This is a genomic window from Bacillus sp. 2B09 (assembly GCF_003946835.1).
Taxonomy (GTDB): Bacteria; Bacillota; Bacilli; order Bacillales; family Bacillaceae; genus Bacillus; species Bacillus altitudinis.
On record NZ_RPSG01000008.1, the window covers coordinates 1 to 56026 of the forward strand.

Here is a 56026-nt window from a genome sequence, read left to right on the forward strand (position 1 = left end):
AGGTTACCCACGTGTTACTCACCCGTCCGCCGCTAACATCCGGGAGCAAGCTCCCTTCTGTCCGCTCGACTTGCATGTATTAGGCACGCCGCCAGCGTTCGTCCTGAGCCAGGATCAAACTCTCCGAGGTATGCAGGATGCATATCACACATGCGTTGCTACACGATGTAGCGAACTTAGCATGTGATCATTTCCTGCCTCGTCAGCGTTTGACTGACTACCTATGATGTATCATAGGATTTTTTTATAAAAACTCGAATTAACAGGTACGTTTTGTCTTGTTTAGTTTTCAAAGATCATCTTCGTTATCGCTTAGAAGCGACTTTCTTAATATAACATTTGAGCGCCGTGTGCGTCAAGTGTTTTTCTGAATTTCTTTTTGTGCGCTTTTCTTTAAAAGCAACTCGGTTGCTCATTAGCGACGTTTAATAATATACCATCATAATATTCATACGTCAATATCTTTTTTAACAAAATATCCTCGATGATAGATTTTTTGCCCCTTCGTCTCAATTGGCTCTACTAGCACAATTCCTTTTTCCACAAAGAAATCAATCATCACACTAAGATCAGGTGTGAAATGTTTGAGATCAGGATGTGCAAGAAGCTCGCCAAACAGCCAAATATCCTGCTGTTCCATGACATGACGCAAATGAGCCGCACCAATTTCTGCTTTTGAATGAATCAAGAAATCATTCGCTAGGAATAAAAGTTCTAACCGTTTATGAAGACTTTCGTGGCTTTCAATCAACTCTGAATAAAGTTTATATACTTCCGGCTCCATATGACGTACTTGATTCCAAACGGTCACTTCTGGGTGGAAGCCTTTATCAATCACTTCAATACGCGCCAGATGATGCAGGGCATGCACAATGGAATTATATGCATCGAGGAATTGATTTGATTCAAAAAATGCTTTTCCTTCTATATATCTGCGAATGAGCTTGCCATATTCTAAACCAATTTTGAGCTTACGGTTAGAAAACGGGAATGTACTCAGTTCATCAATCAAGTTGAAAATATATTCATTTCGATCAAACAGGACTTTTCCGTTTAAAATCCAATCAATAATCCGCCTGTTGGTACCTAAGGTAATCCATTCCTTCAACTGATCATCTGTGACAACATTTAAAGAAGCTGTCTGGTGATCGGATTCATAGTGCTTAATAAATAAAGGTTCTTCCGCATCCTTTACGATGACTAGAAGCGCTGCATCAAAGTTATCCGTCTCAGAAGATACTTTATGCCTTCTTTCTACTATAATCACAGCTAATGTATCTGGATGACTTGCTCTCTCTTGATAAATAGGACGGAGAAGATTTTCCATAGTGATTCCTCCAATACTCGGGTGTAAGGTTCTTCTCTAATGCTATGTATTTCTCCTCATAGAATCAAAATTCCTTCAATACATGAAAAAAGATCGTTGAATCATTATAAGCAATTTATTCACAAAACTCTATAACTAATTCAAACAGAAAGGTAAAATGTGCTATATTGGAGATAAGGGGGACTAGGGATGGCGAAATACTCCAGTAAGATTAATAAAATCAGAACATTTGCACTTAGTTTGGTTTTTGTTGGTTTTTTGATCATGTATATCGGTGTGTTCTTCAAGGAATCGGTCTGGCTGTCGACCTTCTTTATGCTACTCGGCGTGTTATCGATTGGATTGAGTACAGCCGTTTACTTTTGGATCGGTATGCTTTCTACGAAGGCAGTCCGTGTCGTATGTCCAGGCTGTGAGAAGGAAACAAAAGTGCTTGGGCGGGTGGACATGTGCATGCATTGCAGAGAGCCACTTACACTCGATCCAGCATTAGAAGGCAAAGAGTTTGATGAATCCTACAATCGAAAAAAGTCATAAAAATAAGCTGACCATTCAACTGGTCAGCTTTTTCATCAATGATTTTCTTTTTTTGCACATTCTTGACAAGTGCCATAGATCTCCAAGCGATGATGACTTACTGTAAAACCTGTCACATGGGATGCAAGCTGTTCTACTTCATCAAGGCCAGGATAGTGAAAGTCAACGATCTTTCCGCAGTTTTCACAAATCGCATGGTAATGGTCAGATGTCGCAAAATCAAATCGGCTTGAGGAATCCCCATACGTTAATTCTTTTACTAATCCAGATTCCCGGAAGACTCGTAAATTGTTGTAAACCGTTGCTACACTCATATTAGGAAATTTCCCTTCAAGTGCCTTATATATATCGTCCGCGGTTGGGTGTGTCATAGAATTTACGAGAAACTCCAAGATGGCATGGCGCTGCGGAGTAATTCGAACACCGGTTTCTTTTAGAGCGTCTAAAGCATCTTTTAGTTCGTGAGCAGCCATTTCATCATGCACCTCTCTTTTCAAAAATATTCTTATATTATAATCTTTATAAATAGTGTACCCCCAGAGCCGAAACTTTGTCAATTACAATCCTCTTTTTTACCTATTCTTCTATACAAAAAAGACCGGCACGACTGCCGATCTCATTACGTCAACATATTAAGCGTGAGCTTTCAGTTCCTCAAGCGCTTCTTCCACATGATCTTTCACCTTTACTTTACGCCACTCTTTCACAAGCTTTCCTTCTTTATTAATAAGAAACGTTGAGCGTTCAATTCCCATGTATTCCTTACCAAAGTTCTTTTTCAGCTTCCATACACCGAAAGCTTCAGACAATTTTTGTTCGTCATCTACAAGAAGCAGGAAAGGTAAGTCATGTTTTTCTTTAAACTTTTGGTGCTTGTCTTGACCGTCTGGGCTTACGCCGATAATCACAGCATCTAATTCCGCAAAGCTTTGATGGCGGTCACGGAAATCACAGGCTTCCGTTGTACACCCTGGCGTCATATCTTTTGGATAAAAATAAAGGACAATGTGTTTCCCTTTAAAATCAGAGAGCTTTACTTTCTCTCCATTATCACCGAGTAATTCAATATCAGGTACTTGCTGCCCCACATCGATTGTCATGATACAATCCCTCCAACCTATTTTTTCATTAGCCTATCCAATTTCGAGAAGATATTCAACTAAGGACGCTTGCATCGGCATGTTAAAATAATGATAGACGACGTGATACGTTGAGATAGGAGGCTATTTATGAAATTCACCGAATCAGAAAAATTACACCAAGAGGCGCTGGAGCATATTGTTGGAGGGGTTAACAGCCCATCTCGTTCATATAAAGCAGTGGGCGGCGGGTCACCTGTTGCAATGGAAAAAGGCGAAGGCGCTTATTTTTGGGATGTTGACGGAAACCGTTATATCGACTATTTGGCAGCATACGGTCCAATTATTACGGGACATGCTCATCCTCATATTACAAAAGCCATCACGAAAGCAGCCGAGACGGGTGTCCTTTACGGAACACCAACGAAGCATGAAGTCACTTTTGCTAAGATGCTGAAGGAAGCGATGCCTGCTTTGGACAAAGTTCGTTTTGTCAATTCAGGTACAGAAGCTGTGATGACGACAATCCGTGTCGCTCGCGCTTATACAGGCAGAACAAAGATCATTAAGTTTGCCGGATGTTACCACGGTCATTCTGATCTTGTGCTAGTTGCGGCCGGCTCTGGACCTTCCACTTTAGGAACACCAGATTCAGCGGGCGTGCCTAAAAGTATTGCCAATGAAGTCATTACCGTTCCATTCAACGATATAGACAGCTACAAAGAAGCATTAGACCGCTGGGGTGATGAAGTAGCAGCTGTTCTTGTTGAGCCAATTGTCGGGAACTTTGGCATCGTAGAGCCTAAAGACGGTTTCCTGCAGCAGGTGAATGACCTGACTCATGAAAAAGGGGCTCTAGTCATCTATGATGAAGTCATTACAGCTTTCCGCTTTATGTATGGTGGTGCACAGGACTTGCTTCAAGTAAAACCTGACCTCACTGCATTAGGTAAAATTATCGGCGGCGGTCTTCCAATCGGCGCTTACGGCGGCAAAAAAGAAATTATGGAGCAAGTCGCCCCGCTTGGACCAGCCTACCAAGCTGGTACGATGGCAGGAAATCCCGCCTCCATCCTTTCTGGTATTGCATGCTTGGAAGTGTTAAAAGAAGACGGAGTCTACGAACGTCTTGATCAGCTCGGGGCCATGTTAGAAGAGGGAATTTTAGCCCACGCAAAAAAACATCAAGTAGATATTACAGTGAATCGCTTAAAAGGTGCTCTCACCATTTATTTTACAAAGGAAACGATTGTGAACTACGAGCAGGCTGAAAATACGGATGGTGAAATGTTCGCCCGTTTCTTTAAATTCATGCTCGCACAAGGTATTAACCTCGCTCCTTCTAAATATGAAGCTTGGTTCTTAACCATTGCACATACTGAAAATGATATTTCTGAAACGCTCAAAGCAGTAGATCACGCGTTTGAACAGCTGAAACAATCATAATGAAGAGAAAAACAGACGTAAATTCATGCGTCTGTTTTTTTATTTACCAGCTCTTGATTGTCAAAAGCGAGTGAATCTGTTACATTTTTTCTCAATACCTTCTTTTGATGTTTTCATGAACTTTCAAAAATCACTTGAATATTTCGGAAGACCGCTGTATATTACTTAGTTGTTTCATCAAAATATTTATGATATATGACAAGTGGTCATCTATTATCGAAAAGAAAGGAATGCAGGGACAAAACCAATGAAACTTGGAGCCCGTATTTTAAAAACTGGTATTGCCATTGTACTCGCGCTTTACCTGGCAACATGGCTTGGATTGCCGACACCCGTCTTCGCGGGAATTGCAGCTGTATTTGCTATCCAGCCATCTATTTATCGATCATTTTTAACGATTGTTGATCAAGTGCAAGCCAATATTATTGGAGCAGCACTTGCCATTACGTTCGGTCTGCTTTTTGGCACAGGACCAGTCATCATCGGCTTAACTGCCGTCATGGTCATTGCGATTAATTTAAAGCTGAAGATTGAACACACGATTCCGATTGCACTCGTAACCGTCATCGCGATTTTAGAAAGTGCAGGGGATCATTTCCTTTCCTTTGCCTTAATTCGAACAGCAACTGTGGTGTTAGGCGTACTTTCTTCATTTTTAGTGAATTTGATTTTCCTGCCGCCAAAGTATGAAACAAAGCTTGTTCATCACATTATGGAAAATACGGAGGAGATTTTAAAATGGATCCGTCTGAGCTCCAGACAGTCTACTGATCATTCCACTTTAAAGGATGACATCGATCAAATAAAAGAACGCATGATCAAATTAGATCACATTTACTTGTTATACAAAGAAGAACGAAGCTATTTAAAGAAAACAACTTATGTCAAATCTAGAAAGCTTGTTTTATTCAGACAGGCAATCATGACGTCTAATCGAGCGCTGTACTTGCTGAAAAAGCTTCATAAGTTAGAAAATGAAATTCATTTGATGCCAGAGCATTTCAGAGAGAGCTTAACAGATGAGATTGATTATTTACTGTACTGGCATGAACGTACCTTGATGAAGTTTGTTGGAAAAATGAAACCGCAGGACGATGATTTTCAGAATGAATGCTCTCTTCGTCTTGAAGCATTAACGAAATCATTTATTCAACACCAGCAAAATCAAGAAAACGACTTGCTCGATTACAATATGCTGAATGTGATGTCGAGTATTATTGAATACCGTGATGAATTGGAGCATCTAGATACTTTGATTACAAGCTTCCAAACGTATCACCCAAAAGATAGTGAGATTGAGACAGAAGAAAAAGAAGCTTAAATACAAAAGCCCGATTCTAAGAATCGGGCTTACATTTTTGACAAAGGGCTACAATGATCTTTATTTTAGCCCTTTGTCTTCTTTTCAGCGTAGTTGAAAACCCTTGAAACCAAGGAAGGACGAGTACTGGAGCGGAGCGAATGCCATATTCGTGAGCACCAGCTCGCAGGATTGACAAAGAATGTGGGGTTTGTCTACACGCTGTGACCGATTCTTAGAATCGGTCTTATTTTATTTTCTTCATTTTAGGATCAAGGGTGTCTCTTAATCCATCTCCCATCAAGTTAAAGCCAAGAACCGTCAGCATGATCGCAATCCCCGGGAAAAATAAAGTCCACGGCGCTTGTACGAGATAAGGTCTCGCATCGGCAAGCATTTTCCCCCACTCTGGACTTGGCGCTTGTGCACCTAATCCTAAAAATCCTAAAGCCGCCGCTTCAATAATGGCTGTACCAATCGCAAGCGTCGCCTGAACGATCACCGGCACCATACTATTTGGCAGTATGTGACGAAGAACGATGCGGCGGTGTGACATCCCGACTGCCTTTGCTGCTAAGACGTATTCTTCTTGCTTAATGCTCAGCACCTTTGAACGAACGAGCCGGCCAAATGTAGGGACGTTAATAATCGCTATGGCAATAAGGGCATTTTGTAAGGAAGGGCCTAAGATGGAAACGATCGCAATCGCTAATAGAATGCTAGGAAAAGCGAGTAAAATATCAAATAGTCTTGAGATGACAGCATCCAGCAATCTACCGCCGTAACCTGCCATCAATCCAAGCAATGTCCCTAAAATAACCGACCCGAGAACGGAGAAGAAACCCACCCATAATGAAATCCGAGCTCCATGCACAACTCTAGAAAATATGTCTCTCCCGAAATCATCCGTACCAAACCAATGCGCAGCTGAAGGGGCACTAAATCGTTCGCCTAGCGACTGCTCGTTGATTCCATAAGGAGCAATGAGCGGTGCAAAGATTGCTAGGATCAGAAATAAAAAGACAATCACAGTGCCAATGACCGCCAGCTTGTGCTGAAAGAACAGTTTCATCGATTCAAGAATCAGTGATTGAGAGCGTTCTTCCTTTTGTTTAGGTGCTTGAAGCTCTTTTTGCGCTTCCATGTCGTCACTCTCCCTTCTCTAGTATTTAATCCTCGGATCAATGACTGCATACAAGATATCCACAATGAAATTGATCAGCACAAATATGAGCGCAACAACAAGAATGCCAGTTTGAATGACAGGATAATCACGATAGCTAATGGCATCGTAAATATACCGCCCAATTCCCGGCCAAGCAAAGATCGTTTCTGTTAAAATGGCTCCGCCTAGCAAGAGACCTGTTTGAAGACCAATAATCGTTAAAATCGGAATGAGCGCATTTTTCAGCCCATGCTGATAAATGATGAAAAATGAACGTACCCCTTTTGCTTTTGCTGTTCGAATAAAATCTGAATGAAGAACTTCCAGCATACTTGCCCTCGTAATCCTTGCAATAATCGCAGCAGGAATCGTTGCGAGAGCGGTACTTGGTAAAATTAAATGCTTGATGCTGTCAAAGAATTGATCAAATCGTCCTTGCAAAAGCGTGTCCAACGTATGAATATAGGTGATCGACTCTACCGGATTTCTGACGTTTTCTCGTCCTGTAGTCGGCAAAATACCTAATTCAATCGAGAATAGCCACTGTCCCATTAAGCCTAACCAGAAAATCGGCATGGACACCCCAATGAGCGCAATAAACATGGCCACATAATCAAAGAAAGAATGTTTAAACCACGCACTAATGATTCCGGCATTCACACCGACAATAATCGCCAGCAACATAGCGAAGAAAGTCAATTCTAATGTAGCAAATAAGTAAGGCTTCATTTCCTGGGCAATAGCCGCTCCTGTTCGTATGGAAGTCCCTAGATCGCCTTTTAAAAGCCCCAGCATGTAGTGACCATATTGAACGTACCACGGCTGGTCTAAACCAAGCTGAATCGTCAATTGCTCTACTGCTTCTTTCGTTGCCCGCTGTCCTAAGATGACCTGCGCCGGATTCCCAGGGATAAACCGAATAATAGAAAATACAACTAAGGTCATTCCGATCAGTACTGGAATGAGCATTCCTGCTCGCTTCATACAATAAGCAAACAAACAGCTTTCACCGCCTTTTCATTGTTTGGATAAGGGAGATCGAACGATCTCCCTTATTTGCTTATTCGAAATATACGTCAGTCAATGCTTCGGAACCAGTCGGATGCGGCTGGTAGCCTTTTAAATCTTTAGATGCGGCAAGCATTGGAATTGAATGGACTAATGGAATCCAAGGCGCTTCATCATGAATGATTTCTTGAGCTTCTTGATATAATTCATTTCGCTTCTTTTGATCCGTATCGGTCTGCGCTTCAATGAGGATGTCATGCATTTTATCGTTTTGGAAGAATGTATAGTTGTTACCGCCAATACTGTCTTTATCTAATAATGTATAGATGAAATTATCAGGATCGCCATTGTCCCCTGTCCATCCTAATAAGAACACATCTGCTTCGCCTTTACTTGCTTTATCTAAATAAGTCGCCCAATCATATGTGACGATTTCGGCTTTGACACCAACTTTTTCAAAGTTTGACTGAATGACTTCAGCTACCTTCATCCCGTCTGGCATATATGGACGCGGCACAGGCATTGCCCAAAGCTTGATGCGAAAACCGTCAGGGAAGCCTGCCTCTTTCAATAGTTCTTTTGCTTTTTCCGGATCATATGGATATGGCTCAATCTCGTCATTGTAGCCTTCTAATGACGGAGGAAGTGGATTTTTTGCTGGTTCAGCAAGCCCTCCATAAAACGACTCGATGATTGATTCTTTATCAACTGCATAATTGAGCGCCTGACGAACCAACTTGTTATCAAGCGGCTTTCTAGTCACTGTCAACCCGATATAACCTACGTTCATGGATGGTCTTTCAATCAACTGGAGCGCTTTGTCTGTTTTAATGCCATCTAAATCGGACGGATTGACGCCATCCATTAAGTCGATTTCGCCTGTTTTAAGCGCATTTAAACGAGCAGAGTTTTCAGGAATAGAGCGGAAGATGATTTGTTTCAGTTTTGGTTTATCTTTTTGCCAGTAATCTTCGTTCTTTTCTAAGACAATACGATCGTTCTGCTTCCATTCTTTAAACTTAAATGGTCCTGTGCCCACTGGGTTTTCTCTAAATGAATCACCGCTTTTTTCAACTGCTGCAGGACTAGCGATACCAAATGGTGACATGGCGATGTTTTTCAGAAATGTTGCTTGCGGGCGTTTGAGTTGAAATTCAATTTCATGCTCTCCTTTGACGATGATGTCTTTAATGACATGCCCTTTATCTTTTTTATAGCCGCCAAACATGCCGTAGTAAGGAAATTTTTCGGCATCTCCATTCATCCAGCGGTCAAAGTTGAATTTTACAGCTTCTGCATTAAAGTCTGTGCCATCGTGAAATTTCACACCTTCTCTTAAGTAGAACGTGTACGATTTTCCGTCCTTTGCAACATCCCATTCTGTTGCGAGGCCCGGATGGATGGTCGTGTCTTTTTCACCGTAATTCAAAAGCTTTTCAAACATATTCTCTGTGACCTTGAAGGTTTCGCCTTCTGTTGTTGTAATCGGATCAAGTGACGTAGAGTCCCCTCCTCTGCCGAATACGAGAGTGTCTTTTGTGGCTTTTTCTTCTGATGTTGATGAAGATGAACAGCCCCCTAAAAATAACGCAAGTGCCAGCACAAAAATGAAACTACTGAATAACCATGTCTTCTTCATTGTGTTCCTCCTTTTGATATAAATAGCACGCAGCTGCATGACCTGTTTCCTTCTCATACAAAGGCGGAACAGCTTGCAAGCATTGCGCCCACCTTTTTGGACATCTTTTATAGAAAGGACAGCCCTCTTCTGACACCAGGGTGGATTCTTCCGCTGACACATCCTGCGTTTCCAGCACGTGATCCATATGTGGAATGGATGTCAGAAGAAGCGATGTATAAGGATGAAGCGGCTTGTGAAATACGTCCTCCGCAGGACCCATTTCTACAATACGGCCAGCGTACATCACTGCAATGCGGTCGCTCATATACTTGACAACGCCTAGATCGTGAGAAATAAACAAGTACGTCAGAGAAAGCGTCTTTTGCAATTCGAGCATTAAATTCAATATTTGCGCTTGAACCGATACATCTAAAGCGGAAACTGGCTCATCGGCAATCACAAGACTTGGATGAGTAATCAGCGCCCTAGCAATTCCAATACGCTGCCTCTGACCGCCGCTGAATTGGTGCGCATAACGGTCTCCATAGGATGGGTCAAACCCAACAATGTGCAACATCTCTTTTACCCGCTTTTGTCTTTCTGCTTTTGTTCCATGTTTATGAACAATGAGCGGTTCTTCTAAAATGTCTTTGATTTTCATTCGTGGATTTAAGGAAGCGTATGGATCTTGGAAAATCATTTGAATGTCTTTTCTGAAGGAACGCATGTCTCGTTCTTTCAGAAGCATCACTTCTTTTCCTTTCATTTGGATTGAGCCAGAAGTCGGTTCGATTAATCTCATTAAGCTTTTGCCAAGGGTTGATTTCCCGCAGCCAGATTCGCCCACAATGCCGAGCGTCTCTCCTTCTTTCACGTGAAAGGACACTTGATTTAAAGCCATAGTCGTCTGTTTGTGTTTAGAAAAAAATGCCGATGTGTCATAACGCTTCGTCAGTTGATTCACTTGCAATAGTGGGTGATTCAGTGTCTTCTCCTCCTTCCATTAGAAAACATGCGACGCGGTGATTGTGTGAAATGGATTGTAAAGATGGGTCTTTTTCAAGACATTGCGTCATTTGATATGGACAGCGTGGTGCAAATTGACAGCCGGACCGAATAGCTCCTGGCTTAGGTACATGACCCGCAATAGACATGAGTTTTTCTTTTTTCTCTTTAAATGATGGAACAGAGGCGAAAAGACCTTTCGTGTAGGGATGGAGAGGTTTTTGGAAAATACGGTCAACGGTTCCTTCTTCTACGATTCGACCAGCATACATAATCATGACACGCTGGCATATTTGCCGCACGACGCCTAAATCATGAGTAATAAATAAAATAGCGGTGTCCATCTCTTCATTTAACTTTTTGAGCAAACGAAGAATTTGTGCTTGGATGGTGACATCAAGTGCAGTCGTTGGTTCATCTGCAATCATGAGCTTTGGGTGACACAGCATCGCCATCGCAATCATCACACGCTGACGCATGCCACCCGATAGTTCATGTGGATATTTTTTGAGTAATGACGCTGCTTGTTTCAGGCCTACCGTTTGAAGCAAATCTACAGCCTTCACTTTTGCTTCTTTTTGGCTGATAGTCTGATGTGTGAAAAGGGCTTCTGTCATTTGCTTGCCGATGGTCATGAGTGGATTGAGAGAAGTCATGGGTTCCTGGAAAATCATTGAGATGTCATTCCCTCTGACCTCTCGCCATTGTTTCTCCGAAAGTGACAGCAGGTTTTGACCTTCAAATTGTATGTGACCTGTTGTTTCTGTTTGGTGATTCAGCCCCATTAAAGACATCGATGTGATGCTTTTCCCGCAGCCAGATTCGCCCACAATACCTAAGGTTTCTCCTTTTTGAATAGAGAATGAGATGTCATGGACGATCGGGACTCTCTGCTTTTTTTGCTGAAAAGCAATGGACAGCTGTTTGACATCTAGCAATACTTCTTGTTCTTTCACATCTTCACCACCCCGTCATACTTTTTAAAATTGTATTGAGACAAGCTGGGAAATATGTCATGTTTTTGACAAGCATAAAAAAGCCTATCCGCTAGAATCGGATAGGCTTCTACTAATTTAATGTTTGAATGGTAAATAGATGGCGATAGTGGCTGTCTCGGTTCATTAATTCCTCATGTGTTCCTTTTTCCACAATCTCACCTTGTTCCATGACCACAATGAGGTCCGCATGTGTAATCGTTGATAAACGGTGCGCAACAATAAAAGTTGTGCGATCTTTTGCCAGCTTCTGCATCGCTTCTTGAATGTAATGTTCACTTTCTAAATCAAGTGCAGACGTCGCTTCGTCTAAAATAAGCAGCGGTGGATTTTTAAGAAATACCCTCGCAATTGAAATTCGTTGTTTTTGACCGCCTGATAGCTTTACGCCACGTTCTCCTACTTTCGTGTCATATCCTTCAGGAAGAGACATGATGAACTCATGGGCATTAGCCGCTTTGGCAGCCGACACAATTTTCTCAAAGGATGCTTCCGGGTCTCCCACAGCGATATTTTCTTTAATGGTGTCACTGAATAAGAATGTATCTTGGAGGACCATCCCGACTTGATTACGCAGGCTTCTTGCCTTGTACTCTTTAATATCAATGCCGTCAATTTCGAGTGATCCGCTTGTGACATCATAAAATCTTGGAATTAGGCTGACGAGTGTCGACTTCCCTCCGCCGCTCATTCCTACAAGCGCAACAGTTTGACCTTTTTCTACTTTCAAGGAGATATTGTGTAAAATCTCTTCCTGTGTATGTTCGTAACGGAACGACACATCTTTAAATTCCACCTCACCTTTTAAGTGATTGGCTTCTTTTGCATTCGGCTTGTCTGTTACTTCATACGGTTCATCAATAAACTCAAAAATACGATCCATTGATGCTACTGACTGAGTTAACGTCGTCGATGAGTTAATGAGACGACGAATCGGGTTGTACATCCGGTCAATGTAGCCGACAAAGGCAATCATTGTCCCAATTGAAAGCGACCCGTTAATGACGGTATAGCCAGCAAAAGCAATGATGAGCAGCGGCGCAATGTCTGTGATCGTATTGACGACGGCGAATGTTTTGGCATTCCAATTCGTATGATTGATCGCTTTGTTTAAGAAATTTTTATTTTCATCGTGAAAATTCTCTTGTTCGTATTCTTCAATCGCAAAGCTGCGAATGACAGGCATTCCTTGTACTCGCTCATGCAGGTGCCCTTGTACCTCAGCCAGTGCCTGCGACCGCTCTTTTGTCAGCTTGCGAAGCCGTCCGTAAAAATACTTCACTGCTAACGCATACAGTGGAAAAATAATGACAGACACAATGGTGAGTTTAAGATCCAGTGTACACATAATGGCTATCACAATCAGGACGGTCATCAAATCAAGCCAAATGTTCATAAGCCCTGTGATGACAAATTCCTTTGTTTGCTCCACATCGTTGATGACCCTTGAAATAATTTCCCCTGTTCTCGTGTTGGCGTAATAACGAAGGCTTAGCTTTTGAATGTGCGAGAACAGTTTTTCCCGAATATCAAATAATACTTTACTGCCTGTCCACTGTGCATAGTATTGTCTGTAGTACTCAACAGGCGGTCTCATCACTAAAAATAATACAAGCATGATTCCCATAATAATAAAGAGAGTGGATGTTTTTTCTTCAGCCGATCCAGAGCCTTGAATGACATCATCAATGACATACTTTAAAAGCAGAGGCAATGTTAAGGGGATCGAGAACTTAATCATTCCGATCACCATTGTCAATGCAATCTGTTTTTTATACGGTGTTACAAAAGCCATGTAACGTTTTATGACCCCCATGTAAATCTCCTTCCCAATCTATCAGTGCCTCTTATCCGTACGCAGTCAAAAACCTGTTGGCTTTGAAAAGCCAAACAGGTTTTAGCTGCTGTTACTTATTTTGTATAACGCAAAAAACGTTCATACCACATATCCACAAATTCTGGAGCAAACGGTCCCTTCCGCTGGTGAATCCAATGCAGTAATGTATTTAGATGCTCTCGTAAGATACTATCGATTTCTTTTGGATAATTCATCTGCCTCTTATGATCTGCATATTCATCCTCATCCAAAATATTATACGTCATGTCCGGAAAGACTTTGACATCTAAGTCGTAATCAATATACTTAATCGCCTCTTCATCTGTCGCAAAAGGAGAGCTGATGTTGCAGTAATAATACACCCCATCATCTCGAAGCATCCCAATGACATTAAACCATTGTTTTGCATGAAAATAGCAAATAGCCGGTTCTCTTGTCATCCATGTTCGGCCATCGGATTCAGTCACCATTGTTCGATCGTTTGCACCTATGATACACAATTCCGTTGCTTTCAGAATGGTGGTTTCATTCCAAATCCTGTGGATCAAGCCATTATGTTTATAGCTTTGAATTTGGATGGTTTCTCCTTCCTTGGGATAGCCCATATTTTCTCCCCTACTTTCTATAACAAACAAACCTAACAGTCCAAAGACCTAATTTCCCAACTAAACATGTCTCTATTATATTATACCGTTACATCATTAAAAAATGAAATGAAAAAGCCATTCAACCCAATTGAACGGCACACTCTTTTACATCACGGTTGAGCTCTTCTCCATTTGTTTATACGAATTGATGACTTGTTTAGTCTGTTTTGTAAATAGTGTTTGGACTTTTTGCAGTTCCTCTCGTTTCTGTTTGATTTGATCATGAAGCTTATGCCGCTCTTCCTTTTTTTCACCTTGCAGCAATTGTTTTTCTGTCTCTAAGTACAGATCAAGTTCTCCTTGTACATCGAGCAGCTGATCCATAAGCTGCATTTGTTCTCTGACAAGCTGATCGAAATCAGACATCTAACTCCTCCCTTTCCTTCGATTCCACTTTTTGTATCTATACCATTTCTTGAAAGAAGGAAGAAGTCCTTTGACTGTTTATGTAGAGGTTTTACAGGTTTTGTCGGATGATGGGGAGAGACAAAAAGAAAAGCACTTCATTCGTAGATGAAGTGCTTCCCTTTGTTTCAGTGATTAGCTGTTTTGTTGTTTGTTTTGCTCAGCTTTTTGGTTGTATTTTTTTACGTGCTGTGCGTCAGTCTCGCTAGCAAATTCAGTGCCATATTGACCGCCTTGTGCAGCAGCTTGGTTTTGTTTTTTCACTTGTTGTGCGTTTGTTTTGTTTTGTTGTTTATCCATCATTATCACCTCCACGCACATTAATTTGTGCAGAAGGTGTACATCTTATTCATCATTTTTTTAAACAAGCAAAGAACGTCCGCCATCGACGATAATCGTCTGTCCTCTAATCATATCTGCTTTGCCTGATACAAGGAATTCTACACTGTCGACCATGTCTTTAATTTCCACCATACGGCCTGCTGGTGTATTTTTCTTAGCATCTTCTAATAGCTCTTCACGATTTGGGAAGTGCTTGAGTGCATCTGTATCGATGGCGCCGCCTGATACGGCATTTACGACGATATTTTTTTGTGACAGCTCAACGGATAGGTAGCGTGTCAAAGCTTCTAGTGCTGCTTTAGATACACCGACCACCGTGTAGTTTTCAAGGTAGCGGATAGAGCCTAGTGAGCTAATGCTGACGATATGTCCGCCGCCGTTTTTCTCCATTAATTTGGCTGCTTCTTGTCCGCAGAATAACAAGGCTTTCGCATTGATATTCATGGTCCAGTCCCAATGATTTTCTTCAAGATCCATGATTGGACGCTGAACGCCAGATGCCGCATTGTTCACAAATACGTCTAAACGGCCAAACGTTTCGTCAATTTGCTGGAACATGTCTTTGATTTTCTCTGGCTGACCAACGTTGGCTTTGACAACTAATGTTTTAACACCCATCGCTTCAATTTCTTCAGCTGTTTCAAGTGCTGCTTTTTTGCTTCTTGCATAGTTAATGACAATGTCATATCCTTTTTCAGCCAGGCGAAGGGCCACTTCTTTCCCGACACCTCTACTGCTGCCTGTAATTAGTGCACATTTACGCTTGTTCATTATGGTTCATCTCCTGATTTGAATAGTTTTCGTCCATTCGCTTCACACTAATAGGAAAGTTCCTATTAGGAGGTTACATTCATGTATGTCGGACGCGATTTAAGCCAGCTTGGCATGATGTCAAAGGATCAATGGAAAGATACTGAGCTTGCTTTTTTTCATCATGCTTTCCAACAAATTTTACCTTATTTAAACGAAGAAGGGCAATCTAAGTATCGAGAAATCATTTCTGAAATTGAAAACCGCGGGGGTCTGCACCGAAATGAAGCCGATTATACCCATGGTACAACGGTTAAATATGACTAGGCTGTTCAAGTGCCATCTTCCATATTTTTTGATGTGAGACTGGCAAAGCATATGCCTCAAATTCTTCTGTTGTGACTTTTTTCAGCATCGTGTCATCAGATACAGAGGTCACACGTCCAAAGAAAACAGAAATATTCCAGATGAGGTGGGTAAATACATGTTGAATGGTGCCTTCTAAATCACCAAGTTCTGCTTGTACACCCGCTTCCTCTTTTAAGAAATCAATCAGCTGCTCTTTTTCCGTTTTTCTTCCCTTCATTGTTTCCATGTTTGGGAACTCCCATAAATTCGCAAGCAGACCTGTACTTGGACGCTTATGAATATAGAGGTGGCCTGCATCATCAAATAACACCACCGCTGCCATTGATTTCGCAGTCGGCTTTTTCTTTTTACTTTTCACCGGCAGCTCATGCTGAACGCCTTCCTCCAGTGCCGAGCAATGCATGTTCACAGGACAAATGAGACAGGCAGGAGAGGTTGGGGTGCAAATAAGCGCACCTAGCTCCATTAGCCCTTGATTGAATTCTGACGGCTTTTCCCGGGAAATGAGCTGATCAACCGCAAATTCGAAAATATTTCTCGTTTTTGGTTTTGCAATATCATCCCATATGGACAAGATACGGGAAATGACCCTCATCACGTTGCCGTCTACCGCAGGGTATGGCTTGTTATAGGCGATACTCAGCACTGCGCCGCTCGTATACGGGCCTACACCTTTCAGTTTTGAAAATTGTTCTTTCGTATCAGGGACAACGCCCTCGTAGGATTCATAGACTTCTTTCACAGCTGCCTGTAAATTACGCACTCGTGAGTAGTAGCCCAGACCTTCCCATGCTTTCATGACTTTTTCTTCATCAGCTAAAGCAAGATCCTTCACCGTCGGGAATTGCTCCATAAACCGATTGAAGTACGGAATGACCGTATCCACTCTCGTTTGCTGAAGCATCACTTCTGATACCCAGACGCGGTATGGATCTTGATTTTCACGCCATGGAAGTGTCCGTTGTTCTTTTTCATACCAATCGATTAAATCATGCTGAAAACCCGCAATATCTTTGCGGTCCAGCTTTTCTTGAATGTCTTTCATCTCTATACTCCTTCTTATCGAACCGAGAGCTAACGTTCTGAAAAGAACCTTATTTGTTGTATACTGTTTGTAGATACGTTAACATGTTACATTAAATCGGGATAAAGCAAAAGTGATTTTGCACATAGTCTTGATGAGAAACGTATACTTTGTATGATTGTTCCTAAGCATGACAACTAGGAGGTAATCAATTGGACACTGGTACTCATGTAGTAATGGGCATTTCTCTTGGGGGACTTGCGCTTTTAGATCCAGCCGTCAGCGCAGATCCACACATGGCACACGCCGTGATGATCGCGACCATCGCCGGCTCCCAAGCACCAGACATTGATACTGTGCTAAAACTAAAAAATAATGCAGTTTATATAAGAAATCACCGGGGATTTACTCATTCCATTCCGGCTGTACTGTTTTGGTCATTGCTAATTCCGGCTGTGATTTTCCCATTTGTGCCGGGGGCGGATTTACTCCATCTTTGGTTATGGACACTATTAGCCGTCGTGCTTCATGTGTTTGTCGATATTTTCAATGCTTACGGCACGCAGGCCATTCGTCCATTTTCAAAGAAGTGGGTAGCGCTAGGGATCATTAATACGTTTGATCCGTTTATCTTTTTTACACATCTTGTCGCCATTGTCGTTTGGGCGATTGGCGGGCATCCCGGCTATACGTTTATTACGCTGTATGCCGTGATTTTCTGTTATTATATCGTCAGGGTCATCATGCAGCTTCAGATTAAACGCCAGCTGCGTGCACGATTCAATGAAATTGAGGACATTATTATTTCGCCTACGATGAAGTTCAGACAATGGCGCATTGCCGTGAAATGTAAATCCTCTTTCCATGTTGGACGCAGTATGAATGGTGAGATTATCATTTTAGACACCTTTAACCGTGTGCCGGTCCCTGATACTGAGATTATGAAAATTGCCAAACAGGATGAAAACATTTCAGCCTTTCTCTCCTTCTCCCCTGTCTACCGGTGGGAAGTAGATAAATACAAGGATCATTATGAGGTACGGTTCATTGATTTGCGCTACCGCAGCAAAGGTCACTATCCTTTTGTCGCGATCTGCCATATCGACATGGACCACCAAATCAAAAATTCCTATACCGGCTGGATTTTCAGTGAAGAAAAACTGCAAAAAAAATTAAGACTCGGCTCTGTGTGAGCGAGTCTTTTTTTGTGCTTACAACTCTTACAACTTCGTCATATATTCCACAATAAACTCCCAAAAGCCAGGTCCTTCTTGGTAAATCAGCCAGTCTACTTTTTCGATGAGTTTGATATAAAGTTCTTGTTCGAGGTCTTCTCTTTCTTGATATGCCGTGTTTTGTAGTTTCTTTTTGATCATGGGTGTGAAGGTTTCAATGAGTTCTTCCATTTCTCCATTGGTCATTTTGTCTTCGTGCACGGACATCTCCCCCTGTTTTTTCTTTTAGTTTGTTGAGTGCTTTTTTGTGGATGTTTGAGATATTTTGTCTTGATTCTCCCAGCCGGTCGGCTATTTCCTTCATCGTTTGACCTTCGACATAGATTTGGGTTAAGACCATTTTTTGTTTGTCTGTGAGCTGCTGGTAGGCCTTGTACAATCTTGGGTCTTGCAGGTGCTCCCCTAAGTCTTGCTGGTTGATGAGCACCGCTTCATACGTATCGGTTTGAACAGGGTCTTTCACTTCTTGCGTATCAGGATGATCAAGTATGAGCGGAAAACGCTGCTGTTTCTTTTTTACTCGTTTGTCAAAGTCGACTGAAAAGATGCGGATCATTGTGGAAATATACTTGATGATGCGGATTTTTTGATAAAACTGCTTGAACTCGGAATCTAGTTTTTTCGCATTTTCTTCGTTTGGCTCTTCCATGACTTGCCGGAGCAGCTGCTGGTTTTTAGGATTGCTTAAAAATTGCTGAATGAGCGGGTGGTCAACGATTTCCTTCCATTTTGCTTTCAATAACAGCCGATAATCCATGTGCATCTCCCCTTTGTTCTCTCTACTTGCATTAAGTGGACAAAAGTTAAAAAAAGTAAACTTTGTGAAACGGGTCTAATGGTTCATTTTCTCCCCCTTTGATTTCCTATTTCTTCTTTCATACCACTTATAGAGAAGACGAGCATCCGCTGGGAGGTGAGACAAATGGAGACCTTTTTTTCGGAGGAATGGCTGAAGCAGCTCGGTCAGGCTGGCTTCCCTGCCATTTTGACGGTTTATTTGCTGACACGTTTTGAACGAAAGTTTGATGAATTAAGCAAACTCATCCAACGATTGGTCGCTGTTCAAAAAAATGATGAATCAGATTGACATCTTCTTGATTCGTTTCACCTTATGAAAGCGAGGGCGAAATGAAAGGCCTTTTGTCACCTCACACAATACGATGTTGAAAGGGGATTTTATCATGAGTGAAAAGCAAAATGGTGTACCGCAGCCGATTCGAGGAGAAAAAGGAGCAACGGTCAAAATTCCACGTAATCTCGAGCGAGACAGACAAAACCCAGATATGCTCACGCCACCAGAAACCGATCATGGAACGGTTCCCAACATGAAATATTCTTTTTCTGATACGCACAACCGTTTAGAAAAAGGCGGCTATGCCCGCGAGGTAACGGTGCGTGAACTGCCAATCTCTAAAAGTCTTGCCTCTGTGAACATGCGGCTAAAGCCTGGTGCGATTCGCGAGCTTCACTGGCATAAGGAAGCGGAATGGGCGTACATGATTTATGGGGAAGCCCGAATTACATCGGTTGATGCAGAGGGGCGCAATTTTACAGAGGATGTGACTGAGGGAGATTTATGGTACTTCCCTTCTGGCTTGCCGCACTCTATTCAAGCACTTGAACCAGGAGCTGAATTCTTACTTGTGTTTGATGATGGTTCCTTCTCTGAAAATAGTACGTTCCAAGTGACTGATTGGCTTGCGCATACGCCAGAGGAAGTTGTGCTCCAAAACTTTGGAATGACAAAGGAGCAATTTGAGAAGCTACCAGAGAAAGAGAAGTATATTTTCCAAAAAGGAATTCCTGGTTCTCTTGAGTGTGACAAGGTGAAAACAGAACAAGGAGAGGTCCCGAATTCCTTTAAATATGAGCTGTTAAAACAGGAGCCAATTACGTCAAGCGGTGGACAAGTGTGGATTGCGGACTCTACCAATTTCAAAGCGTCTAAAACAATTGCATCCGCTCTTGTGAAAGTCGATCCAGGCGCCATTCGTGAGCTGCACTGGCATCCAAATACGGATGAATGGCAATATTTTATTTCTGGAAAAGCACGAATGACGGTATTTGCTTCTGATGGACATGCGAGAACCTTCAACTATCAGGCCGGGGACGTTGGATATGTACCATTTGCGATGGGGCATTATGTAGAGAATACAGGCGACGAACCGCTTTATTTCTTAGAAATTTTTAAGAGTGATCATTATGCAGACATTTCACTCAATCAGTGGCTTGCGGTCACACCGAAACAGCTTGTTTTGGATCATTTAGATCAAGGCGAAGAATTCTTGAAATTGCTTGATACAGAAAAACACCCTGTCATCGCTGCACCTAAAAAAGAGGATTAATTCCACCTTCCTGCAAAAAGGCTGTCCTTTTTGCAGGTATCTTCATGTAAGGGAGTGTTGTTTATCCATGCAACAATCTATTCACGCTTTATGGCAAGGGGTGAAATGCCTGATAGCGCTATCAGCTATCTTTTACATATTTTTGTTGTTTTGTGTACTGTTCTTTCATTTGACGGGTGCTTTTTATCAATCGGTTTTATCGTTGCTTCTGTTTATGGGCATCTACGTTGTACTCGGGATCTCTTTTGAACATCTGGAACACGTGCTCATGTGTTTTGTTCGTAAGTGTCGGTCCAAAAAACGATCCATCGTTTTCTATACCGTTTTATTTCACCTTTTGTTTATTTGGGGTGCTGTCTATTTATCAGATGAATTGGTTGACGGCATTTTGCTGACTACTTCTGAAGAAATTCTCTTTGCGCTTAGTCTTTGGCTATTTCATTTTTTGTTTGATTATGCGACGTTTCCATTTGAGAAAGAAGCTTCGTGACGCTTTATCGTCTTTCTGTAGAGAGTACTTTTTTAATCTGCTCCATATGATGGAGATCATGCTTAATCAAGCCTTCAAAATAACTTGATAACGTCAGCTCTGTTTGACCGATCAAAAAGGATGCATTCCAGCGAGATGGTTCGATTTTCTTCATTTCTTGAAGTAATTCTGTTCTGACAGCAATAAATCGCCCAATCGTCTCGCTTCTTTCTTCCTTTCTTGCTCTTTCGGCTGACTGCTGATTCATTTCATGCGCATCAGGTGCCTGCGGTAACGCTTGCTCGTTCCAAAATTCCTTTAGACGGTCGTGTAAAATAAATTCATCCCACGGAACGAAATGAGCGATGATCTCAGCAATACTCCATTTTCCCTCAGCGATGGCGCTACGCCATTCTTCTTCTGTTACTTTCGTTAGTGACTGTACCCATTCAAGAGTGTGTTCATAGTGTTTTATCACGGTGTCTTTGTTCATGTTTTGTTATCCCCTTCATGTTTTTAAAAGAAGTTGATCAGAAATTGGTTAGTTTCATTCTTGCGAAATCATTTATAACATATTATCATATACTTTAATTACCAAATGAAGAGGAGGAATTGTGATACGCTGTCCTATATGAAAAAGCTTATTTTTCTGCACTAAAATAAACCGACCGGTCTGTTTATAAAATAGGAGGGAAAATAATGAAATCTCAAAATGTGATCATTATCGGCAGTGGTGTAGCAGGATTGGCTACTTCTTTATTCTTAAAAAAGGCTGGAATGGAAAGTACGATTTATGAAAGCAGGTCAGATGAAAAATTAGAAACAGGAGCAGGTTTTTTACTGTCTCCGAATGGGGTAAAGATTTTGGATGGAATCGGGTGTAAAAATGAAGTGATAGCAAATGCAACCGTGATAAAGAAGATCCAGCAAATAAACAGTGAGAATGAAGTAGAAGCGATCTTTCACAATTATAGTGAAAAATATTATGATGCTCCTTTACTGAACGTCATGAGAGACCAAATCATCAAATCACTTTTAAAAGAAGTTCACCGTCAAGGAATAGAAGTGAAATACAACAAAAAGTTAACCTCGATCAAACAGCAGCCTCATACCGTTCAGGTTCTTTTTGATGATGAAACTGTGATAACAGGTGATATTGTAATAGGAGCAGATGGAACTTTTTCTAAAACAAGAGAGGCTATTGCGTTTAATGCTAAATTAGACTATAGCGGTTTTTGGGGACTACAAGGAGTATCGTTTGTGAAGGATTTTGTATTGGATGAGGCAACAAGTTATTTTTACAATGACGGAAACTTTCAATTCATTTTTGGGAAAGCGCATCCAACAAATAAAATGAATATTTTATGGCAAGCTTTCTCTCAGTGTCCTGAGAAGTTACCTACAAAACATTTTGAGAAAGCCAATAAAGAAACCATCCGACAGTTATTATATAAACAAATGGAACATTGGAACATTCCTAAACACCTTTCTGACATCATCGATCATACAAACATGTTCTTTCCAAGAAGTATCTATGAAATAAAGGATTTTCCTGTGTGGTCAAAAGGACGTGTTGTTCTTGTAGGTGATGCGGTACATACGGCGAATCCTTTTGTTGGTCAAGGAGCATCATATAGTCTAGAAGATGCCATGCTCATAGCAAAGATGCTAAGGGATCATGATTATCGAGATGCGTTCTATTATTATGAAAAGGATCGAAGAAAGAGGACAGAAGAATTGAATGCGCTATTTCAGCACATGAGTATTCAAAACGATATTGATAAAAAAATGAACGAATACACGATTGAATGGGATGAAGAAACTTACGTATGAGATGAAAGATAAAAAAACACCACTTATGCTGAAAAGTGGTGTTTCTTGTGTTTTCTCCATGCATATAAAATCGCAGCGATCAAACTGATCAGTGAAATGAACGCTAGTATTCTGATATAAGGCGGATAGTAGGTTAGCACGATCTCGTTTTTGCCTTTTTCTATTGGAAAACCGATAAACGCATAATTGGCTTGTTCAATCTCGGTTTGATGGCCGTTCACCGTGAGCTCCCAGCCTTTTTCATATGGAACAGGCAGAATCATATAATCATCGCCGCGCTTGTTCTCATAAGAAATCGTAAAGCGGTTATTTTTAAGCTTCACCTGCTGGCTGCCATCATCCTGTTTTTCTTTTTCATATGCTCGCTCAAGGATGCGGTATGGCTCATGATACAGCTTTAATTGACTCAGCTCATACGTCCCTTTTGGAACTCGTATGGAAAGGATTTTTTCCGCAGGGACTCGGATCGTCACGTCATTAACGCCTGTTTTGTAGATAGACGTATTGCTTTTGCGTGATGTGACGTAGTCATCCACAGATAACTGAAACCCTTCGTTACGGTCGGTCCGCTTCACATAAAAGCTCACATACACATCCCCCATGCGAGCGATATCATCTGGAAGGGTGAGATTCAGCCCGCCCGTTTTCCCGTATACATCAAGCACGCCATTTTCGTATACCGCTTGTTCAGTATGAATGTTTGTATCCTTTATTCGATCAGGCGATTGGTCGATTTCAGCATTTCCTTTTTTGTTTAAGATCACACCTTGCAACATTGCGTGTTCTTTATCAAGTGCTGACGCATGCTCTAGTGACTTTTCTGAATAGACAGTACTCGTTGTTCTTGCAAATGGGAGCGGGCGTGTATTTTCATACACTTCATAATGTTCGCTTTCCAATATGGGCTTAAAATAAACCGGCGGTGAGAAAGACATCGATTTGTCTCTCATATAATACTTCCCGTAGGTCAGACTGTATAAATTCGCCCTGTCCCCCATTGTTGCATACCGGCTGACACTTTCCCGTCCCATATCAATTTGCAGGTCATTCCAGTAGAAATGGAGCAGATGCTGATTCAATATACTTGAATACGCACTCATGCCTTGAAAGCCTTCAAATAACGGGGTGTTGTTGCGCACGCCGTTCATCCAATCAATCCGGGCAAGCGGATCTTCTTTTGAGCGGCTTTGAATCTGCTGAATGAGCTTCATTTGCTCATGTCCAGCATACGCCTCACTATTCAGATACGTATCTGATACGCTCTTAATATTGCTTCTTTCAAATAAGTAGCCCTGCTGATACACGCCTGCTGTCAGTAAGCTCACAACGATGAGCACAGCTGAAAAGAGGCCCAGGTGCAGACGTTTTCCCGCATGTATCGAGAGGAAGAACAAACTGATCACAAGCAGTCCTATTCCGGTAAATACAACAACATCGATATTTCCCTTTGCTCGTTCTGAAAGGGCGACTGCGAGAAGGAATACAATCCAAGCGCCTAAAACCGCACGTTTTTTCCACTTCCACTCGATTTGCGAGAAATGCTTGATGGTGATGGCTACGACCGCTCCAACTGTAAAAGCAAGAATATATTCAAATCTGTACTGCGGTGCAGAAAAACCATTAAACACGCTCGCCATCTTTGGACTGTAGTGAAAAATGATCAGCAGAACACTGATCGATGTGAACATGAAAAACCATCTGTTCCGGTATAGCGGAACGAGAAACAGACAAATCAGAAAGATGACCGGCAATAAGTACACCCTGCTTGTAAACAGCAGATGATCATGCAGCTCGAACCAAGGAATTGCCTGTTCATACGGCGGTCTTACATTATTGAGAAAGCCGTAAACAGACGGGATAAAAAAGGCAGCACTGATCCCAAACGATAACAACGTAGAGATCGCAAGGGTCCAGAACACCTTCCAGCCTCGCTCCTCGCTTTGAAGCTTAATCATATATCTGAAGACAAGATAAATGGCTAAAAAGATAAAGTGAATGTAAGCAAAGTAAAAATTATTGATCAGCATGAGACTGCAAGCCGCAATAAACCAAGCCGGCTTGCCTGTTTTGAAAATACGTTCAACCCCGAGCACAAGCAGCGGAAGCCACATCATGCTGTCGGTGAAAAACTCCCAAAACGTTTGATGCCGAAAGTACACAATAGACAGTCCGTAAATACCGGCACCTGTGAGCGCCCCCAGCCTATGCTGCACAATCGAAAGGAGCACACGATATGCGATGAACAGAATGACTGTCAGCTTGATCACACTCAGCCAAATAACAGCATTTGCCCAAAAGTGAATGTCTGTTGACTGAATAAGGTGGAGCGCATTTAACAACCAGACAACAGCGACTGTGACCATAAAGACCATCGACGTTGTAAAATAATAACCTAATTGCGTATATGTACCGCCGCCTAGACCGAATTGATAGGAATAAAAGAAGTTCCCTTTGACGTATTCATCGTAAAGCAATTTTTTAAATGGGAGCATTTGTGAAATGCCATCCCCATCTCCCGTCATATATCGGCCTTGCGTATATTCATATAAGAAAAAGGAGTGTCCTAATAAAGCAAGGATGAGGCACATTCCAATGAGTATCCATCTACGTTTCATCATCTAAATCCTTTCTCCAAAAGATCCACTGTTCATTGAAACAAAACAACCCAGCAAGCGATTCGTGCTTGCCGGTTATTTGACTCCACGTTATTTAAATAACTGCGTTAACACTCGGTCTTGTTTTTTTGAGCTTGTCTCTTGTTCCATAACATTTGATTCTTGAATTAAGTAATGCGGCCTCTTTTTCGTTTCATAGTAAATTCGGCCAATGTATTCTCCAATCACACCTAGACTCAAGAGCTGGACACCACCGAGGAAAAGCACAGCTGAGATTAAAGTGAAATAACCCGGTACCATGATGCCCGTTCTGACGATTTGAATAAAGGTCGCCACGATGTAAATCAAAGAGAGAAATAAGATCAAAATACCCGTATAAAAACAAATACGCAGCGGGCGGTTGTTAAAAGAAATAACGCCATCTATGCCATAGTTAAATAATTTCTTCAGTGACCATTTTGTATCACCGTGCTGTCTTTCCACATTTTCATAATAGATGACCTTTTCTTCAAAGCCAATCCAGCAAAAAAGCCCTTTTGAAAAACGATTTCCCTCTTTCAGCTGAAGCAATGCGTCGATCGCTTGACGGGAAATTAAGCGGAAATCTCCTACACCATCACGCAAGTCCACTTCGACCACCTTGTTCATCACTTTATAATACATCGATGATAGGTAAGAACGAAGCTTGCTGTCCCCTTTACGGTTTCGTTTGGCAATGACTTGATGATAACCTTCTTCGTAGCCTCTAACAAAATCCTGAATCAAATACGTTGGGTGCTGCAGGTCGGCGTCCATAATGATCGCAGCTTCCCCTTTTGCATGCTCAAGACCTGCTAAAATTGCAGCTTCTTTCCCAAAGTTACGAGAAAAGGAAATGTATTTGACTTTTGCACTTTTGTGAGAGAGCTCTCTCATGTATTGAAGCGTATTGTCTTTGCTTCCATCATTCACAAAGATGATTTCAAAGTCATAATGAAAATCGCGAAACTCTTCCTCGAGTGCCTCAAAGATTCGTCTGATGTTTTCACCTTCATTGTAAGAAGGAATTATAACAGAGAGCAGTTCCCGTTCCATATCGCACCTTCTCTTCACTTTTTTCACATAGTCTGTTATGTTCATTATTCCTTTTTTGTCAGAAAACGAAACCCTTTTTTATTATCCATAAATTTCATGTATCCTTAATCGTTACATTATATCAGAGTTTTATTTCCAGTGATTTTCACCAACATGAATTTAATGTAATTTTAAGTTTATCCATTGTAAAAAGCCTGTAATTTTGATCACAGACTGGGTATTGTTTCATAAAATTGTTTGGTCATTTATATATTTTCCTGTTTGTTGAAAAAGATGAGTCGAAGTGAAAAGGGCAACCCTTTTAATGCAGCAGCCCTTTGTCGTTTTGTTGCAGATGCTCATTTGCCTTCGATTGTTTATTTTGAAATAAATGCAGCTGAGCGCCGTAGCTTTCGATCCATTCTCGGACAATCCGTTCAGTCGTTTCCTGTCCTTTATATTTGCGGCCAGCCTTTGCATAGGTTGTTTCAAAATCACTCCAAAGGAGCTCTACCCATGTACGTGCTTCTTCATATGTGAGCATATTGTTTTTTTCCATTAGTTGTTCGGTTAATCGCTCAAAATATTGTTCCATACTGGTTCCTCCTTCATCTAGCAGAAAGTGCCTTTTTAAAAAAATCTCTTTTTTCATATACTACCCTTACGTCTTCAAAAGACGCAAATGATTTGTATTGTTTGGAGGGAATCAGTATGCGTAATAAAGCAAAGGGCTTTCCAAATCAAGTGAATCACAAGTTTGAAGGCGAACCAGGGGCCACAGATGCTTATGCGTCTAAAAGGCCGAACGGTGAGACGAATACACGTCCACAGGAACGTATGAGGGCATCAGGGAAACGCTAATTTTTCCAAAGGGAGTGCTTGAGATATGAGTTCAAATGGGAAATCGTATATGGAAGACTTTGTTCAATTAAGAACAACCGCTTACCCTCAACCATGGGCGAATGCTAAACATTCTGCCTCTCAGGTCAACGGAGAAACGCAGCAAACGCAGCACGACATCGTACTTCAGAACAACGTCCGTAAACAACGTTCGAAGTAAAGAAAAGGACTGATCTCTAGGGATCAGTCCTTTTGCGTGAGCATTGAAATCGGCAGGGCATCTTCTTTATTTGGCACTGATACTCTGTAGCCCCAAGCAAAAACACCATTTAAATACTCCACATAAAACTGCTCGTCTGTATCTTTGATGTGATAGGTCGTTTTGGTCTGAATAGCAGCTGGATCTAATAAATAGGCTTTCGCCATGTCAATTTTCCGCTCCAACACGGCATATTCATTCACAATGCCTAGCTGCTCAGCCTTTCTTGCTTTTTCAGAAAGAGCGGCAATCTCCTGCTTTAATTCGTATTCTGTCATTTCACTATAGCGTTTTTCCATCTGTCATTCCCCTTTGTCTAAAACGTGATCAATTGTATCAAGATCAAATCCTTTTCGGTAAAGGAATTGCTTCACTTTCATTTTTTTCTCAAATGATCCGTCATATCCTACCTTGCGTTTTGCCTTCTCAAGCATATAGTGAAGGGCTTCTTCTTCCTTTTCCTCTTCTTGTCCATCATAGGCTTCTTGAAGGGCTTTATCAATGATATCAAATGAAAATCCTTTTCGCTGAAGCTGCAATTTGATACGCTGTTCAATTTCTTTTGCGGACCGGTTTTTCTCTTTCTTAACCAGCTTCAGCACTTGTTTCACTGCTTCCTCTAGCTGCAAATCATTCGGATATTGCGATAGTGCTTGTTCGATGGTGTCATCGTCTATGCCTTTCAGCTTTAATTCTTTTTTTAGCACTGACGGGCCTTTGCTATTCGTTTTTCGGTGGGTGCTTACATACGCTTCTGCAAATTCAAGATCATTTACATACTTATAATGTTTTAATTTGTGTATAATTTCACTAATAGCAGGTGCTGGTATGTCTTTTTTCGTCAAATAATCGGTGACTTCTTTCACTGATCTCATCCGATACGATAAATAATCGACGGCCTGCTGAAATCCTTTTTTTACTGCATCACCGAATTGAATCTCTATGATATCGGCTTCGTCCAGCTCTTTTCCCTTTTTCAAATCATGCTGGACGAGCACATCTAGATCAACGCTAAAAGCGTACTTTTCATCAAGAAAGATGTTCACGCGTTCTGTATTGTTTTTCTGAGCAGAGATTTTCGTAATATAGGGCATCCTGTGATCACTCCTTTTTTCCAACAGTCAGGATGTTTCTTCTGATTCAAAATCGTGAAAGATATAGGTATGTATATGAGAGGAGAAGATGTCAATTGAATATCGCCATTACCGGAGGAACCGGGTTTATCGGCCAGCATGTCACAAAGGTGCTCGCAGCTGAAGGACATCATCTATATATTCTAACAAGAAATCCAAAGGAATCCGAACAAAATCATTTACATTACGTGCAGTGGCTGACAGATGGTGCTAAACCTGAACATGAATTGCCTGCGATTGATGTATGGATTAACCTTGCTGGAAAATCCATTTTCACACGCTGGACGGACAAAGCAAAAAAAGGCATTCTCTCCAGCCGTATTCAATCCACACAAGAAGTGAGACGCATTATAGAAGCGCAGGAATCGAAACCATCTGTGCTCATTCAAGCAAGTGCTGTCGGTATCTACGGCACTTCCAAGACAGAAGACTTTACGGAGGAGGCCCCTCCAGCCGATACAGACTTTTTAAGTCATACGTCAAAACTTTGGGAAGCTGAAGGGCAAAAAATTGAGGCGCTCGGTATTCGCACGGTTTATACACGCTTTGGGGTAGTGCTAGGAGAAAAAGGCACACTTCCTCTTATGACCTTGCCATACAAGCTGTTTGCCGGTGGAACGATTGGCTCTGGCTCGCAATGGGTATCTTGGGTTCACGTGGAGGATGTAGCACATCTCATTGCGTATGCCATTCAACATGAACACATATCAGGTCCACTCAATGTCACATCTCCAAATCCTGTTCAAATGAAGCAGCTGGGGCAAACTATTGCATCTACCCTTCATCGCCCTCACTGGCTGAAGGTGCCGTCCTTTGTTATCAAAACCGCACTTGGCGACATGTCATTGCTTGTATTAGAAGGCCAACGTGCTCTGCCGAAAAAGGCACTGCTTTCTTCTTATGAATTTTTGCACCCTGAGCTAAAAGAAGCGATTTTGCATTCAGAGGAATAAATTTTGTCAAAAACACCCATCCTATTAAAAATGAGATGAGGGGGCGATTTTGATGAAGAAAAAAGAACACCAGCCGACTTCAAAACTGAAGAAAACCCAGGAAGTTCTGTATCAACAGGAATTCAAAAAAGCGGAAAGAGCAGCAGAAAAAAGAAACAAATAAAACGGATATTCCTCTTTTACAAGCACATAACTAAAGTGATCTTGTAAAGGAGGGAAAAGCTTTGAAAAAAGACCAACACAAAAAATCCAACCACCAGCTTGCGGCACAAGAGACGGATGGCGAATATGTTGAATTTTCCAAAGAACTTGCAGATCCGAATGACGTAAAAGCGATGGCACGTATGAAAGCAGCCGATCAGCGTGCCAAAAAACAATAAGTAAAAAAAAACAGACCCTATCAAAAGGTCTGTTTTTATTTGATTTCAGTTAGCAGGCTTGATGCCTTCTGACGTGACTTTTCCTCAGGCACCTCTTCTGGATAACCGATGTGAAGAATCGCGGCAAAGCGTTCGTTTTCCTTTAATCCCATATCCTGTTGAAACCCTTTGTCGTATAAGATACGGCCGCTCTTCCATACCATACCGATTCCTTGATCCCAAGCCAGCAGCTGGAAGTTTTGAATGAGCGCACTCACAGCGGCAAAATCATCATTTCTCACAACTGGATTTTCGTCTTCTTTTAGAACAACAAGTAAAAGTGCTGGTACTTTAGAAAAATAATCTCTGTACTGATTAATCTTTTCTTCTTTTGCGTCTGGATTGTTGCGTTTAAAGAAAGCAATAAACCGCTCAACAAATACCTCTTTCGCTTCATCCGTCACTGCATATAAAAAACGCCAAGGTTCCGTGATTTTATGATTGGGTGCATAGACTGCGTCCTCTAATAATGGCTGAAGCTGTTCAATGCTCACCGGCGTTTCTTTGAATTTTCGAATCGATCGTCTATATCTGACAGCGTCTCGAACCGTTAACGCTTCTGTTTGTTGTTTTGTTTCTGGCATATATGTCATCCTTTCAATCAACCTTAATTGAAATTGATTCTCATTCACATTATAAACATGATCATGTGCTGTTTGCAAATAAGACCTCACCTCTCTGCTAAAAAGTTGTTTGCCTTTTTCAAGTAATGTTACAATCATATTACGTTTTAAACAAATTTTGAGAAAAAAGCCAAGATGATGAAATGATTTCAGGTATTTCCACTTTGTCTCATGCGGCTATTTTTTCAAAAAGCTTTCAACCCATGATTGGAAGGGAGGCTTCTGGATGGAATGAAAATCAATATTGGGCAAATCATCAAACTCTATCGTTATAAACAAAATATGACCCAATCGGAGTTGGCAGAAGGAATTTGTTCTGTCTCTCATTTAAGTAAAATTGAAAATGGCTCAAAAGAGGCCAATCAAGATACGATCAATCTTTTGCTTGAACGGCTTGGAATTAGTCAAGAAACGCTGTCGCAAAAGGCGCGTCATCTGTTGTCATTACTCGATGAGTTTCAGATGAACATGTATTTCTATGCGCTCGATCAAGCAGAGCAAAATGCAGAAATGATCATTCATCACGAGGAACAGTTCTTTTCGCTAGATTTAGGGATTCAGTATCATTTGTCCTTATTTCAATTTTATTTATTAACAGAAAAACAGCAGCTTGCCTTAAAAACGCACCGCGTGCTTAAGAAGTTTGAAAAAACCTTTATTGACACAGAAAAAGAAACGTTTGAATATCTAGATGGCATCCACCAGATTAAAATCGGTCAGCTCGAAGAAGGATTGAAAAGACTTGAAAGCTGCTTTTCTTACGCTTCTGTTGAACAGAGCGACCTGTATTATCACTATGCAAAAGCACTTGGAGCCATGGGGCATCTCGGTGATGCGCTTGAGGCCACACATCAAGCAATGGATTTGTATAGACAAAAAAATAATTTCAAGCGGGTCATCCATTGTACACTCATTCATGGGGTCATCTCACTGGAATTAAAGGCCTTTCAAACAGCTAAAAGATATTTAAAAGAAGTGATTTTACACACGTCGCTTCACCCTGATGCTTATATTAAGATGACAGCTTATTTTTATTACGGGGTTCTCTTAAAACGCCAAGGAGATTTCTCATCCGCTGTGCCTTATTTACTAGATTCACTCAATTATTTTAATCAAGAACAGATAGAAGATCGTTACTGTGAAACGCTTTATGAAATCGCGACATTGTATGCGGAATATGATCGCAAAAAGGCGCTTCCATACATACACGAGCTGCTCAAACAGCCTCGTATTCAACCAAACTGTTTATATATGATTAAAATCTATAAATTGATGATTGAAGAGAATCCTCATGATTTGAAAACTTATTTAGTAGAAGCAGCGATTCCTTACTTTGAACACAATCAGCTCCACAATGAGTACTTGTTTGCTCTTAGAACCTTACTTTCCTATGCGGCTTCTGAGCTTGATAAGCGTGCTTATATGTCTTACACAACGAAGCTGCTTGATCACTTAGCATCATATATCCCATATTACAAAAAAGCATGACCTTCTGCCGATCGAAGGTCATGCTTTTTCTATGATTAGATGGTTTTTTGTTGATCTGTATCGGGACGGGTGACTTGTTCGACTGAATGAATGTACCGTTTTCTCGCAAAATAATCGTAAGCATGCTGCCCAAAGCCAAGCCAAATGCTGAGTACAATGAATGGGACCGTTCCCCATAATGCAGGGATGTGACAAGCCATTCTCAGCCAAGTATAAATCCCTGAGTTTTTTTGATTTTTCGCTAAGGAAATAGACACGATTCGTTTCTCTGCCTTCTCTTCACTAATTTTATTCAGTCTCAGCAGCTGTGAGTGTCTAAATGATTCAAAGTGAATTCGGTTTTTCCAATCGAGTGATTTCAACAGGTCAATCGCTTTTGCACATGAAGGACTTTGTCCGTCATAAAACACAAGCAGTCTGAGTGATTTGATGGAACGCTGTTCTCTTTTCTTTGATTCAGCGAGCTTCTTTTTTTCTTGATCGAGATAGATGATTTTTTTCATAAATTGATCGCCAGCCCTTTTCCTTCATTTATTTTTTTTAGTTCGTTCAAAGGAGATTACAACTAGATTACTATAGTTGCTGGGCCTCTTGTATTGGGAAAAAGCCATCCGACGTGCGTTATATGAGCCTTTAGATAAGGGCAAAATAGCTGTTTTCATGGCATATATGAGGTTTTTCAACTAAAAGTGGTTGGGAAAATCGTGATGCTTTGCGGTTTTCTGCGGTATTTGATAGAATTCTGCGGTTTTTCTACATCTTTATGCGGTGTTTTGTAGGTGAAACGCAAAAACAAGATAAAAAAAGACTACTTCCCATTGCGGCGAAGTAGTCTTTTGGTTTATATTTTTGCCAAAACTTCTACTATTTCTTTCTCAATATCTTTCCATAAGTAACGATCTGTCGTATAGTGATGTGCGGCTTCTTTCGCAAACACTTTAAATGCTTCCTCAAAATCAGGTGCATCTTTATCCGGCTTTTTCTCGTCGACAAAGCGCTGAGCTTCTGCTGAGCGAGGTCCCCATTTCCCCACTTCTTTCCCGTCCTGATCAATGATGACGATAATCGGAATTGATCTTGCGGTCCCGTTCGTTAAATACTGATCCATCAGGTCTAGATGCTCGTCCCGAATGAAATAGCGCGCATCAATCAGTGCTTCATTTGCAATACGCATGAAAATAGGTACATTGACCATCGCATCACCGCACCAATCTGCCGTGATCACAAGCGCTCTCAGTTTTTTCTTTTGAAGTTTTTGAAGCAGCTCTTTTTCCTTTTGATGAATTGCGTACTGGTTGTACACCGTGAGTAAGTTTTCACGGTTTTTCTCCATGTTGTGTACATATGTACGTTCAGCTAATCCCTTTGTAAACCATTCATTTAGTGTCATGTGAACATCCCCCTTACCCTTCAACTTTACCACTTTTGCTATTCTTTTGTCTAAAAAAACCTTCACCTAGTGAAAGGTAAAGGTTCGTTGGACTTATGGACGCCGTTTTCGATTTGGGTCCATTCCTATCAGCTTAGTGACGAGCACCATTGTGACAGGCAGTGATGTATTCTTTTTATACGCTAAATATTTTCCGCGCCATTCTGGTTTATATTTCTGTTTAAACGACCGTAAGCCGCTGAAACTATACATATATCTGACGTTATTGAAGATGACACTCGCCAAACGTTCTGTCAGAAAGGACTGGTGGAACGTGCCAACATTCGATAATGGCGCCATTCCCATGTTAAAGGATGTGTAGCCTTTTTCTTTCGCCCATTGAAAAAGGTGGATAAAGAGTGCATCCATCATCCCGTTCGGTGCATCATGCATATGACGCATGAGGTCGATGGATATCTCTCCTTTTTGATACATCGGCATTAAGGACACAAAAGATATGATCTGCCCTTGTTCATCCTTTAAAATTGCAATCGGTGCTTTTTGAAGGTAGTCTTCATGGAAATAGCCTAATGAAAATCCTTTTTCTTTTTTCTTGCCCAGCCAGCTGTCAGAGATTTGTTTTAAGGTTGAAATCAATTCCTCTGAAAAGGGCGGCTCCAGCATTTCAAACGTATAGCCTTCTCGTTCAAATTTATTTGCGACAGCCCGTAAGTTTGATTTTTTCTTTCCTGACAAAGAGAACGTTTCTAAATTGACCATGGCTTCTTCCCCAAGCTTAAAGAAGTGAAAACCTAGGTCATGATAAAGCGCCATTCCTTCACGTTCTACTTGATAAAAAGCGACACGATAGCCTGCTTTTTCTGTCTGCTCCAAAAATTCTTCTAGTACAAGCGAATAAGAGGCTCTACGGCCAGAAGGATCTCCAAGCACAATAACGCAGCGGCCAATCCGGCCAAACTGAAGCATCGCCTCTCCATCACTTGAGAAAAACAGCTTTTTGTCTCCCAAAAAACCTAAATGACTTAGAGCATTTCCTCCCTTTTCTTCGAGAAATGTTTTTAACTTTTCTTCATCGGCTTCTTCACCGATTGGAACTGCTTTTTTATTAAAAATCAATTTACTAATGAAAAAGAAAAGAGGGACGCCAATTAAAGCAATCATACTGGTCATCGTGATATGCCGTTCATTATGAACCAAATAGTCCTTGCTTAGGAAATGGCCAATTTTCATCCAAATGAAGTTCCCAATGACATTATAGTTAAACAACACGAGTAAATATCCGGCGGCGGCGGCCACAAACTGATTCAAAGAATAAGGCGCCTGCTGCTTCACAAATTGATTTCGAAGCGAGAAAAATACCACCATGATGACCGGCAATATAAAGATCAAACTCAGGTTAAACCCTTTTAGTAAAGTAAACACAAAGCCGCCTGCTAAGGCAATCATTGTCAATAGATAAGACCGTTTCGTTCTTTTATACACTTCAATGGACAAAATCATTAAAATGATCCCGAACATTAAAGAAAGACCATTAAATCCTGATAACAAAAAGCGTGGAATGGTTGTAATCACGCCTAAACGATCAACAGGAAGCACAACGGAAGCCATAATGAGCAAACCGCTTCCAAACGTTAAAATGGACAAAGATCCGTACAATAGACGGATGAGCAGAGCTCGGTGCAAAACAATTAAGACGTTCGTTGTTTCAATAGCAGGAGCCATTCTCGGATTGCCTTCAAGACGCCTGAGTGTTGTTCCAGTTAAATCGTATGCCGCTAGACAAAGTCCAAGAATAAACGGGAAAATGGAGTAAACGAAACGGTACAAGACAAGCGCTGTCAGCACCATCTCTTTATCAAACCCAATGTATTGCATACTGAGTAAAAAGATCAGATCAAACGAACCAAATCCGCCCGGAACCATACTGATTAAACCGCCGATTGACGCAATCGCAAAGACGCCTAATACAATACGGACATCAACGTTCATCCCCATAGAGACAACAGCCATGTACATGACAAGACCAGCTGCCAGCCACTCTAAAAACGATGCACCAATATAAGCATAGATCGGGTGCTTCAGTCCGTTTTCACCGCTCTCAATCGAGCTTTTTCGAATGGACGCCATGATGATGTAAATGGGCACAATACAAGCAAAAATAATGACAAATGCCCATAACCACGGCTCCTGACTAATAATACTTTCAACTGGCAGGACCCTAACTAAAATCAAATCACTGAAAATAGATAAGCCTAGCAGAACGGAGGATGTTAAAAGGGCTATGCCTTTCAGCAGTTTTTTCGTATCGGTTATGTATTCCTTGTATAGAAGCGTTCTAAGCCCTGCTCCTGATAAACCACCGAATCCAAGTACACTGTTAAAGGAGTTGGCGATCCAAGAAATTCGGATCGTTTTCCAGCCGCTGATGGGCATATCAAGGCTTTTTCTTAAAATAAAATCATATAAGGACATGGATAAAACAGCGACAAGTCCAAGAAAGACAAGAATAAACAAGTCCATTCGATTCAAGCTGTCAATAATATAAAACGTCTTTTTAATGGAAAGGCCGCTCAGCTCCTGCTTGGCGACAAAAATTAAGACAAGGATGATCACGATCGGAAAGAGCATTTTTAAGATCGTCATACCCGTTTTTTTGTTCCACATGTTTTTCCCAACTTTCTAAGTTGCTTCATTAATTTCAACTGACCATTATTATACAACAAATACCACTTAATTCATGCAGTTTAACATTCAAAAGCTTCATGATACTTTCAATTAGAAGTAAAAATCAGTAATATAAAGAAAAGAGCCGCTTAAAGGAAGTGAACAAGCGTGGAATATAATATTCATGACACCACCGTACTAAAAGAGGAAATCCTATCTCCTGAGGAAAAAAAGACATGGGTGCTGTATATGAAAGTGCTCACTGCTGCAGGACTTGGAGATGTTTCTGAATGGATGAAGCTTGATATGAGTATGCCTCAAATGAAAGTGCTCATGCTGCTCAATAACCATGGCTCTCTTAAAGTGTCCGAAATTGCTGAAAAAATGGGGGCTTCTTTGTCCAATATGACAGGGCTGCTTGATCGGTTAGAACAATCGAACTTTGTGGAACGAAAGCATTCTGAGCGTGATCGTCGAATCATTGTCGTAGAATTGACAGAGGAAGCGAAAAATATTTTCAGAAGTATTTATCAAAAAGGGCATGAAAAAATTAAAAATTCCCTGCAACGGCTCAATGACGAGGAAAAAGAAAAAGTTAATGAAGGTCTAGCCATTTTAGAAAAAGCACTTCGTCCTGAACGTGGCTAAAAAAGAAAAAAAGACGGTCACTTGAGGTCCGTCTTTTTTAATTCTTCTTTTCCTTGTTTATCTGGGGTGAAAAGATATTGACGAATGACTTCCCGATCATCCCACAGGAGATAACCTAAACCGATAATGAGAAAAATGATGCTGATCCACGTACCGCCTGGGAGTATATGTTCCAGTTCCTCGATCGTTCTTACTGTGCTTACATTTCCACCATAACGAATCTCAAACAAAACGAATTTTGCTATATAAAACAATGCCGCCATGCAGATAAACATAGCGCCGACAATTCTTCTACTAGACATGTGTTAACTCCTTTACTTCCACTGATTTCTTTTGATTAATTCCGTGATATGGGCGAGATGATGCTGTGAATGCCAGACGTACATTCCTGTTGCATCATATAAGGACACCGTTTGTTGATCGGCTGGATGGTAATATGCAGCGTTGAAATCTTCCTCTGTCATCTTGCGAAGTAATGTGACCCACCTGCGATGCAGACTGCTGATTAACGGCAGTGATAGGCTGATAGGCGCCTTGCTGTCAGGAAGTGAAGCAAATGCCTCCTGATCATATGGACGTATGTGCGGTGTTTCTTCTGTCAGCGCAAGTTTAAATCGCAAGTAGGCGTTCAGATGGCTGTCCGCTACGTGGTGAATGAGCTGACGAACGGTCCATCCTCCTGGCCGATATTGGGTATCCAGCTGATCATCTGTCAATGGGACAACTGCCTCTTCATACTTTTGAGGAATGAGTGCCAGCTCATCAATCCATGCCTCCAGCTGCTTTTTCGTTTGTTGGTCCACCGGTTCATATAAGCCAATCGGATATTGTAATGATGTCATCTACTGCCCCTCCTTAAAATCCTTCTAGAACAAATTTACCTATCATCTTCCCTTGCTCAAGTGTTTGATGTGCCTGCTTCAAATTGGCGGCATTGATGGGGCTGAGCACCTTTGTTAATGTATGTTTTAACTTCTTCTCTTCAAATAATGTACTCGCTTCTTTTAAAAGCTCATGCTGCTTCATCATATCCGAGGTTTTGTACATCGGCCGTGTGAACATGAATTCCCATACAAATGCAGCACTTTTATTTTTGAGTAATTGAATGTCTAAATGGTGCTGATTTTCAACAATGGTACAGATCGTACCTTGAGGTTTAATCGCTTCTGCCATGCCTTTGAAATGGCCATCTGTATCATTTAAGCATAAAATGTAATCCACTTCGCCAATCCCTTTTTCCTGAAGCTGCGCTAAGAGCGGCTCGTGATGGTCAATGATATGATCAGCCCCTAATGAGAGACACCATTCATTTGTTTCAGGTCTTGAAGCAGTGGCGATCACAGTCGCCTTTGCTAATTTGGCGAGTTGAATGGCGATAGAGCCCACTCCGCCTGCACCACCGATGATCAGCAGGGTCGAGCCTTCTGCATTCCGCTTCATATGCATTCGGTCGAATAGCGCTTCATATGCCGTAATTGTTGTAAGAGGCATGGCAGCTGCTTCGGCAAAAGAGAGATTTGCAGGCTTTTTCGCCACAATTCTCTCATCCACAAGCTGGTATTCACTATTTGAGCCTTGTCGCGTGATATCTCCTGCGTAATAGACGTGGTCACCCGGCTGAAACAACGTACACGCTTCACCTACTTCCACCACCGTACCGCTTGCATCGTAGCCAAGAATTTTCAGTTCTTCTTCCTTCTGATTCTTCGGTGACCTCACCTTTGTATCCACTGGATTCACCGACACAGCCTCTACTTTCACCAAAATATCCCTGCCAGCTGCTTTGGGCTTTGCCACCTCCTGATCGATCAGGCTTTGTTTATGCTCAATTGGCAAATACTCAAATAATCCAACTGCTTTCACTCGCTCGCACTCCCTTTCTCCATGCTTCTTTTCCACATTTTATCATACATTTCTGATGCTGATGGATCAGTCAGCAAGCGATTGCACATTTAGGATTTCTTCAAAGCCTTTCGTTCCCTCACTATGTAAGAAGGACGAGCCTTTTGTAAAGAGAGGACATAGGTGAACCAGCCGTTCGATTTAAAAAAGTACTGAACATAATAAAACTGAATGTGCTGCAAGAAAACGACGATGAACAGAAAAATTGTGAATGATAGCGTCAAAATGTCTCCCTGCATCCATCCACTGATCAATAACATCACAAAACCGAGCATCATGAGCTGTTCGAGCCTCTGCACGATCTGGACAACGAGATGTCCCCATTTGGTTAGGTCACCTGATTGACGCTTTCGAATATTTCTTGATTTATAAAACCATACGATACTTGTCACTAGATGATGAATGATAAAAAGAGCGATCATGACCATCAATAAAGGAGTTGATTTAAAAAGGTCTTTTATAATGAATGGGATCACCAAAAAATAAAATGCGGTAAATGCGTGTCTAGCTGATAAGAGAAATAGTTGTTTTTCTATGTATCGCTGCATGTGTCTCACCTCTATATGTAGTACGTCTCATTTGTCATAAGGTTCCTTCTGCCTATCAAAAAAGGATGCCCTGAAAAAGGCATCCTTCATGAATCAAGCTTAAAATGCAGCACTCAGTACGACAGGGCCTTGCGGAAGCTTGTTATCCTTTTTTGGTTCAAGGGTGACAGCCACCGTATCCCATGATTCGTTTGCTTCTTTTTCAGATAATGCATAGGTGACGGTGCCCTCCCCTTTGCTATCTGTTTTAAAGGCACCGGCCGGAACGGGCTGATCTCCTTTAATGAGCCATACTTGATAAACAGCTGATGAATCAAGCTGATCTTTTAATCCGTCGGCACTCACGACAAGCTCTTTTTTGCCGTGATGCTCAATCACTGAAAAAGCACCCGTTGTTTTTGCTGATTCGGCAGATGCCAGTGATTTTGTCGCAACAACTTTGATAGATTCTTCTGCTTGATCTGTTCCATTTGTTAAGAAATACACGTTCCCAGCTGCAGAAATGAGAAGCAGTGCGGCAACGAGAGGCAAAAGCCATTGATTTTTCTTCTTCATTGGCGGTTTCATCTCATTTGCATCACGAACCATTTTGAGATCTTGAGGCGGGTTCGATGTTGCAGCGATTGTTGTCTCTCGTATCTCTTCTTCAAATACCCTGGATAAAATGCGGTCTTTCATCCCTGCCGGAGGCGTTTCGTCCTCTGCTAGAAACGGAATATCAGACATGAGCGATGTCAGTTCTTCAAGCTCTTCTTTGCAATCCGAGCAATGTTTGATGTGCTCTTCAAACTGCGCCTTTTCTTCTCCTTGTAAATGCCCGTTAAAGTAATCAATGACTTGATGTTTACACTGAGTCATGCCTCTTCCTCCTTTCCTCCGCGAGACAGTTTCGTTCGTAAATGCTTCAATGACAATCGAACTCTTCCCTTCACCGTTCCAATAGGAATGCCTAGTTTTTCCGCAATGCTCTTTTGTGTCATTCCTTTAAAATAGACATCTTCGATGATGGTTTGCTGTTCTTTCGACAATGTTGATACTGCTTCACGTATGATTTGTTTTTCTTCGTTCCATTCTACTTCTTTTGACACATCTTCTTGATGATCTGCCAAGTATTCAATATGCTCATCTTCAAGAGCTGTTTCATTTCGGTGTTTCCTTAATAGATCGATTGCCGTGTTTCGTGACATCATAAATAACCATGAGGAAAATTTCCCTTTATCTGTATTATATTCTCCTATGCCGCGCCAGAGCTTGATAAAGACTTCTTGAAGCACTTCCTCCGCCAGCTCACGGTTTCCAGTCATTTTATAAATAAACGAATATAACACACGTTCATAGCGATCGTACAATATTTCAAGCGAGGGCTTGTGTCGATCATGTTTGATCTTGTGATACAGCTCAAAATCCTTCAGTGTGTCCATGGTCATCTCCTTCCTTTTTCATGAGAAAGAGCATTATGCATTCATCATGAAATCTTCACGTATGGCTCATCACTCAAATTGCTGAGATAAGCCTCCTTTGTACTTTACTCTTTTTTCAAGGAGAAAAAAAGAGCGCTGAAAAAGGAAATGTGTTCCTCATGAGAATGTACTTACTAAACGGATGGATTGACCATTTGGATCACCCACCTCAAGGAAAGTCAAGAATGCATGTGTTTCATTCACTGTTCAGTTGATTTTAGCAAACTCTCATTAGTCTCTCAATTTACATCAGGTAGAACGCATCCTTTCATCATGTCATAATAGAACGAAACAGGAGAACTGGAGTGTCCGAAAATGATTGTAACGATTGTTCTTTTTTTATTAGCTGGTCTGGCTGAAATAGGCGGCGGTTATCTTGTCTGGCTGTGGCTGCGTGAAGCAAAACCCGTCAGCTACGGAATCGCAGGTAGCCTCATCTTGGTCGCTTACGGCGTCATTCCTACATTCCAGCAGTTCCCGACCTTTGGGCGGGTTTATGCGGCCTATGGCGGTGTTTTTGTCGTTCTCGCTGTGTTTTGGGGCTGGTGGGTCGATCGCAAAACCCCTGATCTGTACGACTGGGTGGGTGCTTTGATTTGTTTAGCTGGTGTCAGTGTGATGTTATTTGCCCCCCGCAGTTAATGGTCGGATGATGATCACACGCTAAAAAGCCGGCAATATGCCGGCTTCAGATTGTTGACAAAGGGCTAAAATGAACTTTATTTTAGCCCTTTGTCTTCTTTTCAGCGTGATAGAAAACCTTTGCAGCCCTAGGAAGGACGAGCATCAGCGCGGAGCGAATTTGACATTCGTGAGCACCGAAGCGCAGGACTGACACCGCATGCGAGGGTTTGTCTACACGCTGAGCCGGCAATATGCCGGCTTTTCCTCTTTTACATTCTAAACTGTGTTTCATACAAACGCCGGTACATCCCGTCCATTTCCAGCAGGTCTTCATGCCTGCCTTGCTCCTTGATACCCTCTTTTGTTAAAACCACAATCCGGTCAGCATGCTGGATGGTCGCTAGGCGATGCGCAATAATAAACGTGGTTCGTCCTTCAGATAGTTCTTCAAGTGAGCCCTGAATAAAGGATTCTGTCTCCGTATCCAGAGATGATGTGGCTTCATCTAAAATAAAAATTGGCGGATTTTTAAGGAAAATACGTGCAATGGAGATACGCTGTTTTTGTCCGCCAGATAACATCATTCCGCGTTCACCGATGATCGTATCAAGCCCATTTGGCAAGCTATTTACAAGATCCTTCAGTTGGGCTTTCTCCACTGCCTGCCACACTTCTTCATCAGATGCATCGAGTTTTCCGTATAAAATGTTTTCTCGGATGGTCCCATGGAATAAATAAATATCTTGCTGGACGACACCAATTTGTCTCCGCAGCGAAGGCAGTGTCATCTTTCTTGTCTCTATGCCATCAATTGTAATGGTACCCTCCTGCCATTCGTAAAAGCGTGGCAGCAAACTACAAAGCGTCGATTTCCCAGCACCAGAGGGACCTACGACCGCAATGGTCTCTCCTTGTTTCACCTCAAGATTGATGTCATGAAGAACCGGTTTGTCTGATTCATATTGAAAAGACACATGCTCAAAAACGATATCCCCTTTTAACTGATCAACTTCAATGGCATCATCCGCATCCTTTTCATCAGGTGATTGATCGATGAGTGATGCAAATCGTTTAAAGCCCGCTGCACCTTTTGGATACATTTCAATGACTGCATTGATTTGTTGAATGGGTCCTAAGAAGATGCCTGTTAATAGCACAAATGATACAAATTCCCCATACGTCATATTTTTTTGCAGCACAAACCATGCGCCGCATACAAGGCCAAACACTGTCACACTCTTAATAAGAAAATGACTAACAGCGGTATGCACAGCCATCATTTGATATGTGGTTAGCTTTGTCTTTCTAAATTGCTCGTTATGTTCAATAAATCGGTCCATTTCATGTGATTCATTTCCGAATGCTTTCACAACCCGTATGCCACTAATATTGTTTTCCACACGTGAATGGAATTGACCAATACTCGAGAACATTTTATCAAAAGCAGCAGACATTTTTTTCGTAAAGTAGACGGATAATCCGATCAAGAATGGAACGACAATAAATGTGAGAACTGCCAGCTGCCAATTAATCGACAGCATCAAGCCAAAGGCACCCGTGAGTGTCATGATAGCGATAAATAAATCCTCCGGGCCATGATGCGCGATTTCTCCAATATCCATTAAATCATTTGTCATACGGGACACGAGTTTTCCCGTTTTCTTTTTGTCAAAGAAGCGAAAGGACATTCTTTGTACATGAGAAAATAGCTGATTCCTCATATCCGTTTCTATATTAATGCCTAATTTGTGCCCAAAATAGGTCACGACATAATGCATCGTAGAGCTGATCACGTATAAACTGAGGAGCAGAATGCCCCAAAACCAAATGGCATCCCAATCACCATTTGGCAGCAAATCGTCCATCACTTTACTGATGGCAAGGGGAAAGGATAATTCGAGTAAGGCTGCCAGTACCGCACAGGAAAAATCTAATATAAACAGCCCCATATATGGTTTGTAGTATGAGAAGAAACGCTTTAGCAATTGACAGACCTCCTACCGATCAGACATTTCTGTCAATATGTCAGCAAACTCTTCCGCTTGATTGGCTACTGCAATCGGATCGTAAGGCCAGAAGAACTCTGTATCCATTTGATAGGTCTGCTCTTTTTTGACAGATTCTAGACTCTTCCAAATAGAATTGTTTTTATCAAATGTTCCGCCGTTGCTTTCATCAATGAAAATGTAATCTCCTGCATATTCAGGAAGGGTTTCATAAGAAATGACTTCATACCCTGTCTTACTTTTTAAAATCGTATCTCTGACCTGTTTTGGTGGGTTTACCTGTAATTGCTGATATAATGCCTGCCCGCCTCGATAAATACCGTTACCATATACATAGACATCATTTTTAAAAGCACCCATGATCGAGACCGTTTCATTCTCTTTTAAAGCAGACTTCACTTTTTTCCTAGCAGCCTCGATTCGTTGATCGAAGGCGGTGAGGAATGCTTTTCCTTCCTCTTCTTTATTTAAAATTTTTGCCAGCGTCGTCAATTCTTCATGTGCATCTTTGAAAGAACCGTAAGGATACACGATGGTAGGCGCTATTTTTTTGTACACATCATAGACTTTTTCATCCTGTACTGCTGTGATAATCAGATCAGGCTTTAAGCTAAGTGCTTTTTCAGCTGAACGCTCGTCACTGATGTCCTCTATTCCTTTTATCTTGTCCTTTAAGTGTACGTTCTTTAAATCCTGCGTGGTCGATCCCACAGGCTGAACGTCAAGTGCAATCACACTCCCTAAATATCCATCTACGAGAATTCGTTTAGGTTCAGCAGGAATCTCTATCTTTCCTTTCACTGTTTCAACCGTTTTCGTTTCTTGCTTTGATTCTGCTGTTTTGGCTTGTTCTTTATTGCCACAAGCCGTCAATATCATTAGAAGAATGACAGCACATATCCAATACGTCTTTTTCATCTCCATATTCCTCCTTCATTTTCACCACTACAAATGAGAATAGTTATCAATTACTAGTCTCATGTATTCTATCAACCTCACCTGTCGTGGTCTATGGAGGATTCTCGCAACTTATATATGGACAATTGTTGGATAGGCTGACTGTGTCAATTGAGAGACAAACCGGTCCATCAAAAGAAGTGCACGCTCCCCTTCATCAAATCGAAACTCCTCCAGTTTTACTGGATAAAAGGTACCATTTTTCACAGCCGATAATTGACGAAGAACATCACTTTCTTCCATTCGCTTGTCCATTTGCTTATACCACCCATATTGGTCAGAGACAATAAAAAACATATGATCCGCCTCGTATTCTCCAAGTCTCTCTAAAGGAATGACTGTATGTTGATTAGGAAGAAGAACTTCTTCTAAAATGGCTTTTGGAGGTTTTAAGCCAAGCGTTTCGTAAAGATAGAAGGCCCCTCTTGCCTCATAGGACCACATATACACTTTGTCATGTCCTCTCATTTCATAGATTGCAACGGTCTCGCCTTTTTCTCTAAAGGAAGACAGGGTGTTTCTTGCCTGTTGACTATGCTGTTCAAATCGCTTCACCCAATCGTTTGCCTCATTTTCTCTTCCTAAAAGGCGTCCTATAGACAGTACCTCTGGTACAGCATGATGACCGACGTATGGCAGAACAAGAACTGGTGCGATTTGCTCCAACCGCTTGATCAATGCAGGTTTTGAATAATAATAGTTAGGGACGATGATGACATCTAATTGAAGTGATTTAAAGACGTCATCAGGCGTATGTTCATTTATGACGAGCGAACCAGCCAGTTGTTCTTTCAGTATATCTGAATGGAGATAGGTTTCTTCGTCAATACAAACAGGCTCAATGCCTATTGCAACCAATGACCCGACAAATTGAAAAGCAGCAATACGCTCTGGTCTTCGGTTCATTCGAAACTGACTGGGCGTTCTCCCTGTTTTTTGACGGAACTTCCTGCTGAAATATAAACTGTCTGCATACCCGACTTGCCGTGCTATGATTTGAATTTGATCGTCTGTTTGTAAAAGACGTTTTTTGGCTTCGTCTATTCGAATTTGTGCAATGTATTCTGTCACACTCATCCCCATACTTTGTTTGAAAAAGGTAGAAAAGTAACTCTCATGAAACCCCATCTTATGAGCTAAGTCTTTTCTTGTTAGTTTTTGATCATAATGCTCAGCCATATACTGCAAGATCATGTTAATCGAATAATGCACTTTTTCGTTGTATGGCTTGGATTGTTTGCGGAAAATGAACATGATTTCTTCCAGCCATTTCGCCTGTTCTTGTATGATTTGGCTCGTCTGTATTTGTTTGATGTAAGAAAAAAGGACGGCAGAGCCTTTCACCACTTCCCCGTTATCAGGGAGATTATCGTGATTCACCTTATAAACCAATTCATTTTGTGCATCTTGTGCGAGAGTGAATTGGTCAAATGTGACAGTATAGATCACTACTTGCTCGCTGGATAAAGATTGAACCATGACATCTATTCCTGAGCGGATCAACACACTGTCTTTGGCGTTTAGCTCATATCGAATTCCTTCCATGTCAAGTCTCACCGCACCGTCCGTAGTCAAGAACATCAGTGAAGATGTTTGCCATGAGTCCGTTTGTTTCACAGAAAGAGATCGTTTACTGCTTTCTTTCATGCGAAGAATTGTATGAGTATAGGCGGTCATTTCCTCTTTCTCCTTCCATATAAAAAAGTGCTAAAATAAACCATTTTAGCACTTCAATGTCTGACTGAATGGTGACTATCGCGCTCCAGCCGTTTGTAATTCTTTGTTTTTCTCTTTAAAGCGTTCATTATGTGAAGACACGTACGCTACTTTTTCTGCTTCTGGTTCGATGTATAGCTTTGCGCTATTGAGTGCATTGACTCCATCAACAAACGTACCGGCAATTAAACGCACTTTACTTTTATGTGTGCATAAGTCGCCAACTGCATAGACGCCAGGTAAATTGGTTTCCATCTTTTCATTGACCTCGATGAGTCCCCACTCACCTTGCTTGAGTCCCCATTCTGATAGAACACTTAAATCACCTTTCATGCCATGGTTGACGATGACAGCATCGGTTTCGATTCGTTCGATGTCGCCTGTTTCTAAGTGCTGAATGGTGACGGCTTCAATTTTGTCACCTTGACCATGAAGCTCTGTGAGTTCATGCGGTGTGAGAATGCGAGCACTAGATGCTTTCATGTTGGCGACGTTTTTTTCATGTCCGCCAAACATATCACGACGATGCACAACGGTCACACTTTCAGCAATTGGAACGAGGGCATTTGCCCAATCAACAGCTGAATCTCCGCCTCCAGAGATGACCACCCGCTTCCCTGCAAACGTCTTTAGCTCCTGCACGGTGTAATAAAGGTTTGTTACCTCATAACGGTCTGCATGCTCGATTTCAAGTTTTCGCTGAACTGGTATTCCGTGACCCATGGCTAAGATGAGGGTCTTTGTCAAATGACGATCACCATTTTCAGCCGTCAGCAGGATATAACCATTCTCATCCCGCTCGAATTGCGTGATTTTTTGATTCAACGCAATCTCTGGTTCAAATGTTTTCGCCTGCGTTTCTAGCTGCTGAATCAGCTGTTCACCTCTTGTTGGCGGCAAACCACCCACATCCCATATGACTTTTTCAGGATAGAGGAGGATTTTTCCGCCAAGGCTTTCGTTATACTCCAGTACCTTCGTCTTTAAATCCCGCATCCCACTATAAAAGGCGGTGTACATTCCTGCTGGACCGCCGCCAATAATGGTGACGTCAAACAATTCAAGCTGATCTGTCATTTGAGTCCCTCCGTTTTTTCATCGATTGATCTATTTATAAGTGATATTGATTCTCATTATCATATGTACCTATTGTAGTCTACTCTGGTGAAGGGAATCAATAGCTTTCTGCAAAAAAAGAACAGGACGAGCGCTTTCTCGTCCTGTCATCCATCACACAATCGTTAATCCAAGGTCCTTTAATTCCAGCGAAACAAGCCTTGCAATCGCATCTGCTCCTTCTTTTGTAAAGTGCGTGCGATCCTCTATGCCTGTTGACAGCATAAAGTAAGAAGTCGTTTTCTCTATGCCGGAAATTTGATAAAACTGAAGGCTTGCCGTATTTAAATCTACAAGAAGGACTTCTTCTTCATCAGCTAGTTCTTTCATTGCGGCACAGTAATCAGGGAAATCATTGATATATTCTCCGTCTTTTTCATGAAAGCGGCCGACTGGCGTTAATAAAAGCGGTGTAGCTCCTTTCGCTCTTGCTCCGTGAATATATTGAGACAAATAGCTTTTATACGTTGTGAAAGGATCTGTATGCCGTTCGGGCTTCTCCGTTGAAGCATCATTGTGCCCCATTTGTGTAAACAGCCAGTCCCCAGGCTGAATGTCAGCCAATATTTTATCAAGCCGTCCTTCTTCAATGAATGTTTTTGAGCTTCTTCCACCGATTGCGCGGTTGTCGACGCTCACCCCCTGTGCTGTGTAGCGATGTAAAAACTCTCCCCACCCTCCTTGAACAGGACGATCTGGGTAAGATGAAACGGTTGAATCACCAGCTAAATAGATGGTTGTCATGTTCATACGCCCCCTTTTTCATATAGCCACTCTAATAAGCGATGCGGACATCCAAGTGGCTGCTGAAAAGATATGAAACAATCAGCATCGCTACTTCATTCATTCTCTTTTGAATGATCAAAACCCTGCTTACCGGTAGATGTGAATACGTTAAATATGCGGCGGAAGTTCTACTTTTGTCTCAACGGCTTGCTTTAACGCCTGAAGCATATAGCCAATTCCTTTATATGGAGCCAGCGGATAAATCGCTGTCTGATGAGGAAGTAATAACGGATCGATCACCTTTCGATATTTCTTTCCACCTAGTATCACTAATTCATCATATGCAGTGAGATGTTTTTCATGAAATTGCTGACTTAGTGCTTCTCTTGTTATCTGATCAGTATGCGGTGTACCAAAAGCCACATCATAATTTTCATGAATAATATCATCTGCCTTTAAGAATCCATGCTTCGCTGAAATGATTAGGTAGTCTGAAAAGAACGTTCGGGCATAGCTTTTCGTACGCTGATGCAGCGGACTTAAATAAACGAGGTTCGCCGGCTGGCTCCCTGCCTCTGGATGGACGTCCCATATTTTCTTCGCCCCACATGGAATGATACAAACTCGCTTCACTTGATTTTCTCCTTCCTTCGTTGATACATCCGATACAACATACAACCTAGCGCTGTGCCAAGTGTATTTAAGAGAATATCATCAATATCGCTGCTTCTTGTAATCATACCAGATTGCGAGAATATCCATTGAAGCACTTCAATTATTGTTGACAAGAAAAAGCCAGCAAGAATCGCCTTTTGCCAGCGCAAGGTTCGGAATGCTTGATAAAGAAAAAAAACAAGTGGCACAAATAACAAAATGTTCCCTGCCAAATTTAAAAAAACAAGATTGGGATAGCCATGATGATAGGCATGGAGATTTTGATAAATGGACTGCAAAGGCATGAGGTTGACACTCACCTGATCCCTTGGAGCGGAAAAACGATTAGGAAAGACCGTCAAATATAATAAAACATTTGTATACATAAACAGACAGGCAAGAACGATTTCAGTTCGTAAATAGATAAATCGTTTTTGTTTTTTCGCCTGTCTGTATCTCATATGTAAATAGAGCGGGACGAGCAAGAGAAAATAAGTCATGGAAAACATCGCACTGAATGTCATACGGAGAGCTGCCCCTTTCTCACATCATGCTTGACCATATTTACAGCTTATTCAGGCCTGCCCGCATCTATTCATCACTTTTCTCCTATTCAATGACGAGAAACCCATATTGACAAATCGTCAGTTTTCCGTTAAAATGACTGACATTCAGTCATTTAAGGTCGGTGATGATGTGTCGAAACGAGATAAGATTATGCTTGCTGCCATTGACGCGTTTAAAGAAAAAGGAATCGAAAAGACGACCATTTCGGATATTGTGAAAGCAGCAGGAGTAGCGCAAGGAACGTTTTATTTATATTTTCCTTCAAAGCTTTCCGTCATGCCTGCTATCGCTGAACATCTGATCGCACAGATGGTGCCTGCGATCGAAAAGGAATTAACTCAGCATGCAGATGTCCTCGATCAAGCAGATGCGCTTGTTGAATTCATTTTCGCTTTTACAAGGCAATACCGTGATGTCCTTGCCCTCACCTACTCAGGCTTAGCTGCCACCGAGCATTTAAAGGAATGGGAAGATATTTATGAGCCGATTTACAAATGGGTCGCTGCTTTTTTAGAAAAAGCTAAGCGGGACAAAAGAGTCCGTGCGAATCTGAACTGTCAATATGCAGCCAAATTCATTATCGGTTTACTTGAATCGTCTGCTGAGCAAATGTACTTATTTACAGAAACAGATACAGAAGAGGTTCTGATTCAAAAGCAAGAGGTCAAGCAATTCCTTCTTTACGCACTCGGCATAGAGACACCTTAACTTAGTACAGCACTTGCTGTACGCTCTTTTTTGGCTTCAAAATGACGAATCGTCAGTTTTCAGTTTTAGGAGGAAATACGATGAAAAAAAGTTGGATGTATGTTGCACTCACATGTTTATTTGAATTACTTTGGGTGTTTGGTTTAAATAGAGCTGATGCTGTGTGGGAGTGGGCGATCATTATCTGCCTGATCCCGGTTGATTTTTATTTTTTAATGAAAGCTTGCGAGAAGCTGCCGACTGGGACTGTGTACGCCGTGTTTGCCGGAGTTGGAACGATTGGTACGTCTTTGATGGATTATGCGCTGTTCGGCGGTTCATTTTCATTAGAAAAGCTTTTATTTATGGGCATTTTAATTCTCGGAATTATTGGACTGAAAGTGTCTGATGGAGATGCACATGAGCAGAAAGGAGAAGCGGTATAAATGGGCTGGTTTTTGTACTGTTGGCCTCTGCCTGCGAAATTGGCGGAACCATTGGTCTCAATATGTTCAGTAAGAAAAAGCAACTCACGACAGGCATTTTATTTGTCGGCGGATTTGCCTTATCCTTTTTGTTTTTGTACGCCTCGTTCTCTTCCGTTCAAGTCTCCGTTGCCTATACGGTTTGGATTGGACTTGGAACAGCGGGTTCTGTCTTGTTTAATATGATTCTATTTAAAGAGCCGAAAAACATGATTCGTATCCTCAGCTTGCTGCTGATTGTGATTGGCGTCGTTGGGCTGAAGTTGTTTGCGTAATAGAAAAAGCAATGGAATAGATTATCCATTGCTTTTTAAGTTAATTTTTATACTTTTCTTGGTACGCTTTAAATTGTTCTTCGTATTTTTGCAACTTTGTCCCATCGACTTTTGAATTTAATTTCGGTTTCCGCTTTCCAATTACCATTACATCTTTATCTACAATAGGACTTGATAAAAAGATGTATGGTGCAAAACGATCACACTTCGTATTTGGAAGGGTTACGGATAATCTAGCGTATTCTTCTGTCGGGAATTGGTTTGAAATGTCAAGCTCCTTGAGTCCCTCTAATGCCGATATTGGTTCTAAAGACTCGTCCTTCACTTTTATATTTGATAAGCACAGATATTTTAAATTCTTAAGGTATCTTAAAGGTTGAAGAGTATTTAAATTTAATGTATTCCAAATCCCGCCTGACAATTGCAACCATTCTAAACCAGTGTTTTTTTGCAAAGGGGCTATGTCATTCAACTTTGAAAAATCTGTTATGGATAAAGATTTTAAAAAAGTGTTTTTTGATAGATCCCATAAACTTTGTGCCTTCGTATTCCATTCAAGTGCCAATACCTCAACATCTTGAAGAGAACTGATGATTGATAAATCTTCTACTCTCAGTTCACGCATATAGAGCATTTTGGGATTAACTAAGCTCAAGATCGTATTGAATTCCTTTTGGCTCACTTTGTAAATCCACAATGTCGTGAGGTTAGAAAAAGAGTTCAACCTTTCAATATTTTTTGTTTTTCCTGTGATTAACAACTCGGTGGCATTTTCATCCACATCGGCTAAATCATGAACAACTTCTGGTTGGGCATCATGACGAAAAATATAATCAGGGTCTTCTTTGAGCATTCTTTTACCTCCACACCTACGAATGATGGATATCTAAATGAATTTTATCAGAAGTTTGGAGTCAAAATATTGTTCTTTCCGATATTTCTGCCGAAGAAATAGGGGAAGGGATAAAAACTAGATGATCTTCTTTGGTCCGTTTAACCACAATCCGCCGATGATTACGTCTATTTTCAAATCCATTTTATAAAATCCTTATCATCTAAAATATGGAGCAACAACATATCAAAGACTTCGCTTTCACTATACTCCATATATTCTGCACAGGTCTTGACGATAGCTCGTACTCTTTCATATAAACAAATAAAAGAACTCCAATTCATATACGAATTAGAGTCCTCATTATATGACTAATACAATTTTCCCACCTTAAAACCGTACCCGTTAATCAAAGACCTTCCTTTTTTATTTCTTGTTTAATGTGGATCATGCTGCTCTAGCAAGAGATCCATTGCGTAAATCGATTCGCCTTTTTCATCCAATAAAAAGTACACAATCAAAGGCTCTCCAAAGGACCCTGTCTGCTGCGTGAACAAAACACATGTGAATTTTTCAATACCTATCGGAATCTTTCTTCTTAATAAAGGATGAAGAATAGGCGAAGTCCGAATTGTATCTATATCCACATCCCAACGTTCGTTTTTTAAAGTGGGATAATGCTCTACTAACAGTTGGTGTAACATGTCGCTCGTGAACGCTGCTTTTCCAGCATACCCATCATCTATTATGTTGGTGTTATACATCCGACGGTTGCTTATCCTTTGAAGCATTGATTCGTATTCCTTTTAAGACAAATCTTTTCTGACCATCAAGAGTACAAGTGATCAATGTCAGTTCATTTTTCCCGCGATCCTTTAGTACATCAACATCCGTCGGTTCAATCGTAGCTGAGCTGACAATTTTGTATTCGTATGTTTCTGCTTGATGATGTAAGACGACTTTTTCTCCTTTAGGCACCTCTGGCAGCTGCCGGAAAAGCCGGTCGCCTCTATACCCTCTATGGCCTGCAATCGTGAAATTTCCTTCACCTGGCATTTGATGAGATTTGATTTGAGTCAGTGCAATCCCTAAATTTTCTTTTGTTGTAACAGGAAGCACTTTTTCGTTTAAATCAATTGACGGGATCTCAAGCTCCATCGTATCTCGCAGGTCTTCTTCTGACACTGTTAAATGTGGAATAGAAGAAAGGGCATCACTGTCATTTTCTTCAATCATTTTCAATGCCTGTTCCATGGCTGCTGTCTCCTGAGAAGTTCGCCACTCATATAGAAAAGGAACGGAGATGAGCATTAGTCCCGCGACCACCAAAAAGCTGCCTAATAAGGTTCTTTTTTTCATCAATACACTCGTTCCTTCCTTTTACTGAATGGTTCTTCTTCTGACAACAAGAAGAACAGTTCCAGACACTACTAGTAAAATCCCTGCATACATCAAATAACGAAGCCATTCTTCCCCAGTCTTTGGCAATTCACCGTTTGAGTCATGAGGCGGATGTTGATCCCCTTGATCTGAGGCTGGAGGATTTGTGTGGTCCACTTCATTCTTCATTGGAGCATTTTTTACAATCAATGTCTTGATCTCCACTTCGCCCATTTGAATTGTAAAAGCGAGTGGTTTTTCTAACGCTACATAACCATTTGGAGCTTTCGTCTCTGTGAGTGTATAATCACCAGGTTTAAGCCCTTTGACAATGGCTTCTCCGTCTTTTCCTGTTGTCACAGATTTTATCGTTTTCCCAGCTTTTGTACGAATGTCAAAGGCTGCACCTTTTAAGGTTCTATCTGTCTGCTGGTCTACCTTTATGATACGCAGACTTCCTAAAATCAAGTGATTCTTCGCTGTTAATTGAAGAGGCTTCTGCTGATTTTTCTCAATCGTAAACCGGATCGGCTGATCATCTAATTCATAGCCGTGAGGCGCTTTCGTTTCAACGAATTGATATTCTCCCGGTTTTAGATCGTTGATGTGAAGTTTTCCTTTTTGATCCGTTACAAGTGATTTCTTCAACGTTTTCCCGTCTTTACTCTGAAGAGCAAACTCTGCGTTTTCCAGCGTGTGTCCTTCAGCATCCACTTTGGTCAGTTCCACTGCTCCCGGGGTCAGTTTGTTGATCATTTCTACTTTTGCTGGTTTGTCTTGACCTAAACGAATCGTAAATGAGACAGGTGTCTGATCCAATTCATAGCCGGCAATGCTTGCTGTTTCGACAAATTGGTAGGTTCCTGGCTTCAGTTGATCGACTGTCAGTTGACCGTTTTTGTCTGTCTTTAAGTCTTTCTTCACACGCTGACCGTGTGCATCAATCAGGTCAAAGGTCACGCCAGCGAGCAATTGACCATCCTCCCCTTTTTTCTCAAGCTTCACAGCACTTGTCGTCCGAATATTTTCTTTTGTCACTTTCACCAGTTGATTTGGATTGAAATCAATCTTGAAGTCTACTGGTTCTGCATCAAGTTGATGTCCAAAAGGAGCCTTCGTTTCAACCAATTGGTAAGCGCCTGGTTTCAAATCGTTGACAGTGATGATGCCTTTTTCGTTGGTTTTTAAACCTGACATCAATTCTTTACCATCGTCATTGAAAAGTGTAAATTCTGCGCCTTTCAATCTTTCTTTTTCTTCCCCTATTTTTGTGAGTTCTACAGAACCTTTCTTGAGCTGATTGATTGCCTCCACTTGAATCAATTCTTTTTGACCTAATTCAACTTCAAAGACAAGTGGTTTCGTACTCAATTCATAGCCTTCAAGACTCTTTCTTTCAACAAATTGATAGGTTCCAGGTTTTAGACCTGTGAAGGTAATCTTTCCATCCTGATTGGTTGTAATCCCTTCTCCTCCTGCCACTATCTTTCCTTTGGCATCAGATAGATCAAAGACAACCCCTTCTAATGATTTCCCATCTTCACCTTTTTTGTGTAACAGCACTCCGCCAGTTGTGCGGCTATTTTCTTTTGTCACACTGACCAGCTTCTCAGGGTTAAATGGCATAGCAAAAGTGACAGGTGTTTCGTCAAGCTCATGACCGAATGGCGCCTTCGTTTCAACAAACTGATAGGTTCCAGGTTTCAGATCGTTGACGATGATTTCCCCGTTCTCATCAGTGACGAGACCTGTTTTTATCTCTTTTCCATTTGCATCTACAAGCTTGAATTCTGCTCCTTCAAGCACATCATTCTTTTCACCGAGTTTCGTGAGCTGGACAGCTCCAGTTTTGAGATCATTGATCACTTTGATCTCTGCCGGTTTTTTTTGTGCGATTTCGATGGTAAACGGATAAGGTTTATTTTTCTTTTGGTAACCATCAATACTCTCTGTCTCTACGAGCTGATATTTGCCCGGTTTGAGGTGATCGACCAAAAGCTTCCCATCTTCATCTGTTGTCAAATCTTTACGTATAACTTTGTCATTTTGATCCGTAATTTCAAAGCGAACATCTTGAAGCTTCTTGCCATCTTCTCCTTCTTTCAACACTTCTAATGCACTTGTTTCATAGAGGTTCTTTTGTGAAATGATGACTGGTTCTTTCGGATCGAGTGGGACTTCAAATGTGATGGGTGTTTCATCTAATACATAACCGTCTGGTGCGTTTGTTTCGATGAGCTGATACGTACCCGGTCTTAGTTCGTTGATCGTGATCTTGCCATCTTCTCCTGTGACAAGCGCATCATTTAGCTCATGTCCGTCTTGATCTAAGAGCTTGAACTGTGCACCTTCTAGTCTCTCTCCGCCTTCACCTATTTTGCTCAATTCTGCAGAGCCTTTGATGATGTCATTTACTGCGGTGACTACCGTTGTTTCTGTTTGATTTTCTTTAATGGTGAACGGCCATTTTTGCTGATTTAATTGATAGCCTTTCGGTGCGTTTGTCTCAACAAAATAATAGGAACCTGGCTCAAGTTGTTTGAAAAGGATTTCTCCTTTTTCATCCGTTTTCAAATGGGTTTGGACGGTATCTCCAGATTCATTTTTCAGTTCAAATTCTGCATTCTCTAATGCTTCACCCGTCTCTTTGTCTTTTTTCGTTAACTTGACATGCTGGCGGATTTCTTGGTTCTGCACCGTCATGCTATTTCCTGTTTTCGCTTGATCTCCTGATTCGTAAGGCTGATCAATTGTTACATGGATCGGTTCCTTCGTCTTAATATAACCATCAGGTGCTTTCTCTTCTGTCACGATGTAGTCACCATACAGAAGACGATCAAATCGAAGAGCTCCTTCTTCATCTGTTGTCTTTGTTCCAATGACGATACCGCTCGCAGCATCTGTCAGAGAAAAGGTTGCTCCTTTTAGCGCTTTTCCACTACTCGCATCTACCTTATGAATGGTTAAAGCGCCAATCGCTCCTGTGCCATCTCCCATGCCAGCGGTACGTTTGACCACAATTGAGGCTTCGGATTCCTTTTTGATTTCTTTTACATTTTCACCTCTAAACGTTACTTCGTTTTGAAGTGTACTTCCCACCTTATCTAAAATGAGAGATTGGTATTCTAAAATATAGGGTCTCGTGATTTCTTCTTTAAATTTGATTTGAAAAGAATCTGGATCGAATTCAAGGTCTAGTTCATAATCCTTCCCTTTTTCCAGTTCTTCCTTTTTGGTCACTTGCCCCTTTTCATCTATTGTTGTCGA

Annotated in this window: 62 protein-coding genes, 1 rRNA gene and 1 pseudogene (1 of these 64 cut by a window edge); 20 read left to right on the forward strand and 44 right to left on the reverse strand. The window is 41.4% G+C overall.

What is annotated here, in order from left to right; translation table 11 throughout:
- Together EBQ12_RS15005 and EBQ12_RS15010 are read right to left on the reverse strand one after the other, a co-directional pair.
- Positions 1–130, reverse strand: a 16S ribosomal RNA gene (locus EBQ12_RS15005); the annotation flags it as partial.
- A gap of 318 nt (positions 131–448) precedes the next feature.
- A complete protein-coding gene (locus EBQ12_RS15010) occupies positions 449–1327 on the reverse strand; it encodes a nucleotidyltransferase-like protein (RefSeq protein ID WP_025206981.1) in 879 nt (292 codons plus the stop codon).
- A gap of 189 nt (positions 1328–1516) precedes the next feature.
- On the opposite strand from EBQ12_RS15010, the gene EBQ12_RS15015 reads away from it, so the two are divergent.
- Positions 1517–1864, forward strand: a complete 348-nt coding sequence (locus EBQ12_RS15015; RefSeq protein WP_007496750.1) for a YgzB family protein — start codon at positions 1517–1519, stop codon at positions 1862–1864.
- Between the two features lie 35 nt (positions 1865–1899).
- Here EBQ12_RS15015 and perR read toward each other — a convergent pair whose 3' ends face one another.
- Both perR and bcp read right to left on the reverse strand, forming a co-directional pair.
- Positions 1900–2337 carry a peroxide-responsive transcriptional repressor PerR gene (gene perR, locus EBQ12_RS15020; RefSeq protein ID WP_003217782.1) on the reverse strand — a complete coding sequence of 146 codons (438 nt, stop codon included), beginning with the start codon at positions 2335–2337 and terminating at the stop codon, positions 1900–1902.
- Positions 2338–2496: 159 nt separating this feature from the next.
- The gene (gene bcp / locus EBQ12_RS15025) at positions 2497–2964 is read right to left on the reverse strand and encodes a thioredoxin-dependent thiol peroxidase (protein WP_125590509.1); all 468 of its coding nucleotides are present in this window, start codon (positions 2962–2964) and stop codon (positions 2497–2499) included.
- A 129-nt stretch (positions 2965–3093) separates the two neighbouring features.
- Here bcp and EBQ12_RS15030 point away from each other — a divergent pair, with 129 nt between their 5' ends.
- Together EBQ12_RS15030 and EBQ12_RS15035 are read left to right on the forward strand one after the other, a co-directional pair.
- Positions 3094–4389 carry a glutamate-1-semialdehyde 2,1-aminomutase gene (locus EBQ12_RS15030; RefSeq protein WP_008341922.1) on the forward strand — a complete coding sequence of 432 codons (1296 nt, stop codon included), beginning with the start codon at positions 3094–3096 and terminating at the stop codon, positions 4387–4389.
- A 247-nt stretch (positions 4390–4636) separates the two neighbouring features.
- A complete protein-coding gene (locus EBQ12_RS15035; protein ID WP_025206980.1) occupies positions 4637–5710 on the forward strand; it encodes an FUSC family protein in 1074 nt (357 codons plus the stop codon).
- A 226-nt stretch (positions 5711–5936) separates the two neighbouring features.
- Here EBQ12_RS15035 and EBQ12_RS15040 read toward each other — a convergent pair whose 3' ends face one another.
- The 10 genes and pseudogenes from EBQ12_RS15040 to fabL form a co-directional block, all read right to left on the reverse strand.
- Entirely contained in the window at positions 5937–6833 is an 897-nt protein-coding gene (locus tag EBQ12_RS15040; protein WP_007496739.1) for an ABC transporter permease, read from the reverse strand.
- Between the two features lie 18 nt (positions 6834–6851).
- Complete coding sequence (locus tag EBQ12_RS15045; protein WP_007496737.1) at positions 6852–7853, reverse strand: ABC transporter permease; 1002 nt, start codon at positions 7851–7853, stop codon at positions 6852–6854.
- A gap of 61 nt (positions 7854–7914) precedes the next feature.
- Entirely contained in the window at positions 7915–9501 is a 1587-nt protein-coding gene (locus EBQ12_RS15050) for an ABC transporter substrate-binding protein (RefSeq protein WP_017358851.1), read from the reverse strand.
- Positions 9476–10453, reverse strand: coding sequence for an ABC transporter ATP-binding protein (locus EBQ12_RS15055; RefSeq protein ID WP_125590511.1), 978 nt, complete (start codon positions 10451–10453; stop codon positions 9476–9478). Before EBQ12_RS15055 ends, EBQ12_RS15050 begins: the two co-directional genes overlap by 26 nt.
- Positions 10422–11444: an ABC transporter ATP-binding protein gene (locus EBQ12_RS15060; protein ID WP_060832194.1), complete on the reverse strand. Its 1023-nt coding sequence runs from the start codon at positions 11442–11444 to the stop codon at positions 10422–10424. Before EBQ12_RS15060 ends, EBQ12_RS15055 begins: the two co-directional genes overlap by 32 nt.
- Positions 11445–11556: 112 nt before the next feature.
- Positions 11557–13299, reverse strand: coding sequence for an ABC transporter ATP-binding protein (locus EBQ12_RS15065; protein WP_008341950.1), 1743 nt, complete (start codon positions 13297–13299; stop codon positions 11557–11559).
- A 95-nt stretch (positions 13300–13394) separates the two neighbouring features.
- Positions 13395–13925, reverse strand: a complete 531-nt coding sequence (ntdP, locus tag EBQ12_RS15070; protein ID WP_008341956.1) for a nucleoside tri-diphosphate phosphatase — start codon at positions 13923–13925, stop codon at positions 13395–13397.
- 147 nt (positions 13926–14072) lie between these two features.
- The gene (locus tag EBQ12_RS15075) at positions 14073–14333 is read right to left on the reverse strand and encodes a YgaB family protein (protein WP_125590513.1); all 261 of its coding nucleotides are present in this window, start codon (positions 14331–14333) and stop codon (positions 14073–14075) included.
- 174 nt (positions 14334–14507) lie between these two features.
- Positions 14508–14657: pseudogene (locus tag EBQ12_RS15080) on the reverse strand (gamma-type small acid-soluble spore protein); the annotation flags it as partial.
- 75 nt (positions 14658–14732) lie between these two features.
- Complete coding sequence (gene fabL, locus EBQ12_RS15085) at positions 14733–15485, reverse strand: enoyl-[acyl-carrier-protein] reductase FabL (protein ID WP_007496726.1); 753 nt, start codon at positions 15483–15485, stop codon at positions 14733–14735.
- 81 nt (positions 15486–15566) lie between these two features.
- Here fabL and EBQ12_RS15090 point away from each other — a divergent pair, with 81 nt between their 5' ends.
- Entirely contained in the window at positions 15567–15791 is a 225-nt protein-coding gene (locus EBQ12_RS15090) for a hypothetical protein (protein WP_008341962.1), read from the forward strand.
- Here the strand turns inward: EBQ12_RS15090 and mutY are convergent.
- Entirely contained in the window at positions 15778–16878 is a 1101-nt protein-coding gene (mutY, locus tag EBQ12_RS15095) for an A/G-specific adenine glycosylase (protein ID WP_017366880.1), read from the reverse strand. The two genes, EBQ12_RS15090 and mutY, sit on opposite strands and share 14 nt — an antisense overlap.
- Positions 16879–17069: 191 nt before the next feature.
- Here mutY and EBQ12_RS15100 point away from each other — a divergent pair, with 191 nt between their 5' ends.
- Entirely contained in the window at positions 17070–18050 is a 981-nt protein-coding gene (locus tag EBQ12_RS15100; RefSeq protein WP_125590515.1) for a metal-dependent hydrolase, read from the forward strand.
- Between the two features lie 27 nt (positions 18051–18077).
- Here EBQ12_RS15100 and rsoA read toward each other — a convergent pair whose 3' ends face one another.
- Both rsoA and EBQ12_RS15110 read right to left on the reverse strand, forming a co-directional pair.
- A complete protein-coding gene (gene rsoA / locus EBQ12_RS15105) occupies positions 18078–18299 on the reverse strand; it encodes a sigma-O factor regulator RsoA (protein WP_041116267.1) in 222 nt (73 codons plus the stop codon).
- Positions 18247–18849, reverse strand: a complete 603-nt coding sequence (locus EBQ12_RS15110; RefSeq protein ID WP_125590517.1) for a sigma-70 family RNA polymerase sigma factor — start codon at positions 18847–18849, stop codon at positions 18247–18249. Before EBQ12_RS15110 ends, rsoA begins: the two co-directional genes overlap by 53 nt.
- A 165-nt stretch (positions 18850–19014) precedes the next feature.
- Here EBQ12_RS15110 and EBQ12_RS15115 point away from each other — a divergent pair, with 165 nt between their 5' ends.
- The 3 genes from EBQ12_RS15115 (at position 19015) to EBQ12_RS15125 (ending at position 20927) form a co-directional block, all read left to right on the forward strand.
- On the forward strand, positions 19015–19179 hold the full coding sequence (locus EBQ12_RS15115; protein ID WP_003217819.1) for a YvrJ family protein: 165 nt from the start codon (positions 19015–19017) through the stop codon (positions 19177–19179).
- A 94-nt stretch (positions 19180–19273) separates the two neighbouring features.
- Positions 19274–20437, forward strand: coding sequence for an oxalate decarboxylase family bicupin (locus tag EBQ12_RS15120; RefSeq protein ID WP_008341972.1), 1164 nt, complete (start codon positions 19274–19276; stop codon positions 20435–20437).
- 67 nt (positions 20438–20504) lie between these two features.
- On the forward strand, positions 20505–20927 hold the full coding sequence (locus tag EBQ12_RS15125; RefSeq protein ID WP_125590519.1) for a regulatory YrvL family protein: 423 nt from the start codon (positions 20505–20507) through the stop codon (positions 20925–20927).
- A 4-nt stretch (positions 20928–20931) separates the two neighbouring features.
- Here EBQ12_RS15125 and EBQ12_RS15130 read toward each other — a convergent pair whose 3' ends face one another.
- Positions 20932–21399 (reverse strand): DinB family protein, encoded by a 468-nt coding sequence (locus tag EBQ12_RS15130; protein ID WP_125590521.1) that lies wholly within the window; start codon positions 21397–21399, stop codon positions 20932–20934.
- 206 nt (positions 21400–21605) lie between these two features.
- Here EBQ12_RS15130 and EBQ12_RS15135 point away from each other — a divergent pair, with 206 nt between their 5' ends.
- On the forward strand, positions 21606–22739 hold the full coding sequence (locus tag EBQ12_RS15135; RefSeq protein ID WP_125590522.1) for an FAD-dependent oxidoreductase: 1134 nt from the start codon (positions 21606–21608) through the stop codon (positions 22737–22739).
- 23 nt (positions 22740–22762) lie between these two features.
- Here EBQ12_RS15135 and EBQ12_RS15140 read toward each other — a convergent pair whose 3' ends face one another.
- The 3 genes from EBQ12_RS15140 to EBQ12_RS15150 all read right to left on the reverse strand — a co-directional run bounded on the left by EBQ12_RS15140 (position 22763) and on the right by EBQ12_RS15150 (position 27002).
- Positions 22763–25357: a YfhO family protein gene (locus tag EBQ12_RS15140; RefSeq protein WP_125590524.1), complete on the reverse strand. Its 2595-nt coding sequence runs from the start codon at positions 25355–25357 to the stop codon at positions 22763–22765.
- A gap of 87 nt (positions 25358–25444) precedes the next feature.
- Positions 25445–26428: a glycosyltransferase family 2 protein gene (locus tag EBQ12_RS15145; RefSeq protein ID WP_017366872.1), complete on the reverse strand. Its 984-nt coding sequence runs from the start codon at positions 26426–26428 to the stop codon at positions 25445–25447.
- A 301-nt stretch (positions 26429–26729) separates the two neighbouring features.
- Positions 26730–27002, reverse strand: coding sequence for a YfhJ family protein (locus EBQ12_RS15150; RefSeq protein WP_017366871.1), 273 nt, complete (start codon positions 27000–27002; stop codon positions 26730–26732).
- 116 nt (positions 27003–27118) lie between these two features.
- On the opposite strand from EBQ12_RS15150, the gene EBQ12_RS15155 reads away from it, so the two are divergent.
- Positions 27119–27268: a small, acid-soluble spore protein K gene (locus tag EBQ12_RS15155; protein ID WP_003217849.1), complete on the forward strand. Its 150-nt coding sequence runs from the start codon at positions 27119–27121 to the stop codon at positions 27266–27268.
- A gap of 25 nt (positions 27269–27293) precedes the next feature.
- Positions 27294–27467: a YpzG family protein gene (locus EBQ12_RS15160; RefSeq protein ID WP_003217811.1), complete on the forward strand. Its 174-nt coding sequence runs from the start codon at positions 27294–27296 to the stop codon at positions 27465–27467.
- Positions 27468–27490: 23 nt separating this feature from the next.
- On the opposite strand, the gene EBQ12_RS15165 is transcribed toward EBQ12_RS15160, so the two are convergent.
- Together EBQ12_RS15165 and recX are read right to left on the reverse strand one after the other, a co-directional pair.
- Positions 27491–27805 (reverse strand): YfhH family protein, encoded by a 315-nt coding sequence (locus EBQ12_RS15165; RefSeq protein ID WP_035703753.1) that lies wholly within the window; start codon positions 27803–27805, stop codon positions 27491–27493.
- 3 nt (positions 27806–27808) lie between these two features.
- Complete coding sequence (gene recX, locus EBQ12_RS15170) at positions 27809–28600, reverse strand: recombination regulator RecX (RefSeq protein ID WP_017358838.1); 792 nt, start codon at positions 28598–28600, stop codon at positions 27809–27811.
- 95 nt (positions 28601–28695) lie between these two features.
- On the opposite strand from recX, the gene EBQ12_RS15175 reads away from it, so the two are divergent.
- From EBQ12_RS15175 to EBQ12_RS15185, 3 genes are all read left to right on the forward strand, one after another.
- The gene (locus tag EBQ12_RS15175) at positions 28696–29592 is read left to right on the forward strand and encodes a TIGR01777 family oxidoreductase (RefSeq protein ID WP_024720284.1); all 897 of its coding nucleotides are present in this window, start codon (positions 28696–28698) and stop codon (positions 29590–29592) included.
- Positions 29593–29644: 52 nt separating this feature from the next.
- Complete coding sequence (locus EBQ12_RS15180; RefSeq protein WP_017358836.1) at positions 29645–29755, forward strand: YfhE family protein; 111 nt, start codon at positions 29645–29647, stop codon at positions 29753–29755.
- 61 nt (positions 29756–29816) lie between these two features.
- Positions 29817–29972 (forward strand): YfhD family protein, encoded by a 156-nt coding sequence (locus EBQ12_RS15185; protein ID WP_008341997.1) that lies wholly within the window; start codon positions 29817–29819, stop codon positions 29970–29972.
- A 35-nt stretch (positions 29973–30007) separates the two neighbouring features.
- Here the strand turns inward: EBQ12_RS15185 and EBQ12_RS15190 are convergent, their stop codons facing one another.
- On the reverse strand, positions 30008–30595 hold the full coding sequence (locus tag EBQ12_RS15190; protein WP_024720283.1) for a nitroreductase family protein: 588 nt from the start codon (positions 30593–30595) through the stop codon (positions 30008–30010).
- Positions 30596–30865: 270 nt separating this feature from the next.
- Between EBQ12_RS15190 and EBQ12_RS15195 the strand changes: the two genes are divergently transcribed.
- A complete protein-coding gene (locus tag EBQ12_RS15195) occupies positions 30866–32122 on the forward strand; it encodes a transcriptional regulator (protein WP_008341668.1) in 1257 nt (418 codons plus the stop codon).
- Between the two features lie 35 nt (positions 32123–32157).
- Here the strand turns inward: EBQ12_RS15195 and EBQ12_RS15200 are convergent, their stop codons facing one another.
- From EBQ12_RS15200 to mprF, 3 genes are all read right to left on the reverse strand, one after another.
- The gene (locus tag EBQ12_RS15200) at positions 32158–32625 is read right to left on the reverse strand and encodes a thiol-disulfide oxidoreductase DCC family protein (RefSeq protein WP_007496690.1); all 468 of its coding nucleotides are present in this window, start codon (positions 32623–32625) and stop codon (positions 32158–32160) included.
- Positions 32626–32963: 338 nt separating this feature from the next.
- Positions 32964–33512: a thioredoxin family protein gene (locus EBQ12_RS15205; RefSeq protein WP_008341670.1), complete on the reverse strand. Its 549-nt coding sequence runs from the start codon at positions 33510–33512 to the stop codon at positions 32964–32966.
- Between the two features lie 93 nt (positions 33513–33605).
- Positions 33606–36176, reverse strand: a complete 2571-nt coding sequence (gene mprF / locus EBQ12_RS15210) for a bifunctional lysylphosphatidylglycerol flippase/synthetase MprF (RefSeq protein ID WP_125590526.1) — start codon at positions 36174–36176, stop codon at positions 33606–33608.
- A gap of 168 nt (positions 36177–36344) precedes the next feature.
- Between mprF and EBQ12_RS15215 the strand changes: the two genes are divergently transcribed.
- The gene (locus tag EBQ12_RS15215; protein WP_008341672.1) at positions 36345–36824 is read left to right on the forward strand and encodes a MarR family transcriptional regulator; all 480 of its coding nucleotides are present in this window, start codon (positions 36345–36347) and stop codon (positions 36822–36824) included.
- 17 nt (positions 36825–36841) lie between these two features.
- Here the strand turns inward: EBQ12_RS15215 and EBQ12_RS15220 are convergent, their stop codons facing one another.
- The 6 genes from EBQ12_RS15220 to EBQ12_RS15245 all read right to left on the reverse strand — a co-directional run bounded on the left by EBQ12_RS15220 (position 36842) and on the right by EBQ12_RS15245 (position 40695).
- The gene (locus EBQ12_RS15220; protein WP_125590528.1) at positions 36842–37126 is read right to left on the reverse strand and encodes a hypothetical protein; all 285 of its coding nucleotides are present in this window, start codon (positions 37124–37126) and stop codon (positions 36842–36844) included.
- Between the two features lie 12 nt (positions 37127–37138).
- Positions 37139–37666: a YfiT family bacillithiol transferase gene (locus EBQ12_RS15225; protein ID WP_125590530.1), complete on the reverse strand. Its 528-nt coding sequence runs from the start codon at positions 37664–37666 to the stop codon at positions 37139–37141.
- 13 nt (positions 37667–37679) lie between these two features.
- Positions 37680–38687: a zinc-binding alcohol dehydrogenase family protein gene (locus tag EBQ12_RS15230; RefSeq protein WP_125590532.1), complete on the reverse strand. Its 1008-nt coding sequence runs from the start codon at positions 38685–38687 to the stop codon at positions 37680–37682.
- A gap of 89 nt (positions 38688–38776) precedes the next feature.
- Complete coding sequence (locus EBQ12_RS15235; protein WP_125590534.1) at positions 38777–39274, reverse strand: hypothetical protein; 498 nt, start codon at positions 39272–39274, stop codon at positions 38777–38779.
- A gap of 99 nt (positions 39275–39373) precedes the next feature.
- Positions 39374–40132 (reverse strand): anti-sigma factor, encoded by a 759-nt coding sequence (locus tag EBQ12_RS15240; protein WP_048002102.1) that lies wholly within the window; start codon positions 40130–40132, stop codon positions 39374–39376.
- A complete protein-coding gene (locus tag EBQ12_RS15245) occupies positions 40129–40695 on the reverse strand; it encodes an RNA polymerase sigma factor (protein WP_008341682.1) in 567 nt (188 codons plus the stop codon). The genes EBQ12_RS15240 and EBQ12_RS15245 overlap by 4 nt, the downstream gene beginning before the upstream one ends.
- A 354-nt stretch (positions 40696–41049) precedes the next feature.
- On the opposite strand from EBQ12_RS15245, the gene EBQ12_RS15250 reads away from it, so the two are divergent.
- Positions 41050–41376 (forward strand): YnfA family protein, encoded by a 327-nt coding sequence (locus tag EBQ12_RS15250; RefSeq protein WP_008341684.1) that lies wholly within the window; start codon positions 41050–41052, stop codon positions 41374–41376.
- Positions 41377–41627: 251 nt separating this feature from the next.
- On the opposite strand, the gene EBQ12_RS15255 is transcribed toward EBQ12_RS15250, so the two are convergent.
- From EBQ12_RS15255 to EBQ12_RS15285, 7 genes are all read right to left on the reverse strand, one after another.
- Complete coding sequence (locus tag EBQ12_RS15255) at positions 41628–43343, reverse strand: ABC transporter ATP-binding protein (protein ID WP_125590536.1); 1716 nt, start codon at positions 43341–43343, stop codon at positions 41628–41630.
- Positions 43344–43355: 12 nt separating this feature from the next.
- Positions 43356–44282 carry an ABC transporter substrate-binding protein gene (locus EBQ12_RS15260; protein WP_024720274.1) on the reverse strand — a complete coding sequence of 309 codons (927 nt, stop codon included), beginning with the start codon at positions 44280–44282 and terminating at the stop codon, positions 43356–43358.
- A 111-nt stretch (positions 44283–44393) separates the two neighbouring features.
- The gene (locus tag EBQ12_RS15265; protein ID WP_125590538.1) at positions 44394–45998 is read right to left on the reverse strand and encodes a helix-turn-helix domain-containing protein; all 1605 of its coding nucleotides are present in this window, start codon (positions 45996–45998) and stop codon (positions 44394–44396) included.
- A gap of 75 nt (positions 45999–46073) precedes the next feature.
- Positions 46074–47114 (reverse strand): NAD(P)/FAD-dependent oxidoreductase, encoded by a 1041-nt coding sequence (locus EBQ12_RS15270; protein WP_125590540.1) that lies wholly within the window; start codon positions 47112–47114, stop codon positions 46074–46076.
- A 153-nt stretch (positions 47115–47267) separates the two neighbouring features.
- Positions 47268–47897 carry a rhamnogalacturonan acetylesterase gene (locus tag EBQ12_RS15275; protein ID WP_039167979.1) on the reverse strand — a complete coding sequence of 210 codons (630 nt, stop codon included), beginning with the start codon at positions 47895–47897 and terminating at the stop codon, positions 47268–47270.
- 150 nt (positions 47898–48047) lie between these two features.
- Complete coding sequence (locus EBQ12_RS15280; RefSeq protein ID WP_025206957.1) at positions 48048–48512, reverse strand: DUF6884 domain-containing protein; 465 nt, start codon at positions 48510–48512, stop codon at positions 48048–48050.
- The gene (locus EBQ12_RS15285; protein ID WP_125590542.1) at positions 48509–49057 is read right to left on the reverse strand and encodes a VanZ family protein; all 549 of its coding nucleotides are present in this window, start codon (positions 49055–49057) and stop codon (positions 48509–48511) included. Before EBQ12_RS15285 ends, EBQ12_RS15280 begins: the two co-directional genes overlap by 4 nt.
- A 172-nt stretch (positions 49058–49229) precedes the next feature.
- Between EBQ12_RS15285 and EBQ12_RS15290 the strand changes: the two genes are divergently transcribed.
- From EBQ12_RS15290 to EBQ12_RS15300, 3 genes are all read left to right on the forward strand, one after another.
- A complete protein-coding gene (locus EBQ12_RS15290) occupies positions 49230–49808 on the forward strand; it encodes a TetR/AcrR family transcriptional regulator (protein ID WP_125590608.1) in 579 nt (192 codons plus the stop codon).
- A gap of 80 nt (positions 49809–49888) precedes the next feature.
- Complete coding sequence (locus EBQ12_RS15295; RefSeq protein ID WP_003217798.1) at positions 49889–50233, forward strand: DMT family transporter; 345 nt, start codon at positions 49889–49891, stop codon at positions 50231–50233.
- Positions 50230–50547 (forward strand): DMT family transporter, encoded by a 318-nt coding sequence (locus EBQ12_RS15300; protein ID WP_206428037.1) that lies wholly within the window; start codon positions 50230–50232, stop codon positions 50545–50547. The genes EBQ12_RS15295 and EBQ12_RS15300 overlap by 4 nt, the downstream gene beginning before the upstream one ends.
- A 40-nt stretch (positions 50548–50587) precedes the next feature.
- Here EBQ12_RS15300 and EBQ12_RS15305 read toward each other — a convergent pair whose 3' ends face one another.
- The 4 genes from EBQ12_RS15305 to EBQ12_RS15325 form a co-directional block, all read right to left on the reverse strand.
- Positions 50588–51400, reverse strand: a complete 813-nt coding sequence (locus EBQ12_RS15305) for a leucine-rich repeat domain-containing protein (RefSeq protein ID WP_047946535.1) — start codon at positions 51398–51400, stop codon at positions 50588–50590.
- Positions 51401–51816: 416 nt separating this feature from the next.
- Positions 51817–52143, reverse strand: a complete 327-nt coding sequence (locus EBQ12_RS15315) for a hypothetical protein (RefSeq protein ID WP_125590610.1) — start codon at positions 52141–52143, stop codon at positions 51817–51819.
- Entirely contained in the window at positions 52136–52738 is a 603-nt protein-coding gene (locus tag EBQ12_RS15320) for a class D sortase (protein ID WP_041506702.1), read from the reverse strand. Before EBQ12_RS15320 ends, EBQ12_RS15315 begins: the two co-directional genes overlap by 8 nt.
- 21 nt (positions 52739–52759) lie before the next feature.
- Positions 52760–56026, reverse strand: partial view of a SpaA isopeptide-forming pilin-related protein gene (locus EBQ12_RS15325; RefSeq protein ID WP_125590546.1) — the 3' portion only. 2877 nt of this gene lie beyond the right edge of the window; 3267 of the gene's 6144 nt are visible here — the last part of the coding sequence; its start codon lies beyond the right edge, outside the window; the stop codon is at positions 52760–52762.

What these genes read in the sequence shown, in the direction of transcription:
- EBQ12_RS15010 (WP_025206981.1), bottom strand. Translation starts at nt 1,327, where the DNA reads ATGGAAAATCTTCTCCGTCCTATTTATCAAGAGAGAGCAAGTCATCCA.
- EBQ12_RS15015 (WP_007496750.1), top strand. Translation starts at nt 1,517, where the DNA reads ATGGCGAAATACTCCAGTAAGATTAATAAAATCAGAACATTTGCACTT.
- perR (WP_003217782.1), bottom strand. Translation starts at nt 2,337, where the DNA reads ATGGCTGCTCACGAACTAAAAGATGCTTTAGACGCTCTAAAAGAAACC.
- bcp (WP_125590509.1), bottom strand. Translation starts at nt 2,964, where the DNA reads ATGACAATCGATGTGGGGCAGCAAGTACCTGATATTGAATTACTCGGT.
- EBQ12_RS15030 (WP_008341922.1), top strand. Translation starts at nt 3,094, where the DNA reads ATGAAATTCACCGAATCAGAAAAATTACACCAAGAGGCGCTGGAGCAT.
- EBQ12_RS15035 (WP_025206980.1), top strand. Translation starts at nt 4,637, where the DNA reads ATGAAACTTGGAGCCCGTATTTTAAAAACTGGTATTGCCATTGTACTC.
- EBQ12_RS15040 (WP_007496739.1), bottom strand. Translation starts at nt 6,833, where the DNA reads ATGGAAGCGCAAAAAGAGCTTCAAGCACCTAAACAAAAGGAAGAACGC.
- EBQ12_RS15050 (WP_017358851.1), bottom strand. Translation starts at nt 9,501, where the DNA reads ATGAAGAAGACATGGTTATTCAGTAGTTTCATTTTTGTGCTGGCACTT.
- EBQ12_RS15065 (WP_008341950.1), bottom strand. Translation starts at nt 13,299, where the DNA reads ATGGGGGTCATAAAACGTTACATGGCTTTTGTAACACCGTATAAAAAA.
- ntdP (WP_008341956.1), bottom strand. Translation starts at nt 13,925, where the DNA reads ATGGGCTATCCCAAGGAAGGAGAAACCATCCAAATTCAAAGCTATAAA.
- EBQ12_RS15075 (WP_125590513.1), bottom strand. Translation starts at nt 14,333, where the DNA reads ATGTCTGATTTCGATCAGCTTGTCAGAGAACAAATGCAGCTTATGGAT.
- fabL (WP_007496726.1), bottom strand. Translation starts at nt 15,485, where the DNA reads ATGAACAAGCGTAAATGTGCACTAATTACAGGCAGCAGTAGAGGTGTC.
- EBQ12_RS15090 (WP_008341962.1), top strand. Translation starts at nt 15,567, where the DNA reads ATGTATGTCGGACGCGATTTAAGCCAGCTTGGCATGATGTCAAAGGAT.
- mutY (WP_017366880.1), bottom strand. Translation starts at nt 16,878, where the DNA reads ATGAAAGACATTCAAGAAAAGCTGGACCGCAAAGATATTGCGGGTTTT.
- rsoA (WP_041116267.1), bottom strand. Translation starts at nt 18,299, where the DNA reads ATGTCCGTGCACGAAGACAAAATGACCAATGGAGAAATGGAAGAACTC.
- EBQ12_RS15110 (WP_125590517.1), bottom strand. Translation starts at nt 18,849, where the DNA reads ATGGATTATCGGCTGTTATTGAAAGCAAAATGGAAGGAAATCGTTGAC.
- EBQ12_RS15115 (WP_003217819.1), top strand. Translation starts at nt 19,015, where the DNA reads ATGGAGACCTTTTTTTCGGAGGAATGGCTGAAGCAGCTCGGTCAGGCT.
- EBQ12_RS15120 (WP_008341972.1), top strand. Translation starts at nt 19,274, where the DNA reads ATGAGTGAAAAGCAAAATGGTGTACCGCAGCCGATTCGAGGAGAAAAA.
- EBQ12_RS15125 (WP_125590519.1), top strand. Translation starts at nt 20,505, where the DNA reads ATGCAACAATCTATTCACGCTTTATGGCAAGGGGTGAAATGCCTGATA.
- EBQ12_RS15130 (WP_125590521.1), bottom strand. Translation starts at nt 21,399, where the DNA reads ATGAACAAAGACACCGTGATAAAACACTATGAACACACTCTTGAATGG.
- EBQ12_RS15135 (WP_125590522.1), top strand. Translation starts at nt 21,606, where the DNA reads ATGAAATCTCAAAATGTGATCATTATCGGCAGTGGTGTAGCAGGATTG.
- EBQ12_RS15140 (WP_125590524.1), bottom strand. Translation starts at nt 25,357, where the DNA reads ATGATGAAACGTAGATGGATACTCATTGGAATGTGCCTCATCCTTGCT.
- EBQ12_RS15145 (WP_017366872.1), bottom strand. Translation starts at nt 26,428, where the DNA reads ATGGAACGGGAACTGCTCTCTGTTATAATTCCTTCTTACAATGAAGGT.
- EBQ12_RS15150 (WP_017366871.1), bottom strand. Translation starts at nt 27,002, where the DNA reads ATGGAACAATATTTTGAGCGATTAACCGAACAACTAATGGAAAAAAAC.
- EBQ12_RS15155 (WP_003217849.1), top strand. Translation starts at nt 27,119, where the DNA reads ATGCGTAATAAAGCAAAGGGCTTTCCAAATCAAGTGAATCACAAGTTT.
- EBQ12_RS15160 (WP_003217811.1), top strand. Translation starts at nt 27,294, where the DNA reads ATGAGTTCAAATGGGAAATCGTATATGGAAGACTTTGTTCAATTAAGA.
- EBQ12_RS15165 (WP_035703753.1), bottom strand. Translation starts at nt 27,805, where the DNA reads ATGGAAAAACGCTATAGTGAAATGACAGAATACGAATTAAAGCAGGAG.
- recX (WP_017358838.1), bottom strand. Translation starts at nt 28,600, where the DNA reads ATGCCCTATATTACGAAAATCTCTGCTCAGAAAAACAATACAGAACGC.
- EBQ12_RS15180 (WP_017358836.1), top strand. Translation starts at nt 29,645, where the DNA reads ATGAAGAAAAAAGAACACCAGCCGACTTCAAAACTGAAGAAAACCCAG.
- EBQ12_RS15190 (WP_024720283.1), bottom strand. Translation starts at nt 30,595, where the DNA reads ATGCCAGAAACAAAACAACAAACAGAAGCGTTAACGGTTCGAGACGCT.
- EBQ12_RS15195 (WP_008341668.1), top strand. Translation starts at nt 30,866, where the DNA reads ATGAAAATCAATATTGGGCAAATCATCAAACTCTATCGTTATAAACAA.
- EBQ12_RS15200 (WP_007496690.1), bottom strand. Translation starts at nt 32,625, where the DNA reads ATGAAAAAAATCATCTATCTCGATCAAGAAAAAAAGAAGCTCGCTGAA.
- EBQ12_RS15205 (WP_008341670.1), bottom strand. Translation starts at nt 33,512, where the DNA reads ATGACACTAAATGAATGGTTTACAAAGGGATTAGCTGAACGTACATAT.
- mprF (WP_125590526.1), bottom strand. Translation starts at nt 36,176, where the DNA reads ATGTGGAACAAAAAAACGGGTATGACGATCTTAAAAATGCTCTTTCCG.
- EBQ12_RS15220 (WP_125590528.1), bottom strand. Translation starts at nt 37,126, where the DNA reads ATGTCTAGTAGAAGAATTGTCGGCGCTATGTTTATCTGCATGGCGGCA.
- EBQ12_RS15225 (WP_125590530.1), bottom strand. Translation starts at nt 37,666, where the DNA reads ATGACATCATTACAATATCCGATTGGCTTATATGAACCGGTGGACCAA.
- EBQ12_RS15235 (WP_125590534.1), bottom strand. Translation starts at nt 39,274, where the DNA reads ATGCAGCGATACATAGAAAAACAACTATTTCTCTTATCAGCTAGACAC.
- EBQ12_RS15240 (WP_048002102.1), bottom strand. Translation starts at nt 40,132, where the DNA reads ATGACTCAGTGTAAACATCAAGTCATTGATTACTTTAACGGGCATTTA.
- EBQ12_RS15245 (WP_008341682.1), bottom strand. Translation starts at nt 40,695, where the DNA reads ATGGACACACTGAAGGATTTTGAGCTGTATCACAAGATCAAACATGAT.
- EBQ12_RS15250 (WP_008341684.1), top strand. Translation starts at nt 41,050, where the DNA reads ATGATTGTAACGATTGTTCTTTTTTTATTAGCTGGTCTGGCTGAAATA.
- EBQ12_RS15260 (WP_024720274.1), bottom strand. Translation starts at nt 44,282, where the DNA reads ATGAAAAAGACGTATTGGATATGTGCTGTCATTCTTCTAATGATATTG.
- EBQ12_RS15265 (WP_125590538.1), bottom strand. Translation starts at nt 45,998, where the DNA reads ATGACCGCCTATACTCATACAATTCTTCGCATGAAAGAAAGCAGTAAA.
- EBQ12_RS15270 (WP_125590540.1), bottom strand. Translation starts at nt 47,114, where the DNA reads ATGACAGATCAGCTTGAATTGTTTGACGTCACCATTATTGGCGGCGGT.
- EBQ12_RS15275 (WP_039167979.1), bottom strand. Translation starts at nt 47,897, where the DNA reads ATGACAACCATCTATTTAGCTGGTGATTCAACCGTTTCATCTTACCCA.
- EBQ12_RS15285 (WP_125590542.1), bottom strand. Translation starts at nt 49,057, where the DNA reads ATGACATTCAGTGCGATGTTTTCCATGACTTATTTTCTCTTGCTCGTC.
- EBQ12_RS15295 (WP_003217798.1), top strand. Translation starts at nt 49,889, where the DNA reads ATGAAAAAAAGTTGGATGTATGTTGCACTCACATGTTTATTTGAATTA.
- EBQ12_RS15305 (WP_047946535.1), bottom strand. Translation starts at nt 51,400, where the DNA reads ATGCTCAAAGAAGACCCTGATTATATTTTTCGTCATGATGCCCAACCA.
- EBQ12_RS15315 (WP_125590610.1), bottom strand. Translation starts at nt 52,143, where the DNA reads ATGTATAACACCAACATAATAGATGATGGGTATGCTGGAAAAGCAGCG.
- EBQ12_RS15320 (WP_041506702.1), bottom strand. Translation starts at nt 52,738, where the DNA reads ATGAAAAAAAGAACCTTATTAGGCAGCTTTTTGGTGGTCGCGGGACTA.